At 72.8% G+C, this 52,148-nt stretch carries 64 protein-coding genes (1 of these 64 running past the window's edge); 35 read left to right on the top strand and 29 right to left on the bottom strand.

What is annotated here, in order from left to right; all coding sequences use genetic code 11:
• The 4 genes from ACZ6Y1_RS30905 to ACZ6Y1_RS30890 all read left to right on the top strand — a co-directional run.
• A protein-coding gene (locus ACZ6Y1_RS30905; RefSeq protein WP_469637337.1) for a histone protein crosses the window boundary here: on the top strand, window positions 1–875 show its 3' portion. Its footprint begins 142 nt before the window's first position; only the last 875 of its 1,017 coding nucleotides appear in the window; its start codon lies beyond the left edge, outside the window; its stop codon occupies window positions 873–875.
• A gap of 3 nt (window positions 876–878) precedes the next feature.
• Window positions 879–1,985, top strand: coding sequence for an SRPBCC family protein (locus ACZ6Y1_RS30900; RefSeq protein ID WP_469637334.1), 1,107 nt, complete (start codon window positions 879–881; stop codon window positions 1,983–1,985).
• Between the two features lie 569 nt (window positions 1,986–2,554).
• On the top strand, window positions 2,555–2,977 hold the full coding sequence (locus tag ACZ6Y1_RS30895; RefSeq protein ID WP_469637331.1) for a hypothetical protein: 423 nt from the start codon (window positions 2,555–2,557) through the stop codon (window positions 2,975–2,977).
• Between the two features lie 62 nt (window positions 2,978–3,039).
• Window positions 3,040–3,960 (top strand): GAF and ANTAR domain-containing protein, encoded by a 921-nt coding sequence (locus ACZ6Y1_RS30890; RefSeq protein WP_469637328.1) that lies wholly within the window; start codon window positions 3,040–3,042, stop codon window positions 3,958–3,960.
• A gap of 8 nt (window positions 3,961–3,968) precedes the next feature.
• Here ACZ6Y1_RS30890 and ACZ6Y1_RS30885 read toward each other — a convergent pair whose 3' ends face one another.
• The 7 genes from ACZ6Y1_RS30885 to ACZ6Y1_RS30855 all read right to left on the bottom strand — a co-directional run bounded on the left by ACZ6Y1_RS30885 (window position 3,969) and on the right by ACZ6Y1_RS30855 (window position 8,292).
• Entirely contained in the window at window positions 3,969–4,460 is a 492-nt protein-coding gene (locus ACZ6Y1_RS30885) for a DUF6328 family protein (RefSeq protein WP_469637324.1), read from the bottom strand.
• A gap of 35 nt (window positions 4,461–4,495) precedes the next feature.
• Complete coding sequence (locus tag ACZ6Y1_RS30880) at window positions 4,496–4,909, bottom strand: CBS domain-containing protein (protein ID WP_469637321.1); 414 nt, start codon at window positions 4,907–4,909, stop codon at window positions 4,496–4,498.
• Window positions 4,910–4,942: 33 nt separating this feature from the next.
• Window positions 4,943–6,025: an iron-containing redox enzyme family protein gene (locus ACZ6Y1_RS30875; RefSeq protein WP_469637318.1), complete on the bottom strand. Its 1,083-nt coding sequence runs from the start codon at window positions 6,023–6,025 to the stop codon at window positions 4,943–4,945.
• A complete protein-coding gene (locus tag ACZ6Y1_RS30870; RefSeq protein WP_469637567.1) occupies window positions 6,022–6,171 on the bottom strand; it encodes a CDGSH iron-sulfur domain-containing protein in 150 nt (49 codons plus the stop codon). The genes ACZ6Y1_RS30875 and ACZ6Y1_RS30870 overlap by 4 nt, the downstream gene beginning before the upstream one ends.
• A gap of 91 nt (window positions 6,172–6,262) precedes the next feature.
• A complete protein-coding gene (locus ACZ6Y1_RS30865; RefSeq protein WP_469637315.1) occupies window positions 6,263–6,961 on the bottom strand; it encodes a HemK2/MTQ2 family protein methyltransferase in 699 nt (232 codons plus the stop codon).
• Window positions 6,962–7,072: 111 nt separating this feature from the next.
• Window positions 7,073–8,095 (bottom strand): DNA topoisomerase IB, encoded by a 1,023-nt coding sequence (locus ACZ6Y1_RS30860; protein WP_469637312.1) that lies wholly within the window; start codon window positions 8,093–8,095, stop codon window positions 7,073–7,075.
• 5 nt (window positions 8,096–8,100) lie between these two features.
• The gene (locus ACZ6Y1_RS30855; protein WP_469637309.1) at window positions 8,101–8,292 is read right to left on the bottom strand and encodes a hypothetical protein; all 192 of its coding nucleotides are present in this window, start codon (window positions 8,290–8,292) and stop codon (window positions 8,101–8,103) included.
• 178 nt (window positions 8,293–8,470) lie between these two features.
• Between ACZ6Y1_RS30855 and ACZ6Y1_RS30850 the strand changes: the two genes are divergently transcribed.
• The 3 genes from ACZ6Y1_RS30850 to ACZ6Y1_RS30840 all read left to right on the top strand — a co-directional run bounded on the left by ACZ6Y1_RS30850 (window position 8,471) and on the right by ACZ6Y1_RS30840 (window position 10,919).
• Window positions 8,471–9,151, top strand: a complete 681-nt coding sequence (locus ACZ6Y1_RS30850; RefSeq protein ID WP_469637306.1) for an HAD family hydrolase — start codon at window positions 8,471–8,473, stop codon at window positions 9,149–9,151.
• A 48-nt stretch (window positions 9,152–9,199) separates the two neighbouring features.
• A complete protein-coding gene (locus ACZ6Y1_RS30845) occupies window positions 9,200–10,255 on the top strand; it encodes an NAD-dependent epimerase/dehydratase family protein (RefSeq protein ID WP_469637303.1) in 1,056 nt (351 codons plus the stop codon).
• A gap of 94 nt (window positions 10,256–10,349) precedes the next feature.
• Window positions 10,350–10,919: a hypothetical protein gene (locus ACZ6Y1_RS30840; RefSeq protein WP_469637300.1), complete on the top strand. Its 570-nt coding sequence runs from the start codon at window positions 10,350–10,352 to the stop codon at window positions 10,917–10,919.
• 10 nt (window positions 10,920–10,929) lie between these two features.
• Here the strand turns inward: ACZ6Y1_RS30840 and ACZ6Y1_RS30835 are convergent, their stop codons facing one another.
• The 6 genes from ACZ6Y1_RS30835 to ACZ6Y1_RS30810 all read right to left on the bottom strand — a co-directional run bounded on the left by ACZ6Y1_RS30835 (window position 10,930) and on the right by ACZ6Y1_RS30810 (window position 13,671).
• Window positions 10,930–11,346 carry a gas vesicle protein K gene (locus ACZ6Y1_RS30835; protein ID WP_469637298.1) on the bottom strand — a complete coding sequence of 139 codons (417 nt, stop codon included), beginning with the start codon at window positions 11,344–11,346 and terminating at the stop codon, window positions 10,930–10,932.
• Window positions 11,336–11,563, bottom strand: a complete 228-nt coding sequence (locus ACZ6Y1_RS30830) for a gas vesicle protein (RefSeq protein WP_469637295.1) — start codon at window positions 11,561–11,563, stop codon at window positions 11,336–11,338. The genes ACZ6Y1_RS30835 and ACZ6Y1_RS30830 overlap by 11 nt, the downstream gene beginning before the upstream one ends.
• A complete protein-coding gene (locus ACZ6Y1_RS30825; protein ID WP_469637292.1) occupies window positions 11,560–12,381 on the bottom strand; it encodes a GvpL/GvpF family gas vesicle protein in 822 nt (273 codons plus the stop codon). The genes ACZ6Y1_RS30830 and ACZ6Y1_RS30825 overlap by 4 nt, the downstream gene beginning before the upstream one ends.
• Window positions 12,378–12,833 carry a gas vesicle protein GvpJ gene (gene gvpJ, locus ACZ6Y1_RS30820; protein WP_469637289.1) on the bottom strand — a complete coding sequence of 152 codons (456 nt, stop codon included), beginning with the start codon at window positions 12,831–12,833 and terminating at the stop codon, window positions 12,378–12,380. Before gvpJ ends, ACZ6Y1_RS30825 begins: the two co-directional genes overlap by 4 nt.
• A 150-nt stretch (window positions 12,834–12,983) precedes the next feature.
• Window positions 12,984–13,154 carry a CsbD family protein gene (locus ACZ6Y1_RS30815; protein ID WP_469637287.1) on the bottom strand — a complete coding sequence of 57 codons (171 nt, stop codon included), beginning with the start codon at window positions 13,152–13,154 and terminating at the stop codon, window positions 12,984–12,986.
• A 250-nt stretch (window positions 13,155–13,404) separates the two neighbouring features.
• Window positions 13,405–13,671: a GlsB/YeaQ/YmgE family stress response membrane protein gene (locus ACZ6Y1_RS30810; protein ID WP_469637284.1), complete on the bottom strand. Its 267-nt coding sequence runs from the start codon at window positions 13,669–13,671 to the stop codon at window positions 13,405–13,407.
• Window positions 13,672–13,797: 126 nt separating this feature from the next.
• On the opposite strand from ACZ6Y1_RS30810, the gene ACZ6Y1_RS30805 reads away from it, so the two are divergent.
• From ACZ6Y1_RS30805 to ACZ6Y1_RS30795, 3 genes are all read left to right on the top strand, one after another.
• On the top strand, window positions 13,798–14,223 hold the full coding sequence (locus ACZ6Y1_RS30805) for a hypothetical protein (protein WP_469637280.1): 426 nt from the start codon (window positions 13,798–13,800) through the stop codon (window positions 14,221–14,223).
• Window positions 14,224–14,306: 83 nt separating this feature from the next.
• Entirely contained in the window at window positions 14,307–14,648 is a 342-nt protein-coding gene (locus ACZ6Y1_RS30800; RefSeq protein WP_469637277.1) for an STAS domain-containing protein, read from the top strand.
• A gap of 48 nt (window positions 14,649–14,696) precedes the next feature.
• Complete coding sequence (locus tag ACZ6Y1_RS30795; protein ID WP_469637274.1) at window positions 14,697–15,020, top strand: plasmid stabilization protein; 324 nt, start codon at window positions 14,697–14,699, stop codon at window positions 15,018–15,020.
• Between the two features lie 54 nt (window positions 15,021–15,074).
• Here ACZ6Y1_RS30795 and ACZ6Y1_RS30790 read toward each other — a convergent pair whose 3' ends face one another.
• The 7 genes from ACZ6Y1_RS30790 to ACZ6Y1_RS30760 all read right to left on the bottom strand — a co-directional run bounded on the left by ACZ6Y1_RS30790 (window position 15,075) and on the right by ACZ6Y1_RS30760 (window position 20,860).
• Window positions 15,075–15,452: a hypothetical protein gene (locus ACZ6Y1_RS30790; RefSeq protein WP_469637271.1), complete on the bottom strand. Its 378-nt coding sequence runs from the start codon at window positions 15,450–15,452 to the stop codon at window positions 15,075–15,077.
• A gap of 112 nt (window positions 15,453–15,564) precedes the next feature.
• The gene (locus ACZ6Y1_RS30785; protein ID WP_469637268.1) at window positions 15,565–17,025 is read right to left on the bottom strand and encodes an aminotransferase class I/II-fold pyridoxal phosphate-dependent enzyme; all 1,461 of its coding nucleotides are present in this window, start codon (window positions 17,023–17,025) and stop codon (window positions 15,565–15,567) included.
• Window positions 17,026–17,155: 130 nt separating this feature from the next.
• Window positions 17,156–18,334, bottom strand: coding sequence for a zinc-dependent alcohol dehydrogenase (locus tag ACZ6Y1_RS30780; protein WP_469637265.1), 1,179 nt, complete (start codon window positions 18,332–18,334; stop codon window positions 17,156–17,158).
• Window positions 18,331–19,158 carry an SDR family NAD(P)-dependent oxidoreductase gene (locus ACZ6Y1_RS30775; protein WP_469637262.1) on the bottom strand — a complete coding sequence of 276 codons (828 nt, stop codon included), beginning with the start codon at window positions 19,156–19,158 and terminating at the stop codon, window positions 18,331–18,333. The genes ACZ6Y1_RS30780 and ACZ6Y1_RS30775 overlap by 4 nt, the downstream gene beginning before the upstream one ends.
• Window positions 19,159–19,210: 52 nt before the next feature.
• Window positions 19,211–20,083: an oxygenase MpaB family protein gene (locus ACZ6Y1_RS30770; protein ID WP_469637564.1), complete on the bottom strand. Its 873-nt coding sequence runs from the start codon at window positions 20,081–20,083 to the stop codon at window positions 19,211–19,213.
• A 71-nt stretch (window positions 20,084–20,154) separates the two neighbouring features.
• Window positions 20,155–20,367, bottom strand: coding sequence for a hypothetical protein (locus ACZ6Y1_RS30765; protein WP_469637259.1), 213 nt, complete (start codon window positions 20,365–20,367; stop codon window positions 20,155–20,157).
• Window positions 20,368–20,470: 103 nt separating this feature from the next.
• Entirely contained in the window at window positions 20,471–20,860 is a 390-nt protein-coding gene (locus ACZ6Y1_RS30760; protein ID WP_469637256.1) for a helix-turn-helix transcriptional regulator, read from the bottom strand.
• Between the two features lie 166 nt (window positions 20,861–21,026).
• Between ACZ6Y1_RS30760 and ACZ6Y1_RS30755 the strand changes: the two genes are divergently transcribed.
• The 4 genes from ACZ6Y1_RS30755 to ACZ6Y1_RS30740 all read left to right on the top strand — a co-directional run bounded on the left by ACZ6Y1_RS30755 (window position 21,027) and on the right by ACZ6Y1_RS30740 (window position 23,626).
• Window positions 21,027–21,935 carry a SigB/SigF/SigG family RNA polymerase sigma factor gene (locus ACZ6Y1_RS30755; RefSeq protein ID WP_469637253.1) on the top strand — a complete coding sequence of 303 codons (909 nt, stop codon included), beginning with the start codon at window positions 21,027–21,029 and terminating at the stop codon, window positions 21,933–21,935.
• Window positions 21,936–22,006: 71 nt separating this feature from the next.
• The gene (locus tag ACZ6Y1_RS30750) at window positions 22,007–22,822 is read left to right on the top strand and encodes a DUF1206 domain-containing protein (protein ID WP_469637251.1); all 816 of its coding nucleotides are present in this window, start codon (window positions 22,007–22,009) and stop codon (window positions 22,820–22,822) included.
• A gap of 80 nt (window positions 22,823–22,902) precedes the next feature.
• Window positions 22,903–23,100: a CsbD family protein gene (locus tag ACZ6Y1_RS30745; protein ID WP_469637248.1), complete on the top strand. Its 198-nt coding sequence runs from the start codon at window positions 22,903–22,905 to the stop codon at window positions 23,098–23,100.
• A 157-nt stretch (window positions 23,101–23,257) separates the two neighbouring features.
• A complete protein-coding gene (locus ACZ6Y1_RS30740) occupies window positions 23,258–23,626 on the top strand; it encodes a hypothetical protein (protein ID WP_469637245.1) in 369 nt (122 codons plus the stop codon).
• An 8-nt stretch (window positions 23,627–23,634) separates the two neighbouring features.
• Here the strand turns inward: ACZ6Y1_RS30740 and ACZ6Y1_RS30735 are convergent, their stop codons facing one another.
• From ACZ6Y1_RS30735 to ACZ6Y1_RS30725, 3 genes are all read right to left on the bottom strand, one after another.
• On the bottom strand, window positions 23,635–23,757 hold the full coding sequence (locus tag ACZ6Y1_RS30735; protein WP_469637242.1) for a hypothetical protein: 123 nt from the start codon (window positions 23,755–23,757) through the stop codon (window positions 23,635–23,637).
• Window positions 23,758–23,889: 132 nt separating this feature from the next.
• Window positions 23,890–24,354, bottom strand: a complete 465-nt coding sequence (locus ACZ6Y1_RS30730) for an ATP-binding protein (protein WP_469637238.1) — start codon at window positions 24,352–24,354, stop codon at window positions 23,890–23,892.
• Between the two features lie 9 nt (window positions 24,355–24,363).
• Window positions 24,364–25,386, bottom strand: coding sequence for an anti-sigma factor RsbA family regulatory protein (locus ACZ6Y1_RS30725; RefSeq protein WP_469637235.1), 1,023 nt, complete (start codon window positions 25,384–25,386; stop codon window positions 24,364–24,366).
• 445 nt (window positions 25,387–25,831) lie between these two features.
• Here ACZ6Y1_RS30725 and ACZ6Y1_RS30720 point away from each other — a divergent pair, with 445 nt between their 5' ends.
• The 4 genes from ACZ6Y1_RS30720 (at window position 25,832) to ACZ6Y1_RS30705 (ending at window position 28,268) form a co-directional block, all read left to right on the top strand.
• The gene (locus ACZ6Y1_RS30720) at window positions 25,832–26,179 is read left to right on the top strand and encodes an STAS domain-containing protein (protein WP_469637232.1); all 348 of its coding nucleotides are present in this window, start codon (window positions 25,832–25,834) and stop codon (window positions 26,177–26,179) included.
• Window positions 26,180–26,327: 148 nt separating this feature from the next.
• Window positions 26,328–26,759 (top strand): SsgA family sporulation/cell division regulator, encoded by a 432-nt coding sequence (locus ACZ6Y1_RS30715; RefSeq protein ID WP_469637227.1) that lies wholly within the window; start codon window positions 26,328–26,330, stop codon window positions 26,757–26,759.
• A gap of 127 nt (window positions 26,760–26,886) precedes the next feature.
• Entirely contained in the window at window positions 26,887–27,216 is a 330-nt protein-coding gene (locus ACZ6Y1_RS30710) for a hypothetical protein (RefSeq protein WP_469637224.1), read from the top strand.
• Window positions 27,213–28,268: a YihY/virulence factor BrkB family protein gene (locus ACZ6Y1_RS30705; protein WP_469637221.1), complete on the top strand. Its 1,056-nt coding sequence runs from the start codon at window positions 27,213–27,215 to the stop codon at window positions 28,266–28,268. The genes ACZ6Y1_RS30710 and ACZ6Y1_RS30705 overlap by 4 nt, the downstream gene beginning before the upstream one ends.
• A 55-nt stretch (window positions 28,269–28,323) precedes the next feature.
• Here the strand turns inward: ACZ6Y1_RS30705 and ACZ6Y1_RS30700 are convergent, their stop codons facing one another.
• Window positions 28,324–28,803, bottom strand: coding sequence for a C40 family peptidase (locus ACZ6Y1_RS30700; RefSeq protein WP_469637217.1), 480 nt, complete (start codon window positions 28,801–28,803; stop codon window positions 28,324–28,326).
• A gap of 254 nt (window positions 28,804–29,057) precedes the next feature.
• On the opposite strand from ACZ6Y1_RS30700, the gene ACZ6Y1_RS30695 reads away from it, so the two are divergent.
• The 8 genes from ACZ6Y1_RS30695 (at window position 29,058) to ACZ6Y1_RS30660 (ending at window position 38,651) form a co-directional block, all read left to right on the top strand.
• Window positions 29,058–29,537, top strand: a complete 480-nt coding sequence (locus ACZ6Y1_RS30695; RefSeq protein WP_469637214.1) for a hypothetical protein — start codon at window positions 29,058–29,060, stop codon at window positions 29,535–29,537.
• Between the two features lie 97 nt (window positions 29,538–29,634).
• The gene (locus ACZ6Y1_RS30690) at window positions 29,635–31,872 is read left to right on the top strand and encodes a catalase (protein ID WP_469637211.1); all 2,238 of its coding nucleotides are present in this window, start codon (window positions 29,635–29,637) and stop codon (window positions 31,870–31,872) included.
• A 44-nt stretch (window positions 31,873–31,916) separates the two neighbouring features.
• Complete coding sequence (locus ACZ6Y1_RS30685; RefSeq protein WP_469637208.1) at window positions 31,917–32,882, top strand: LLM class F420-dependent oxidoreductase; 966 nt, start codon at window positions 31,917–31,919, stop codon at window positions 32,880–32,882.
• Window positions 32,883–32,983: 101 nt separating this feature from the next.
• Entirely contained in the window at window positions 32,984–34,093 is a 1,110-nt protein-coding gene (locus ACZ6Y1_RS30680) for a mechanosensitive ion channel family protein (protein ID WP_469637205.1), read from the top strand.
• Window positions 34,094–34,154: 61 nt separating this feature from the next.
• Window positions 34,155–35,873, top strand: coding sequence for a PP2C family protein-serine/threonine phosphatase (locus tag ACZ6Y1_RS30675; RefSeq protein ID WP_469637203.1), 1,719 nt, complete (start codon window positions 34,155–34,157; stop codon window positions 35,871–35,873).
• A 38-nt stretch (window positions 35,874–35,911) separates the two neighbouring features.
• Window positions 35,912–37,006: a carboxylate-amine ligase gene (locus tag ACZ6Y1_RS30670; protein WP_469637561.1), complete on the top strand. Its 1,095-nt coding sequence runs from the start codon at window positions 35,912–35,914 to the stop codon at window positions 37,004–37,006.
• A gap of 106 nt (window positions 37,007–37,112) precedes the next feature.
• Window positions 37,113–37,439: a type II toxin-antitoxin system RelE family toxin gene (locus ACZ6Y1_RS30665; RefSeq protein WP_469637200.1), complete on the top strand. Its 327-nt coding sequence runs from the start codon at window positions 37,113–37,115 to the stop codon at window positions 37,437–37,439.
• 99 nt (window positions 37,440–37,538) lie between these two features.
• Complete coding sequence (locus tag ACZ6Y1_RS30660) at window positions 37,539–38,651, top strand: glutamate--cysteine ligase (protein WP_469637197.1); 1,113 nt, start codon at window positions 37,539–37,541, stop codon at window positions 38,649–38,651.
• Window positions 38,652–38,692: 41 nt separating this feature from the next.
• Here ACZ6Y1_RS30660 and ACZ6Y1_RS30655 read toward each other — a convergent pair whose 3' ends face one another.
• Complete coding sequence (locus tag ACZ6Y1_RS30655; protein ID WP_469637194.1) at window positions 38,693–39,166, bottom strand: cupin domain-containing protein; 474 nt, start codon at window positions 39,164–39,166, stop codon at window positions 38,693–38,695.
• Between the two features lie 176 nt (window positions 39,167–39,342).
• Here ACZ6Y1_RS30655 and ACZ6Y1_RS30650 point away from each other — a divergent pair, with 176 nt between their 5' ends.
• The 7 genes from ACZ6Y1_RS30650 (at window position 39,343) to ACZ6Y1_RS30620 (ending at window position 44,853) form a co-directional block, all read left to right on the top strand.
• Window positions 39,343–39,516 (top strand): hypothetical protein, encoded by a 174-nt coding sequence (locus ACZ6Y1_RS30650; protein ID WP_469637191.1) that lies wholly within the window; start codon window positions 39,343–39,345, stop codon window positions 39,514–39,516.
• Between the two features lie 74 nt (window positions 39,517–39,590).
• The gene (locus ACZ6Y1_RS30645) at window positions 39,591–40,637 is read left to right on the top strand and encodes a glycosyltransferase family protein (RefSeq protein WP_469637188.1); all 1,047 of its coding nucleotides are present in this window, start codon (window positions 39,591–39,593) and stop codon (window positions 40,635–40,637) included.
• Window positions 40,634–41,707, top strand: coding sequence for a glycosyltransferase (locus ACZ6Y1_RS30640; protein WP_469637185.1), 1,074 nt, complete (start codon window positions 40,634–40,636; stop codon window positions 41,705–41,707). Before ACZ6Y1_RS30645 ends, ACZ6Y1_RS30640 begins: the two co-directional genes overlap by 4 nt.
• Window positions 41,704–42,702: a glycosyltransferase gene (locus ACZ6Y1_RS30635; RefSeq protein ID WP_469637182.1), complete on the top strand. Its 999-nt coding sequence runs from the start codon at window positions 41,704–41,706 to the stop codon at window positions 42,700–42,702. The genes ACZ6Y1_RS30640 and ACZ6Y1_RS30635 overlap by 4 nt, the downstream gene beginning before the upstream one ends.
• Entirely contained in the window at window positions 42,690–43,604 is a 915-nt protein-coding gene (locus tag ACZ6Y1_RS30630; RefSeq protein ID WP_469637179.1) for a glycosyltransferase family 2 protein, read from the top strand. Before ACZ6Y1_RS30635 ends, ACZ6Y1_RS30630 begins: the two co-directional genes overlap by 13 nt.
• 4 nt (window positions 43,605–43,608) lie before the next feature.
• The gene (locus ACZ6Y1_RS30625) at window positions 43,609–44,424 is read left to right on the top strand and encodes an SDR family oxidoreductase (RefSeq protein ID WP_469637176.1); all 816 of its coding nucleotides are present in this window, start codon (window positions 43,609–43,611) and stop codon (window positions 44,422–44,424) included.
• Between the two features lie 162 nt (window positions 44,425–44,586).
• Window positions 44,587–44,853 (top strand): protealysin inhibitor emfourin, encoded by a 267-nt coding sequence (locus ACZ6Y1_RS30620; protein ID WP_469637172.1) that lies wholly within the window; start codon window positions 44,587–44,589, stop codon window positions 44,851–44,853.
• A 92-nt stretch (window positions 44,854–44,945) separates the two neighbouring features.
• On the opposite strand, the gene ACZ6Y1_RS30615 is transcribed toward ACZ6Y1_RS30620, so the two are convergent.
• The 4 genes from ACZ6Y1_RS30615 to ACZ6Y1_RS30600 all read right to left on the bottom strand — a co-directional run bounded on the left by ACZ6Y1_RS30615 (window position 44,946) and on the right by ACZ6Y1_RS30600 (window position 47,455).
• Complete coding sequence (locus ACZ6Y1_RS30615) at window positions 44,946–45,443, bottom strand: DUF5709 domain-containing protein (RefSeq protein ID WP_469637169.1); 498 nt, start codon at window positions 45,441–45,443, stop codon at window positions 44,946–44,948.
• Window positions 45,444–45,483: 40 nt separating this feature from the next.
• Entirely contained in the window at window positions 45,484–45,663 is a 180-nt protein-coding gene (locus ACZ6Y1_RS30610; protein ID WP_469637166.1) for a hypothetical protein, read from the bottom strand.
• Window positions 45,664–45,784: 121 nt separating this feature from the next.
• Entirely contained in the window at window positions 45,785–47,026 is a 1,242-nt protein-coding gene (locus ACZ6Y1_RS30605; protein ID WP_469637163.1) for an FUSC family protein, read from the bottom strand.
• 48 nt (window positions 47,027–47,074) lie between these two features.
• Window positions 47,075–47,455 carry a profilin gene (locus ACZ6Y1_RS30600; protein WP_469637160.1) on the bottom strand — a complete coding sequence of 127 codons (381 nt, stop codon included), beginning with the start codon at window positions 47,453–47,455 and terminating at the stop codon, window positions 47,075–47,077.
• A 309-nt stretch (window positions 47,456–47,764) separates the two neighbouring features.
• Here ACZ6Y1_RS30600 and ACZ6Y1_RS30595 point away from each other — a divergent pair, with 309 nt between their 5' ends.
• Complete coding sequence (locus tag ACZ6Y1_RS30595) at window positions 47,765–49,546, top strand: N-acetylglutaminylglutamine amidotransferase (protein WP_469637157.1); 1,782 nt, start codon at window positions 47,765–47,767, stop codon at window positions 49,544–49,546.
• Window positions 49,547–49,595: 49 nt separating this feature from the next.
• Entirely contained in the window at window positions 49,596–51,677 is a 2,082-nt protein-coding gene (locus tag ACZ6Y1_RS30590) for a S9 family peptidase (protein WP_469637152.1), read from the top strand.
• Window positions 51,678–52,148 lie beyond the last annotated feature (471 nt).

Genomic DNA, 52,148 nt, shown 5'->3' with positions numbered 1-52,148 from the left:
CGATGCAGGGCGTGAAGAAGCTCGGCGAGATGCCGCAGGTCGCCGAACTGGGCGAGCAGATCAAGGGCGAGGCCATGGACGCCGGCCGCAAAGCCATAAAGGCCGCCGCCAACCGCCAGCTGTCCCAGCTGGCCGACACCCTGCACGACAGGACCCTCGCCCTCACGCGCCGCCCCGAAGAGGACGACGAGCAGGAGTACGAGGACGAGGAAGAGGGCTACACGGAGGAACCCGAGGAGGAGGAGCCCTACGAGGGCGCCGAGGAGGAAGAGCCGGAAGGCGAGGAGGAGCCCGAGGACGAGGAAGAGGAGCCGGAGGAAGAAGAGGAGGAAGAGGAAGAGGAAGAGGAGGAACCGGAGGAGCCGGAGGATCGCGAGGAGCCGGAGGAGCCGGAGGAGCCGGAGGAGCAGGAAGAGCCACCGAGAGCTCGTCGTCGGCCCGCCCGCCGGACGTCACAGGGCCACGCCGCCAAGGCGGCATCGCGCGGTACGCAGGCGCGCAAGGCCCCCGCCAAGGCCGCCCCCGCCAAGAAGGCGGCCCCCGCCAAGAAGGCGACCCCGGCCAAGAAGGCCCCGGCGAGGAAGGCCCCGGCCGCGAAGAAGGCGGCCCCCGCGAAGAAGGCCGCGACCGGAAGCGCTTCGAAGCGCGCGCCGGCGAAGAAGGCCGCAGAGCCGCGGGCGAAGAAGGCTTCTTCCTCCACGGCGCGCGGGGCCCCCGCCAAGAAGGCGACGGCGAAGAAGGCGGCGGCCAAGCCGCCGGCCAAGAAGACCACGGCGAAGAAGAGCACCGCGAGCCGCCCCGCCTCCAAGTCCCCCGCCAAGAAGACGGCGGCCAAGAAGACGACGGCCCGCCGCAAGCCGGCCTCGCGGAGGTGAACCATGGCTACCACGGAGCGTGGCGCCAAGGGCGCCCAGTCGGGTCTCGACAAACTGATGGAGGAAGTCACCTCGTACCTCTCCGCGCAGGCCGATCAGCTCGCGGACAAGGCCGTGGAGAAGGTCGGCGATCTCACCGACGGCCTCTACGACGTGGCGGAGAACGGCGGCTCGCTCGCCGGCATCGGAGGACGACTCCTCAAAGGGGACTCTCCGGTCAAAGCCGTTCTGGGACAGGCGGTCGGAGGCCTCAAGGACAAGGTCACCGATGTCGGCAGCAACCTGCTCGGCGGCAAGGGGAAGGGCAAGGGCCGTAAGGGCGGCACCAAAGTCATCAACATCGTCGAATCGATCGATGTCGGGGTACCGCTGCGTACCGCCTACGACCACTGGACCCAGTACGAGAACTTCAGCAGCTTCGCCAAAGGTGTGCGCAGCGTCTCGCAGAGCGACGACACGACCTCCGACTGGAAGGTGAAGGTGGGCCCCTCGACGCGGAGCTGGAAGGCGACCGTGGAGGAACAGGTCCCCGACGAGCGGATCGTGTGGTCCTCCTCGGGGCCCAAGGGGACGACGCGCGGCTGCGTGAGCTTCCACGAGCTCGCTCCCTCGCTGACCCGCATCCTCGTGGTCGTCGAGTACTACCCCGCCGGGTTGTTCGAGAAGACGGGAAACATCTGGCGTGCCCAGGGGCGACGACTGCGTCTGGACCTGAAGCATTTCGACCGCTACGTCACCCTCTCCACCGAGGAAGCCGAGGGCTGGCGCGGAGAGATCCAGGACGGCGAAGTCGTCGTCACCCACGAGGAAGCCCTCGAGGAGGAGGAAGCCGCCTCCGAGGAGCCGGAAGGGGAGGAGGGCGAGGGCCCGGAATCCGACGAGGACGAAGGCGAGGCGGAAGAGTACGAGGACGAGGGGGAGGGCGAGGAGTACGCGGAGGAGGGGCAGGACTACCCCGAGGACGAGTACGACGACGAGTACGAGGACGAGCCGGAAGACGAGGACGAGGGCGCGGGGGAGGGCGAGGAAGAGGAATTCGACGAGGACGAGCCGGAGGCTGAGGAGGACGAGGAGGACGAGGAGCCCGGCCGCAGGCGCCGTCGGCGCTGAGGCGCACGGCTCCGGGCCCCGGGCGCGGGGCAGCCGCGGGAGGACGTCTGGCGGGCTCGTGTACGCGGCCGGTCAGGGCATCCTCCCGGCCGCTCAGGCGGCGCGGCAGAGCCCCGGTGGCCCGGTGGTCGCCTGGGTCCCGAGGCGCGGCCACTCGTGCGCGGCGCGCGCGGCAGCGGCCCCCCGGTTGGCCGCGCGGCTGCGGGGGCCGTGCGCGGAGGACGAGGAGCCCGGCCGCAGGCGCCGTCGGCGCTGAGGCGCGACGGCTCCGGGCCCCGGGCGCGGGGCAACCGCGCAGCGGGCCCCGGTGGCCGCGCGGCTGCGGGGGCCGGGCGGGATCCGGCGGCTCTTTTCGTCCGGCCAGGTGGGATCCTGAAGGTGATGGAAAGCTCGACCCCGTCGGTTTGAGGCTTCGCCGACCCGTCCCCCCTTCGTGGGCGGGCCGGGGCATGCGGATGGTGCCTGCGTGGCTTTGAACGCCGGACACACACGGCCGCTGTGGCCGTGCTCCGGAATCGCCTGGCTCCGGCCCAGGCGTCCAGGGCTGCCGCCCCGACATGGGAAGCCCAATGACCCCGTATGCCGTGCACCTCGAGACCTACGGCATTCTGGCCGTGGTCACCCTCTGCGCGTCGCGTCGGCGCTCCGCGATCACCCGCCGCTCTCCCTCGCTCGCCGAGGCCCTGGCCCGGCTTCCCCCGCAGACCGCCTCCCCCGTACTGGACCTCGACCGCGCCGACGGACTGGTCACGGACGGGTTGGCCGCTGGGCGGGAGTGGGCCGGTGCGCACGCCGCGTTCCTCGCCGTGCTGCAGGGCGGCACGGCCCGCGGGTACTCCCCGCGGGCCGGTCGTGCCGCGGCCGGTGCGGTGTACGGGCCGGTCTCCGCGACCCGTGCCATCCGGCGTGAACCGGGCGAGAGGAGAGCCGTGCAGTGGGCGATGGGCATAAGCCGGACACGCGCCGTGGCGCAACCCTGTGCGGGGCTGTGACCTGCGCGGGAGGCCTTCTCGCCGCCGACCTGACCGGCGGTCAGGAAGCGCGGAGGTGGCCCGTGTTCGCCCAGCAGGCGGTGGCGCTCGGCGTGAGGGCGATGTTCTCGCTGCCCCTGGGAACCGGTGGGATGGCGGTCGGCACGCTCGACCTCTACCGGGACACCCCGGGGCCGCTGTCTCCGCGGGACATGTCCTTCGCCTTCCCGGCCGCCGACGCGATCACCACCGCCCTGGTCGCCCTGCCCATCCAGGAGGACACGGGCGGCGAGCGGCCGGCCGGCTGGCTGGACGCGGCGGAGGAACAGAACATCATCGACCCCCAGGTCCTGCTCCGCCGTCTCGTCGACCACAGCGTCCGGCTCACCGGCATGGACGCGGCCGGTGTGATGCTCGCCAATGCGCGCGGCCGGCTGCGTCCCGTCGCGGCCACCTCCGACCTGGTCGAGGTGACCGAGATGTTCCAGGCGCAGATCGAGCAGGGCCCGTGCGTCGACGCCTACGCCACGGGCGAGCCGGTCCACGCCCAGAGCCTCACCGACCACGCGGAGCGCTGGCCGACCTTCACACCGCTGGCCGAGGTAGCGGGCTACCGGGCTGCCCACGCACTGCCCCTGCGGGTCCGCGACCAGCGGGTCGGAGCCCTCAACCTGCTGGCCCACACCCCCACGCCCCTCTCCCCGGCCGAGGCCCACCTCCTGCAAGGCCTCGCGGACACGGCGGCCACCGCCGTCGTCACCTGGAACCCGGATCCGCTGCGTCCCTTCGACATCGTCACGCGTACGCAGTCCGCCCTCTCGGGCAAGGCCCTCCTGGACACCGCGGCAGGCATGATCGCCGCCACCGCCGACATCAGCCCGGCCGAGGCACGCCAGCAGGTCATCGCCTACGCGGCCGCCCACGGCAAGCGCCCGACCGAGGTCGCGGAGAAGCTCGTGCGGCGGGCCATCAGCTCGGAGGCCGTTCCGGGGACCCACGGATAGCCCGGCCTTCACTTCGCCCGGTACGGGCTGCGACGCAGCACGAGGGCGGGGAAGAGCCAGCAACTCGAACACCACAACGCCAGGGCCGCGTCGAGCAGGAGGGCCGCCACGGGCCCGGTCAGCTGCCGCAGCACGATCAGCAGACCGAGCCCGGTCATCGTGGCGAGCAGGAACATGCTCGCCGCCACCAGACGGGCCCCCCACAAGACCGTTTCGGGCTTGACGTTGCGTCCCGTCACGATCCGGTGGAGGGCCACGGGGCCCGTCAGCGCCGCCATCGAAGCCGCTCCGCACAGTACGCACACGACGTAGAGGATGCGGTCCGTGGCCGTCAGCCGGCCGAAGACCGGTGTGAACGCCCCGGCGAGGAGAAAGGTCAGGAACAGCTGGACGGCGGTCAGGAGCACCCTGACCTCGTGCAGAAGCTCCAGCCACAGGCGATCCGCGCGCTCGTCACAGGTCTCCTGGCGCTCTCCGACGTTCGAGGCGCGCACGATCATGGCTCACCGCCAGCGGGCCGGTCAGGCGTCGCCCGTCAGCTGGAGATGGCTTCGATGAGGTCACCGACCTTGGCGTCCGGAAGGGCGCGGGCGACGTCCGCCTGGGCGACGATGCCCACGAGGTCGTGGCCGTCGATGACCGGCAGACGGCGGACCTTGTGCTCCGTCATCGTGTGGAGGATTTCCGCGGCGTCGTCGTCGGCGCCGATGGTGACGGCCTCGCCCTGCGCGAGCTCGCCGGCCTTGCAGGTCGCGGGGTCCTTCCCGACGGCCAGGACCTTGGTGACGATGTCCCGGTCGGTCAGCATGCCCTTCAGCTTGTGGTCGGAGCCGCAGATGGGCAGCGCCCCTACGTCCAGACGCGCCAGCTTCTTCGCCGCGTCCAGCACGGTCGAATCGGCGTCGATGCACTCGGGCTCCGGGGTCATGATGTCGCGTGCGGTGGTCATGGCGGCATTCCTTGTCTCTCGGGATCGTGAGTTCTACCGGCGCGCCTGCCCACCCTGCCGCCGCGTATCCGTGGGGGCGGCGCGCAGCGCCGATTCCCCGGCGGCCCACCTCTGCCGCAGATGACCGGCGAGCCGGTCCTCCAACAGCCCCGTGGCCGCGCACCCGAAGGCGACGTCCGCCTCCAGACCGGGTTCGGCGGCGAGCAGTCCGCCGATCACCTCGTGCCGCACGACCTGCTCGTGCACCGCGTCCGCCTCCACGTGCTCGGCGTAGAAGTGCTCGGCGGCCGGCCCCGCCCCACAGCGGCGCATGGCCCTGGCCAGTCGGCGGGAGCCGGGGGAGGAGGTCACCTCGACACTGGCGAAGTGACCGATCAACGCGCCGCGCAGGGCTCGGTGCAGGCCGAACAGGGACATCAGGTTGACGGTGGCGAGCACGGCCGCCGGGGCCGCGTCCAGGTAGCGTCCGTAGGCCGGGTCCAGTCCGAGGTCGACCATCAGGTCGGCGAACAGCCGGGCATGGATGCGTTCGGGCCGGCCCCCACCGAACTCGTCGTACTCCACGGCCACCATCGCCGCCTTGGCACGGCCTGTGAGCCGCGGCACCACCCACAGGTGCGGGTCGGCCTCCTTGAGGTGGTACAGGGAACGCAGGGCCGCGTACTCGCGCAGCTGCCACAACTCGCCCTCGGTCTCGAGGAAATGGCTCAGGCTGTCGCTCAGGTCGACCGGCTCCTCCAGCAGCGGTCCGAACGCCGAGTCCACGTCGGTCGGGGCTCCCGCCAGCTCCTCGCGCAACGCGCCCAGCATGCGCGATTCCAGGAGCCCCCGCAGACCGATGAGCCGGGCGTCCCATTCCAGGTCGTCCGGTACACCGGCGAAGCCCCGGTAGTGGAGTTCGTACAGGACGTACAGCGCGAGCTGGAGGTCCTCACCCCACGGGTCGGCGGTGGTGACCCCCGCGGCGGCGCCGGAGTCCGGGAGCCTTCCGCGGTCGCGCAACGCGGCGAGCACGGCCTCGGACAGCGGGCCGCGCGCAGCCGGCAGCGCGGGGGCGGGGTCCCCGGCGGCCGGTTCGGCTCCCGAGGTCCGGGCTGCGGTGACGGTGGGGGTCACGGGTGGTTCTCCTCTCGCGCTCCGGTGTCGCATCCGGGATCGGGCTCCGCGCCGGCGCGACGGCGCGGCCGGTGACTGGTGTCGCACCACGGTGGGGTGCGCGTCCGGCGGCACGTGCACAGCGCGACGACGAAACGGTCGGACACGGCGGTCGTGCCGTCGTCGAGGAGCACCTCCACCGGGCCCTCGACCAGCAGGGGACCCGCCGGATCGACGCGGACACGGCGTACCTCGGGCTCAGACGGCGTTGCAGGCACGGACCACCACCAGTTCCTCCCACTGCTCGCCGGGCACTGCCAGCCCCTGCTCCTGCAGCCAGGCCCGCCGCGAGCGGAGGACCGGACCCCAGGGCACGCGGCGACGCGCGGTCACGTTCGCGCAGACCCCCGCCCGTTCCAGGCGGTCGAGCGTACGGTCGCTGCCGCACAGAGCGGAGTGGACGAGCAGCAGCACCCCGCCCGGCCGGAGCAGCACCGGCGCGAGCGCGCAGATGCGGTCGATGACCGCCCGGCCGTCGCGCCCCGCGTCCCACGCCAGGCTGGGCCCGCTGGACGGCAGCTCCCGGTCGGGGGAGGGCACGTACGGGGGATTGGCCAGCACCAGGTCGTAGCCGCTCCCGGAGCCCCGCGCGGCGAAGTCGCCGTGCAGGACCCGCAGCGGTGTGCGGCGCAGCCACGCGTTGACCCGGGCCGCCAGGACCGCGGCGAGGGCCACGTCCACGGCGGTCACCCGGGCGCCCGTCGCGGCGGCACGCAGCGCCACCGCCCCCGTCCCCGTGCCGATCTCCAGAACCTCGCGGCCCGGCCCGAGCCTCTCCTCCGAGAGGGCTTCCTGCAGGAGGCGGGTGTCCTCCTGGGGGCGGTAGACCCCGGGCAGGCGCACGAGCCGCTCCTGCACCCAGGACGAGTGGGAAGACGTGTCACCGAGCAGGTCCATGTTCACCTCCACAGTCCCCGGGGGCTCTGCCCCCTGTCTGAGCTGCGGCTACCCGGGGCCGGTTGTTCCATTCCCGCGCTTGGATCAATCAGCCGGACTGCCCGGGCCGGGTCATGCGCCGTGGTCCCGCAGGAGATCCAGTACGCCCCGTTCCACTGCGCCCTGGGTCGCCGGACGTCCGAACAGGGTGTCCTCGCCCAGCCTGCCGAGCACGGACGCGACGGTTCTTCCGTCCTCGTACAGCTCGATGACGCGAGGGTCGATGTAGGAGGCCCGGCAGACTGCGGGCGTGTTCCCAAGGTAGCCGCTGACCTCGCGCACGGCGCGTCCCACGACGCGGGAGCGTCGCGCGGGGGCCGCGTCGGCGGTTCCCTCCGAGACGGCCAGGGCGACGGCCGCCAGCACCGTGGCGTACCAGGTCCTGAAGTCCTTCGCGGTCAGGTCCTCGTCGGCGCGGTCGCGCAGGTAGGCGTTCAGGTCCTCGGCGTGGACCTCGTGCCAGGCCTTGTGCTCCCAGTACGCGAAGAGCCTCGGACCCCGGTCGTCCCGCCGCAGGAGGGAACGGACCACCGCGTGGGCCTGCTCGTCCACCAGGGTGCGGCACACCGTCCTGCCGGACTTGGCGGGGAAGGACAGCCGGATCTCCCCCTTCGAACAGCGCACGTGTTCCCGCAGCAGCGTGGTGAGTCCGAAGCTCTCGTTCTCGCGGGCGTAGCGCTCCCCGCCGATGCGCAGGAATCCCAGGTCGAGCAGCCGCGTCATACAGGCAAGGACCCTGTCCCGGGTCAGTCCGCGTTGGGAGAGGTCACGCGTCACCTGTTTGCGCAACCGGGGCAGGGAGCGGGCCACCTCCTGGACGTGCGCGTGTTTGGCGAGGTCCCGCTGCTCGCGGAAGAGCGGGTGGTACAGGTACTGGCGGCGGCCGGCGTCGTCGGTCCCGAGGGCCTGGATGTGACCGTTCGCCCACGGGCAGATCCAGACCTCCTGCCACGCCGGCGGTATCACGAGTTCGCGGACCCGTTCCCGGTCCGCTCCGGACAGCGGTGCGCCGTCCGCGTCCAGGTACCGGAATCCGCGGCCGTGGCGCAGCCGCCGCCACCCCGGCGCGCGCGGATCGCTGGTCCGCAGCCGCACGGCGGTCAGGCCGCGTCGGGGTGGGCTTGCGTACGCAGGGTCCAGGCCTGGCCCGAGCAGTCGTAGGGCAGCGGAGGGAACCGGTGCCCCCGCACGTCGGTGCTCTTGCTCCATAGATGTTCCTTGCCGCAGTCACAGGCGTAGATGCCGCTCTGCGGGACGACCTCACCGGGTTTCCACTGTGCTGTCTCGTTCATGCCGGGGGCCTACCCGGACAGGAGTCCCGTACGCGGCGGGGCGGCGTCGGTACGCAGGCCTTCCGCCCTCGGCGCAGGAGCGGACGAAGCCAGGGGCGCCGCGCGTGCCGTCGGTCAGGATGGGTAGTCGCGGCGTAGACCGGGGGCCGCCGGCGTCCCCGCCCGAAGGAGGCCGTCCGTGAACCGTGCCGCGCTGTTCGACATCGACGGAACGCTCGCCGACACCAATCACCTGCACGTCACGTCCTGGTGGGAGGCCTTGCGGCAAGCCGGGCACGACGTGTCGATGCACGCCATCCACCGCGCGATCGGGCTGCCGGGCGAGGACCTCCTCGCCCATCTGCTCGGCGACGGCAGGGACACGAGTGAGGACGCGGAACTCAGCGCCGCGCACGACACTCTCTACGGCACCTACTTCGACCGGCTGCCCCGCCTCGACTCCGCGGACGAGCTGCTGCGCGTTCTCCACGGGCGGGGCTGGCGGGTCGTCCTGGTCACCTCGGCGGGGGAGACGGAGCTCGGCGCGCTCAGGCGGGCCATCGACGCCGACGACGCCATCACCGCCACCGCGAGTGCCGACGACGTGGACGAGGGCAAGCCCGCCCCGGACCCCGTGCACCACGCCCTCGAACTGGCCGATGCCCCCGCTCGCGGGGCCGTCTTCGTGGGCGACACCGTATGGGACATGAAAGCCGCCGCCCGGGCCGGTGTCCCCGCGGTGGGCCTGCTCTGCGGCGGGATACCCCGTCACGACCTGGAGGAAGCCGGCGCCCGTGCGGTGTACGGCGGGCCGGCCGACCTGCTCGACCGACTGGACCGCAGTCCGTTCGCCGACGCGCCGCGGGGCGACGACCGGTGACCGGGCACCCGTGATCTGTGACCGTACCGCTGTGGAAGGGGATGCCCGATGACGGACCGTCCTTCGACCGAGCCCGGCTCGGACAGTTCAAGCACCCGCCCGGGCCGCCACATCGTGGTCGTGGGCGCCACCGGCAACGTGGGTACCAGCGTCGTACGGGCACTGGCCGCCGACCCCTCGGTGGGGTCGGTCCTGGGCCTGGCCCGCAGGCGGCCCGACTGGCGGCCGACGAAGACCCGCTGGCACGCCGTGGACATAGAGCCGGGCGGCGGAGACCTCGCGCACTGCTTCGAGGGGGCCGACGCCGTGATCCACCTCGCCTGGAAGTTCCAGCCCACGCACGATCCGGCCGAGACCTGGCGCACCAACGTCCTCGGAAGCATCCGCGTCTTCGACGCCGTCGTCGCGGCGGGCGTGCCCGCCCTCATCCAGGCCTCCTCGGTCGGCGCCTACTCGCCCGGCCCCAAGGACCGCCCGGTCGACGAGTCCTGGCCCACCCACGGGTGGCCCGGAGCCGCGTACTGCCGGGAGAAGGCCTACGTCGAACGGCTCCTCGACACGTTCGAGACCGCCCACCCGGCCATTCGGGTGGTACGGATGCGCCCCGGATTCCTGTTCAAGCGGGAGGCCGCCTCCGAGCAGCGCCGCATCTTCGCCGGATCGCTGCTTCCCGGCCGGCTCGTCCGGCCCGGCCTGATCCCCGCCGTGCCCGACATGCCGGGCCTGCGCTTCCAGGCCCTCCACACCGACGACGCCGCGGCCGCCTACGCGGCGGCGGCCGCCCGCCCCGTGCACGGGGCCTTCAACCTCGCCGCGGAGCCGCCCCTGGACGCCCGGGTCCTCGCGGGGATCCTCGCGTCGCGGCCCGTGCGGGTGCCGGAGGCCGCGGTACGGGCGGCGCTCGCGACGGCCTGGCGGCTGCACTTCGTACCCGCGTCCCCCGACCTCTTCGACGCGGTGCTGCGGCTGCCGCTCATGGACTCCTCCCGCGCCCGGGAGGTGCTCGGGTGGCAGCCCTGGCACAGCTCGGTCGACGCGGTCCGGGAGTTCCTCGCGGGCCTGCGCGAGAGGGCGGGAATGCCGACGGCCCCCTTGGCGGCGTGAGCCGTCCGGCCGGGGGGTGGGGCGGCGGGGGCGGGGTAGGCGCGCACCGGGGCCACCCCCACGCCCCACACCCGACCCAAGGGAGGAGCGGGCCATGCGCACGTCCTCGCAACGCGACGCCCACCACCTGCTGGAGCTCTACCTCAACGACCACCTGGCCGGCGCCGGCGCCGGCGTCGCACTCCTGAAGCGGGCTGCGAAGAGCCACAGCGGCAAACCCTTCGGCCCCCAGCTGGAACACCTCGCGCGGGAGGTGGCGCAGGACCGCGAATCCCTGAAAGAGATCATGCGGAGCCTGGACGTGTCCGAACGCCGCTCCAGAGCGGCCCTGGGCCGGCTGGGGGAGAAGGCGGGCCGCCTCAAGCTCAACGGCCGTCTCTTCTCCCGGTCGCCGCTCAGCGACGTCATCGAGCTGGAGGCCATGCGGCTGGGCGTCCAGGGCAAGCGGTCCTGCTGGCTGACCCTGCGCACCCTGGCCGAGAGCGAGACCCGTATCGACACGGCGCCGCTCGCCCGGCTCCTGGAGCGCGCGGAGGAACAGGCCGAGCTGCTCGAGGAGCTGCGGACGCGCTGTGCCGTACGAGCCTTCCGGCCGGGCCGGGCCGGCCCCTCGGGCCCGGTCCGGCAGGCGAACGCGCGTTCCCTGCCCCGAGGCGCCTTCTGAGCCGGGGCGGTCAGGGGTCGGGCGGCGGAAGCAGGTGGCCCAGCGGGCCGAGGTCCAGATTCAGGTCATCGAGGGTGCAGCCGTGCCGGTCGCACAGTTCGAGCATGCGGTCGTGCAGGGCCAGGAGGGTGGCCCCGAGCTCCTCCTCCTGTGCGTCGCTGAGGTCTCCGGCATCGACGCGGCGCAGCGCCTGCCGCTCGATGAGCTGCCGCAGGAGTTCGACCACCGTCAGGACGAGCTTGACCAGGTCTTCGCCGACGGTGTCCGGGCCGGTGCGGATCCGGTGCCCGGCGGAGCCGTCCGAGCGTGCCCGGTCGGCGGGAGTGGCGGGCAGCAGTGTCACGGCGTCCGCCATCGCCTCGCCCACGGCCCGCAGGTCCGGAGTACGGCGCTCGGGGCGACCCGGGTCGGGGGATTCACGGTTCATGGCGGGTGCCGCCCTCCGGTGTTCCTCCGGGGACGTCGACGGTACTGACGGAACTGACGAGGGCGCGCAGGGAGATCCGCACGAGGTCGATGTCCGCGATGGACAGGACGATGTCGCCGGCGATGACGACGCCACCGGTCAGCAGCCGGTCCAGCAGGTCGACGAGCGCGACCTGCCGACCGGACAGGGGCGCTTCGTGGCGGTCGGCGGTGCTCATGGCGCGAGCGGGCCCGGGGGAGTCGCGGGGGTGGCGGCGAAGGAGTACGGGGCCCACGGGCCCGTCACCTCGAGGCGGATCCCCTGGAAGGTCTCGCCGACGGCGTACACGGCCGCCCGGAACGCGTCGGCCCGGGCGTCCGGCACCAGGAAGGCGGCGTTGAGGACGTTCTCGCCGTCCGTCCGCGCGGCCAGCGGGCCGCCCTGCGGAGCATGGCGTACGTGGTCGGCCGCGTGGTCCTGGGCGATGCCCGCGATGCGGTCGGCGGCCATTTGCGCCTGCCGGTAGTGGTCCTCACGTGCGTCCTGGTGGGCGCGCCGGGCCCGCAGATACGCCTTGCCGGGGGTGGTCGGGGCAGGGGCGGCGGCCGGGTCCGGTCCGGCGGCGGGGCGCACGTAGATCTTCACGCCGTACTCGGTGTGGGCGCTGAGCCGGGCCAGCTGCGTGGCGAAGTTCTGGCCCTGCTGCTCCAGCGCCCGCAGTGCCCGGGTGCGGTCCTGGTAGAGGGTGGCCATCCGCAGGGGCAGCACGGTCGTGTGAGCGGCGAGGGTCTCGATGACGAAGTGGTGGGCGCGTGCCGTCTCCTCCAGCCAGCGCAGATCCTCGAAATGTTCCCCGAGTACGTCTTCGGCCCAGTCCGCGTAGAGCACGTCGCTGATGACGAACGCGACGGGGGCGGGCTGCTCACCCGCGGGTGCCAGCAGGGTGACGGGGCTGCCGGACACCCCGGTCAGGTCCGTCAGGAGGCCGTCCAGGACGGGGGCGGGCGGCGTCACGGCGTAGACGTAGACGAGCGTCGAAGTGGTCGTGGCGTTCACGGCTCGGCCCTCCGCCTGCCGGTGTTCCGAACGGGCCGCCGGGGCTCCTGCTCCTCGCGCTCCACCTGCTCCTGCCGCTCCGGGTCGAGGTCCAGGGCCGGGGGCTGTGGTTCGGAGGCGGTGACGCTCTCGCGGCGCAGCTGCGCGAGCTCTTCGCGCAGGCGGTGGTTCTCCGCGGTCAGCGACTCCTCGGCGTGCCGGGAGGACAGCGACGGATCGTGCTCCCACCAGTCGATGCCCATCTCGCGGGCCTTGTCGACCGACGCGATCAGGATCCGCAGCTTGATGGTGAGGAGCTCGATGTCGAGCAGGTTGATGCGGATGTCGCCCGCGATCACGATGCCCTTGTCCAGGACCCGCTCCAGGATGTCGGCGAGGCTGGACGTGGAGCTCGCCGGGTAACCCCCCATGGTCGGGCCCGTTCCGAACCTGCGGTCCAGAGGATTCGTCACCTCAGCTCGCCTCCCCTCTTCCCTTCCTGAAGGTGCGGACGAGGCGCTAGAGCGCCTCCCCCGAACCACCCGCATCACACCTCGAATTCAGAACTTTCATGCGCGAAGGCCGCCGGCCCCACGGGTCGGCGGCCTTCGCGTCAGGCGCATTCAGCTCAGCGTGTCCTTCGCCTTCTGCCCGGTCTGCTTGGCATCGGCGACCGTCTGCTCTGCCTTTCCCTTCATCTCGAGGCTCTCGTTGCCGACGGCCTTTCCGGTCGCCTCTTTGACCTTGCCCTTGACGTTCTTGCCGACGTTCTTGGACTTCTTTCCAGTGGCCATGCACCATCACCTCCGTGTCTCGCCCGGCCGCTACCCCCCAGAACCCCACCTATTCCTCATGTCACGAGGACGCGTCCGATGATGGCCGCGCGCACCATACGCCGGAACGTCCGCCGCATGACCCACATCATCGCGCCCACACCCCACATGGACATGCGCATGAAGATGCGGCTGAGGACGGAGCGCGGCCGCAGGCGGCGGAGGGCCCGGCGTCTGAATTTCCGGCGGGCGCGCCGTTTCGGGGGAAATCTCACGAGTGCTTCCTCCCGAACGCCAGCCGGTAGACGGCCAGGATGATCAGAGAACCGACAATGGCCGCGATCCAGGTGGACAGATCGAAGAATCCGTCAATGGAGTCCACCCCGAAGATGACCTTTCCGAGCCATCCGCCGAGAACGCCGCCGGCGATACCGATCAGCGGCGTCACGATGCAGCCGCCGGGGTCTCGGCCCGGCATCAGGAACTTCGCGATGATTCCGGCGAGCAGTCCCATTAGAATCCAGCCGATGATCCCCATGGTGTGCCTCTTTTCCGCACAAGTCTTGTGCAAATCCGTATGCCCGTCTGCGGTGGGCCGAACCTCGATTCCGGCGGGAATGTGGCCGACCGCGCGAGGGAAGACGCAGGCCACGCGGGAGGTGCCATGACCGACGAGACCGGCCCGTCGTGCGAGGGGACCCTGTACGACGAGGCGCACTTCAGGGGGACCGCCGTCACGGTCGGGCCCGACCGGTGGGACGAGGGCGGCGAGGCCGTCGTGTACTCGCTCGCCCGCCTGGGGCTGAAACGGCTCGGCTCCCTGCGCGCCCCGGCGTCGGCCGCCGCACCGGGCGACACGTTCAGGCAGGAACTGAGCTGGGTCACCGCGGTCACGGTGTGGCAGTCCAAGCCGCACGCCTGGCCGCCCCCTGACGGCGAGCGCGGCAGAACCTGGCAGGAATACGGCGCGGACACCGCCGATCTGGGTGCCTGGTCGGACAGGGCCGGATTCGTCCGCGTCTGGAGGCACCGGGCCGGCCGGCCGGACGGAACGCCCGGCCCGGTGCTCCCGGTCACCGCCGTGGAATGACCGTCACCGTGCGCCCCGCGGCACGCGGCACACGCATGCGGCGTCCCCGAGAGGGCAGGAGCCCGGCGTACAGGAGGCATGCCATGGATACCGGCAAGGAGCCGACTGACCGCCTGATCGCCCGACGGAACCCGGAGCGGTACGTGCTCCGAGTGACCGGCGAGATGGACCTCGATCATGTCGAAGAGCTCCGTGAAGCGCTCGCGACCGCCCTTTCAGAGGCCCCCGAGGACGCCGACATCGTCGTCGATCTGCAGAACTCTTCCTTCTGCGACTCGACGGGACTCAACGCCCTGCTGGCAGCCAGGCAGGAGGCCGGCATGCTCGGGCACCGCCTCCGGCTCGCGGCACCCAGCCATCAGATGATCCGGCTGCTGCAACTCACCGGATCGGATGCTCTGTTCGCACTGGAGCCCGCGGTGTAGAGCAGTACGACCACTGCGCCCACGCATCCACCACCGAAGGAGGACGCCATGCCCCGCGGAAGCTCCCCCAAGCGGGAACGGCAGTACGAACACATCAAGGACTCCGCGCAGGACCGCGGCGCATCCGAGAAGCGGGCCAAGGAGATGGCCGCCCGCACCGTGAACAAGGAGCGCGCCCGTTCCGGTGAGTCGAAGACCGCGAGCAAGTCGTCGACCCAGGACACCTCCTCGTCCAAGCGCGGTGGACAGCGCTCGCACAGCGGCTCCGAGGGACCCACGAAGGAACAGCTGTACAACGAGGCGAAGAAGCGGAACATCAAGGGGCGCTCGGACATGGACAAGGCCCAGCTCAAGCGCGCCCTGGGACACTGACCCACTCTCACGGCCGGGCCCCTGCGCCCTGCGCAGGGGCCCCGCCGTGCGCGCTCAGCCCTTGCGCAGTCCGCCGTCGTCCCCGTCCGGGTCGACGCCGGAGTAGGCGGAGGAGTCCTTGCCTCCGCTGGGGCGTCCGGAACGGCCCTTGGAGCCCAGGTCGTGATGGCCCTCGGCGCCGGACTTGGCCGTGTCCTCGCCGCGGCGCGTGCGGCTCCGGACGGGGGTGCCCTTGTCGGCCGGCTGCGCGCCCGCGCCGGCCCGGGTGCGTCCGGCACCGGCGGTCTTAGGAGTCTCGAACGACTTCTTCGCGCTCGGGTTCTCCTGCGTGTGCGTCGAGTCGACATCGGGTGACCAGCCGTGTTGTTCGGTTCCCTTGTGCGGGCTCGGCCCCTTGCCGTGGGGTGCGTGTGAGGTCGGATTCTCGGACATGTGTGCCTCCTCGCGTCTGGCCCCCCGGGCACGAGGCCCCTGCCCACCCGGGCGCCCGTGACACCTGCGGTGGGGAGGCCGTGTCACCCCGGCATGGTCGCCGCAGGTGCGGTCATCGGGCCACGACGCGCAGGGTGCGCGCGGAGCCGTCCGAGGCGTCGGGCAGCAGCACACCGTGTTCGGCGCCGCTGCGCAGGTAGTCGACGACTTCGCGGGTGATGACCTCGCCCGGGGCGATCGCGGGCACGCCGGGCGGGTACGGGCTGATCGTCTCTGCCGCGACACGGCCCACGGCACGGTCCGCGTCCACGTGCTCGGCCTCCGCGAAGAACGCCTTCCGTGGAAGCATCGCCTGCTCCAGTTCCAGCCCGGAGGGTCCCGGCAGGCGTACCTCGGTCCGCTGTTCGATCCCCGGGGCGCCGTCGACGAGGGCCTTGAGCGCGGTGAGCAGCATCTCTTCGGTCTCGTCGTCGTCGGCGAAGGTGATGGAGACGCTGATACGGCAGGTGTCGGAGCCTCCGGCGTCCACGTGGCGGTGGGCGCGCAGCCACTCGGCGCCCTGCATGCCGCTGATGCCCAGACCGCGGACATCGATGACGATCTTCAGGGGGTCGAGGTCGGCGGCGAGGCCCTGGTCGACGACCTCACGGCCCATCACCTCCAGCCCCGGCAGGTCGGCGATCCGGGAGCGGATGCGCTCCGCCCGGTGCACCGCCGCACCCAGGAGCGCGGGGCCGTGCTCGACCATCTGGCGGCGCCAGCCGTCGAGCGTGGCGTACACCAGGCTCGAGGAACTGGTGGTGCCGAGGAGGTCCTCGCGCTGCTTGAGCACCTCGGGGGACACGCGGTCGTACTGGAGGTGGAAGACGGAGCTCTGCTCGATCGCGGCGCCCATCTTGTGCACGCTGGTGACCACCAGGTCGGCCTCGTGGTCCATGCCCCAGGCCGGCAGGGCGGGGTGGAACGGCAGGTGGGCACCCCACGCCTCGTCCACGATCAGGGGCACGCCCGCGTCGTGGCACACCCGGGCGGTGCCGCGGATGTCGGCGCAGGTGCCCCAGTCGGTGGGGGTGATCAGGAGCATGCCCTTGGCGTCGGGGTTCTCGCGCAGCTTCGTCCGTACGTCGTCGGGCTCCGGCGGGTGGGCCAGATGCCGTTCGGCGTCGAACTTCGGGTGCACCCAGACCGGCTCGACGCCGTTGATGATCACGGCGGCGATCACGGACTTGTGCGCGTTGCGGGAGACCAGCAGTTTCTCCCCGGGGCCGGCGACGGAGAGCATCGCGGTCTTCACCGACAGGGAGCTGCCGCAGGTGGAGAAGAACGCCCGCTCCGCGCCGACCGCGTCCGCCATCAGTTCCTGGGCCCGCTCCAGGATGCCGCGCGACTGCCGGCGGTCGTCCAGCCCGTTGAGCATCAGGACGTCGGAACGGAAGACGTCGGAACCGACCACGTCCAGCACGCGCGGGTCCACCCCGCGCCCCTGTTTGTGGCCGGGCGGCCCGTAGGCGACGTCACCCCTGCGACGGAATTCCTGCAGGGCTTCCAGCACCGGCGCGCGGGAGTGGTCCATGGCTTGTCCTTCCTCGCGGCACCCCGCTGCCCCTCACGGTGAGGGGCTTGCGCATCACGACGGAGGGCCGCTCCTTTCGCGTGTGACCCGGGGACGCACCCCGAAACCCGGCCCGGCGCGCTCCTCACGTTCAGGGGGTGAACAGCACCTTGACGGCGCCGTCCTGCTTCTTCTGGAACATCGCGTAGGCGTGCGGTGCGTCGGTCAGGGGAAGCCGGTGGGTGGCGAAGTCCTCGACGCCCAGGGGGTCGCCGTCGCAGACCAGGGGCATCAGGTCGTCGACCCAGCGCCGTACGTTGGCCTGCCCCATGCGCAGTTGGATCTGCTTGTCGAACAGGGTCAGCAGCGGCATCGGGTCGGCCATGCCGCCGTAGACCCCGGACAGGGAGATGGTGCCGCCCCGGCGGACCAGCTCGATGGCCAGGTGCAGGGCGGAGAGGCGGTCCACTCCGTAGCGCTTCATGAGGGCGGCCGCCATGGGGCCGGGGAGCAGCCCGGTCAGTTTCTGGGCCCCCGCCGCCAGCGGTGCACCATGGGCCTCCAGGCCCACCGCGTCGATGACCGCGTCCGGGCCGCGGCCGTCGGTCATGTCCCGGACCTCGGCCACGACGTCGTCCCCGTCGAGTTCGACCGCCCGGACGCCGTGCCGGGCGGCCCGCTCCAGACGTTCCGGTACGAGGTCGACGCCGATCACCGTGCCCACCCCGAGATGGGCGGCGATGCGGGTGCACATGTCACCGATGGGGCCCAGGCCGAGGACGGCGAGGCTGCCGTCCGGCGGCACGTCGGCGTACTGGACGGCCTGCCAGGCCGTCGGCAGCACGTCGGAGAGGTACACGAACCGGTCGTCCGGGGGCCCGTCGGGGACCTTGATGGGCAGCGTGTTGCCGAAGGGCACCCGCAGGTACTCGGCCTGCCCGCCGGGCACCTGGCCGTAGAGCTTGGTGTAGCCGAAGAGCGACGCGCCCATGCCGTGTTCGCGGACCTGCGTGGTCTCGCACTGCGAGTGCAGGCCCCGTTCGCACATGAAGCAGGTGCCGCAGGAGACGTTGAACGGGACGACGACCCGGTCACCCGGCCGGACGGCGGTGACGTCCGGGCCGGTCTCCACGACGACACCCATCGGCTCGTGCCCCAGGATGTCGCCCGCTTCGAGGAACGGACCGAACACCTGGTACAGGTGCAGGTCGGAGCCGCACAGGCCGGTGCTCGTCACTTTGACGATCACATCGGTCGGGTCCTGGATCGTCGGGTCCGCGACGTCGTCGATGCGTACGTCGGCGGTGCCGTGCCAGGTCAGGGCCTTCATCGCGACCACTCCTCGTGGGCAGGTGTCTCCGTGTCCCCGGTGCCGGGCTGCGCCATCCTGCGGTGCCCCTCCGCCTTGACCGCGTCGGGCAGCATCTTGTTCAGAAGTTCCTGGACCTTGGTCTTCAGTGAACCCGCGACGACTTTGTCCTTGCCGGATTCCATCGCGTCCAGGCCCTGGCGGGCCACGTCCGCCGGATCGTCCTTGTCCTGCTGTCCCACCTTGGTGTCGCCCATGTCCGCGCGCCGGAAGAAGTCGGTCTCCGTGGGACCCGGCATCACGGCCGTGACGGTGACGCCGGAGTCCTTGAGTTCGTTCTGCAGGGCCTGTGAGAAGGACTGCAGGAAGGACTTCGACGCGTTGTAGACGGCCTGGAACGAGCCCGGCATCGTCGAGGCGATGGACGAGGTGATCAGCACGTTCCCCTCGTCCCGCTCCGTCATGTGCCGCAGTGCCCGCTTGGCCAGGTGCACGGTCGACCGCACGTTGAGATCGACGATCTCCAGCTCGTCGGCGAGGTCCGTCTCGACGAACGCCCCGCCCTGGCCCACCCCCGCGTTGAGGGCGACGACGGAGACGGGACGCCCCCTGGCCGCGACCGTCTGCCACAGCCGTTCGGCCTCCTCGTACCGGCGCAGATCGGCCTGCACGACCTCCACCTGCGTGCCCTCCTGCCGGATCCGGGACGCCGCTTCATGGAGGCGGGGTCCGTCCTCGGCATTGATGACGAGGTCATAGCCGCGGCCGGCCAACTGCCGCGCCAGTTCGTACCCGATGCCGCTCGACGCACCGGTCACCACCGCGAAAGGATTCATAGTGTCCATGCCGGGCGTGTGCCCGCCTGCACGGCCCGTACGCGGAGGCAGTGCGCCCCGCTCACCCGGTGGCGGCCGGTGGCGGCCGCCGCATCGCCCAGCGGATGACGCCCGTGACCGCCGCGCCCGCGGGGCGCGCGCACCAGCGTTCGGTCCGCGGCAGGAGGGGCAGCCCCAAGGGTTCCCGGGCCCAGGGCGGCAGCAGGGAGACCGCGGCCGCCGCCAGCATCGCGTACGGCAGTCGGGTCGGCCACGGCAGCGGGGGCCGCAGCAGGATGAAGCGGGCCGCGGACCGGGCCTCCTCGGTGCCGCGCAGCTCCGGGCGGTAGGCCTCGATCCGCTCCGCCAGCTCCCGCGCGGTACGCGGAGGCCGGACCACGCCCAGGGACCGGCCGACCCGGGCCGCCGCGGCGACGTACGCGTCGCGGCCGGCGGCGTCCAGGGGGCGGGAGCCGTACTGCTGGTAGGCCCGCAGGAAGCTGACCACCTCGGCGATGTGCACCCACTCGAGCAGGTGCGGGTCGTCGGCGCGGTACGGCTCCCCGTCCCGGGTGCGGCCGCGCACGCGTGCGTGGACCGCCCGTACGCCGTCCACCGCGCGCTGTGCGTCCTCGGCGGTTCCGTAGGTGGTGAAGGCCAGGAAGGTACTCGTGCGCTGGAGCCGGCCCCAGGGATCGCCCCGGTAGCCGGAGTGGGCCTCGACCGCGGCCATGGCGAGGGGGTGCAGGGACTGCAGGAGCAGGGCGCTCAGCCCCCCGACGAACATCGAGGCGTCGCCGTGCACCTGCCGGATCGGCTCCTCGGGGGCGAACCACCGAGGCCCCGGGGTGCCATGGATCCTGTCCCGGTTCTCCGCGCCGGACGGACCGGCCACACGGCTGAAGAGGGCGTCGCCCAAGCGGTCGCGGGCCCGCGGCGGCACCAGCCGGTCCAGAACTCCCGACGGGTTCACGGTCCCAGTGTCACGCCGGCGGTCCCGTCATGGAAAGCCGCAGGCCCAACGGCTCAGGTCCGGTCTCGGGTCTCGTCCACGATCGGCAGGGCGCCCGCGCGCCGCCGCCGCATGACGCTCGCGTACACGCCCAGCCCGAGCAGTCCGGCGGCCATCATGATCAGGCCGACCACATCGAGGTTCACGCCGTCCATCTGCCAGTCGCTGGCGAAGGTGAGGGTGGCCCCCACCACGATCAGGGCAATGCAACCGCCTATGCCACCCATACGAGTTGTCTCCTCACACGAGGTCGGGTTGGTCCCTGGCGCGGCTACCCGCGCCGCCCCGGCCGAAACGGGGCCGAGGCGGGCGCACCCGGTCCAACCCGGTCTAGACCCTCGCGCGGGGCGTCCCGTCGCCGGCCGCCTGGTCCTCGGCGAGTGGCGGCGGGGCGGTCATGGGGGAGGGCGGCGTGGCGGCGAGATAGGCCAGCAGGCCGGAGATCTCGAGGCCCGCCTCGGCCGGATGGCGGAAGCGCGCGCCTGGGGCGATGACGTAGCGGTTGCGCCGGCCGTCCCTGGTCCGGGTGAGGTACCCGTCCGCCTCCAGGTCCGTGACGATCGCCTGCACGGTGCGCTCGGTGAGCGCGCAGCTCTGGGCGATGTCGCGCAGGCGGACACCCGGGTCCCGCGCGATGGCGATCAGGACCCGGGCGTGGTTCGTCAGGAACGTCCAGCGGTTCCTTCGGGGGTTCGTGTGCTCACTCTCCACGCCGCCCATTCTTGAGCGCGGACTCACGAAAAGCCAATCCGGAACTGCGTTTCCGGTATTACTTGACGTATGTCCGTGCGGCGGGCAGGGTTCTGTGGAGCCGAGCGGGGCCCGCCCGCACGGCCGAGCGACCGCGTCCCGCACCGCAAGCCCCGCGCCCAAGGAGCGAAAAACGATGACTTCCACGGCCGCAGCCGAGGCCCGGACCCGTACGACCCCCACCCCCTCCACCGGCGGCGTCGCAGGCGCCCCCGGACTGAGCGGCTTGCCGGACGTGCCCTGCCCCTCCGAACTGCCGACCAGTGAGGCCCGGGAGCTGACGCGCGTGTTCTTCGCGCGGCTGCGCAGTCTGGAAGAGGGGACCCGCGAGTACCAGTACGTCCGCAACACGCTGATCGAGATGAACATCTCCCTGGTGCAGTTCGCTGCCCGCCCGTTCCGCGACCGGCCCGGCGGCCCGGAGAACGAGGACATCGTCCAGGTCGGCATCATCGGTCTGATCAAGGCGATCGACCGCTACGACCCCGACCGCAACACGCAGTTCAGCACGCTGGCCCTGCCGTACATCACGGGCGAGATCAAGCGCCACTTCCGGGACACCACTTGGGCCGTACGCGTCCCGCGCCGGTGCCAGGAGCTGCGCTCGCAGCTGGCCAGGGCCACGGAGGACCTGACCTCCGTACTGGGCCACGCGCCCACCCCCGCTGACCTCGCCGACCACCTGGACCTCACCGAGGACGAGGTCCGCGAAGGCCTCGTCGCGGCCAACGGTTACTCCGCCCAGTCCCTGGACGCACCCCGGGACTCCGGCGGCGCCGGGGAGTCCGACGGGCCGGACGCGCGCGTCCTCGCCGAGACCCTCGGCGGTCCCGACCCCGCGATCGAGATGGTCGAGAACCGGCACGCCCTGGCGCCCCTCCTCGCCGGCCTGGACGAACGCAGCGCCCGCATCCTGGAACTGCGCTTCGTCCAGGAGATGACGCAGGCGGAGATCGGTGCGGAGATAGGGCTGTCCCAGATGCACGTCTCCAGACTGCTGACGCGCACCCTGAAGACCTTGAACACGCAGCTGCACGGCCGCTGACGGCCCGCGGTCGCATGGCCCGGGCCGGATGGGGCAGAGGCGGCGAAGTAGGAGCTTCAGGAGGGTGACTCATGGCGGCGACCGTCGGTGGAGTCCGGGCCCGCGGCACGCGTGAGGCAGTGGCCGTCGCCGCCCGGTGGGGCCTGGCCACGCGCGGGGTTCTGTACGTACTGGTGGGCCTGCTGGCCCTGCAGATCGCGTTCGGGGACACCGGGAAGGTGGCCGACCGTTCGGGTGCGCTCGGCGAGGTCTCAGGCCACCCCTACGGGCAGGTGCTCGTGTGGGCCATCGGCCTCGGCCTCGTGGCGATGGCACTGTGGCGGCTCTCCGAGGCCGTCTTCGGCGCCGCCGGCCGCGAGGGACGCAAGCTCACCAAACGCGGCGCGTCCGCCGCGCGAGCCGTCTTCTACGCGGCGGGGGCCTTCTCGGTACTGGCCTTCGCCGCCGGCCGGGGCGGCGGGCGCTCCAGCGACGAGCAGTCGCGGGACGTGACGGCCAAGGCACTGGAGGCACCGGCCGGCCAATGGCTCGTGGCGGTGGCGGGCATCGCCATCGCCGTCGGCGGCATCGTGATCGCCGTGGGCGCGGTGCGCCTCACCTTCCGCCAGGAGATGGACCTGGGCCGCCTGCCCGAACGCGTACGCCAGGGCGTGGAGGCGCTCGGGGTCATCGGCGGCATCGCCCGCGGCGCGGTGTTCGCGACCGCGGGCGCGGTCCTCGTCCATGCGGCCGTGTCCTACGACCCGGCGAAGGCCAAGGGTGTGGACGACACGCTCCGCTCCTTCGCCCAGACCCCGGCCGGCCCGTGGCTGCTGGTCGTCGTCGCGACCGGCCTCCTGCTGTTCGGCGTGTTCTCGTGGGCCATGGCTGTCTGGCGAAGGGTGTGAACGGCCGACTCCCGGCGCGCGCAATATTCGTATTTCGCCTAGTTTGAACCCGTCAAAGATCCCACACGAAGGAGATCGTCATGGCTGACAAGGGAAAGATGGACCAGGCCAAGGGCAAGGCCAAGGAGGCCGTCGGCAAGGTCACCGGCAACGAACGGATGAAGGCCGAGGGCAAGATGGACGAGGCCAAGGGCAAGGCCAAGGAAGCGATGAGCGAGACCGAGGAACGCGCCCGCGGCGTCCAGGACTCCCTCCGCGGCAAGCGCGACAGGACCTGACCCGCCCCGACGGGTCCGTCCCGCGGACTCGAGGGTGACCAGGACGCGGCCCCGGGTGCCCCGGCACCACGAGGCCGCGTCCTGCATGCCCGGGGCGGGCGGGTCACCGTTTCCGGGTTCCGTAGCGATGTGCACGACACGAGAGGGGCGCCGGCCCATGGACAGCCTGAACGACGAGAACCCCGCGGCCGAAGTGGTGGTGGCGGTCGGCGACTGCGCACCGGAGGACGCGCGCACCGTCCTCGACCTGCTGGAGCACTCCTTTCCCGCGGAGGCCGTGGCGAGCAGTCCCGCGGAAGGCGGTGGGGCGGCGACCGTGTGGAGCGCGACCCTCGACGCGGCGAAGCCGGCGGAGCGGCGCGAGACCCCCGTCCGGCTCAAGGGCACGGTCAGCGTCACCCTCCAGGGAGGCCCCCGCGCAGTGGAACGGGTGCACGCGGCGCTCGCCGGGCAATTCGCCGTCGAGGACACCGGAACGGTCTCGGGTGACCAGGAGAAGGAGATCGGACTGCGCCTGCGCTCCTGATCCCCCCGCTACCGGTGCCGGGCCAGCGCGCGGACGAGGACGACGAGGGCGAAGGCCATGACGACCAGGTGGAGCCAGGCAGGGCCCGGCGCAGGGGTCAGGGCGAGGGTGACGGACGGATTCGATGTCATACCGCCCGCCTGCCCCCGTCCGCCGGGATGAAGCACCCCGTGCGACGCATGTACGCCGATCGGATCCCCCGTCGGGCCACCCTGCCGGCTCAACCGGTCGGCCCGCCCGGCCTCCGGGCGGCCCCGCCCTGGTCACAGGCCCGCAGACCTCCCGGTGACCAGCCGCGACGCGTCGACCTCCGCCCACACGGCCTTGCCGTGCTCATGGAGGCGGGTGCCCCAGCGGTCGGAGATGCGCTCCACGATGTACAGGCCGTGCCCGCCCGGCACACCCGGCTGCGGGGACGGGTTGGGGCGGGGAGGTGTCGTCGTGCCGTCGAAGACCTCGATCCTGAGGACCTCACCGGCGGTGAGTGCGAGCTCGACACAACCACCCGCGTGCAGTGACGCGTTGGTGAGCAGTTCGGACACCAGGAGCAGGACGTCCTCGGTGGTCTCGGTCCCGTCCCAGCCCCAGTCCGTCAGGGCCCGGCGCGTGAAGTCGCGGCCCTTGGCCACATGGCCGCGGACGCCGGAGAGGCCGAGCCGACGGCGCTGCCCCGCGCCGGAAAAGCCCGTGTGCTGTGAATCGCCGGCTGCCGGCCCGGTGGATTGCACTGTGGTCCCTCACGCCCCCGTCATCGACGCCGATCCCTGCTGGCGGTAGCTGCTGCGGCCCGCCTGAGCGAGTCCAGGCAGTCTAGGCGACCGCGGCTCCTCCAGGACTCTCATATGCAGCCGCAGAGTGAGGCCGTCGGGCCGCGCCCGGATCTCCACCATGTCGCAGACCTGATGGATCATCCACAGGCCGCGGCCGCCACGGGGGGAAGACAGCGACGGGCGGTGGCGCCCCGCCAGCGGATCGGAGAGGTGGCCGTCGTCCCGGATCTCGGCCACGACCCCGGAACCGTCGCTGCTCCACAGCCTCAGGGTCCCTCTCCCACCCCCGTGGGAGAGGGAGTTGGCCGCCGCCTCGCTGACCGCGAGGACGAGATCCCCGCGCTCCGCCGGGCCCAGGGCCGTGCCGCGGGCCCAGGTCTCGGCGTACGCGCGTACCTCTCCCAGCAGGCCGGGGGCGTAGTCGAGCCGGGAGACCACCCCGTCGGGTTCGGGCAGCGGGAGATCGCAGTCGGCGCAGACCGCCGACGCGTCGGCGTAGGCCGGGTTCTGCAGGTCCTCGCCGTTCTCGATGAGCGTGGGGTGGGTGCGCCGGGCGTCGGACACCACCGCTGCCGGCAGGCCCACGACGTCGTACGGGCACAGGACGACGGCCCGCCGCCCCGCGAAGGCGGTGTTGAGGAGGGCCTCGTGGCGCGTCGCCTCCAGCACCTCGGCCGGCGAGCGGCCGGGCCAGATCGGCTCGCCGACGATCCGCGCGGGCCGGTCGGCGTACCGGTCGGTGAAATCCTGCAGCGCCGACAGGATGCGGCCGGGGTTGCGCCCCAACCGCGTCATGTCCGTCCAGGTGACCCCGGCGGCGTCGGCGCCGAGGTCCTCGCGCAGGGCGTCCAGGCGTGGACCGGGCACGGCCACCATGACCGGCTCATCGGCGGCGAGACCGGCGCGTACGAACCCGCCGACTCCCGCGAGGTACTGCGCCGGACCGCGGTAGAAGAGGGCGGGGTGCGCGAAGCTTCCGGAGCCGTCCACGGCCGCCGCCTACTCCGGCAGCATTCCGGCACGCAGCCGGGTCGGCGGACGGGACGGCGGACACTCGCCCGGTTCCTGAGGCAGGGGCGCGAGCGCGCGGAAGGGGGCGGTCACCTGTGGCAGTGCCGCTTCCCCTGCCCGCAACCGGGTCCCGCCGGGCACGGCGGGAGCGTTCTGCGCGCCTGCCGCACGCACAGGGCCTACGGGGGTGGCCGAGCGAGACATGGTGGCCGTTCCTCCTGATCGACTGGGGGGTGCCCGGGCGCACCTGCCCGTTCATCCCGGCCCTACACGCCCTTCGCCGAAGCTCGTGTGTCCCGCCCGGTCCGACGGCGGATACCGCCGGCTCGGCGCGTGTGCCGCGGGCCGGGCGCCCCCTCGGGCCGAGGAGCAGGCATACTCCCTTGCGGAGGCCGTACACGTGACGATCCGGGGAGGCGCGGACATGACCGGAGCGGAAGACGCCCATCGCGAAAGCGTGGTCGGGGACAGTTACTTGGCGGGTGCCGGATGGGTGGTCGCCGCGCACGGCGAGCTCGACCAGGACACGCTGGGCCCGCTGGAGGAGGCGCTCGCCGCCGCCGCGGACCAGCACCGGCTGGTGGTGCTGGACGCGGGCTCCGTCACCTTCGGCGACTCGTCCTTCCTGAACCTGCTGCTGCGGCTGCACCACCTCACCACTCTGCGCATCGCCGCCCCCGGCGATCAGCTGCGCCGTCTCTTCGCCCTGACGGGCGCCGACACCGTGCTCGCCCTGCACCCGAGCGTCGAGGACGCCGTCCGCGCGTCCTGAGGGAGCGTCCCGGCCGGCGCCGGGACGTTTGGAACGCGCGCGGTGGAACAGACGGGAGCAGGGGGCCCCTGCCCTGCCGGGGTCCCGCCGGGCCCAGGACCTTCCTGCGCCCGGCTACCGGTCCGCCCTCCCGCAGAATCGAGTCATCATGGCCCACCGGTCCTCCGTCGCCGGGCACGACCTGACCCGGACCATCTCGATCCACCACCTCCGGACACGGCTGCGCTTCCCCCTCAGGGCCACGCTCCGGTGGCGCCGCGACGCCCCCCTGGAGGTCGAGGTCACCTTCCACACGGCGGCGGGCCGGCCCGACGTGACCTGGGTGCTGGGAAGGGACCTCCTCGCCCGTGGTCTGCGCACCCTGACGGGAGAAGGGGACGTACGGATCCAGCCCGTGGCCGGGCCGGGCCGCGCGGGCCAGGTGCTGCTGCGGCTGGGCCCCAGGCAGCCCGCCCTCTTCGCGCTGGACAGGGCCGAGCTGCGGTCCTGGCTGGAGGAGACCTGGGCGGTGGTTCCGGCCTGCAGGGAGGCGGAGTGCCTGGACTGGGAGTTCTGGCACGGCCTGCTCGCGGACTGCTAGTGGTGAGTCGCGGACTGCTGGTGGTGACTTGCGGAACAAGCCGCGGACGGCCCGGGCCCCGTCGGGGGCGTGCCGCGGCAGGACGGGGGCAAGCGGCGGGGAGAGGTCCCCAAGGGAAGGCACGCCCATGTTCATCTCCTCGCTGCTGCTCCTGCCCGCTCTGCTGTGCGCCGTCCTCGCCCTCGGCCGGTACGAGGAGTTCATGCTCGGCCCCCGCCAGGACCGCTCCCTCCCGGCAGCCGGCCCCGCCCGGCCCCCGGACGCGGGTGCCGCGGCGGCGCGGCCGGGCCGCCACCGGGCACGCCGCCGGCCGCGTCGCCGGCACGCGGTCGGCGGCCGGGCCGAGGCGATCACGGCCCGGCGGCCGGGCCGCCCCGGGCGAGCTCCGCATCCGGTACCGCTCAGGTCGCAGGGAACGGGCATGACTGCCGCCGGGACGGAAAGCCGCAGGACATGAAACGCATCCTGAAGCCCGGCAGCGGACCGGAAGAAGAACACTCGGACACCGGCGGCGACGCGGCCGTCGACCCGGACCGCCAGGTCCGCGAACGCGACCGTGCGGACGGTCCCGACCGCCCCACCGAACTGCCGAAGCGAGCGTGGCGAGCCGTGCTGCGCGGCACGGTGAAGGAGTTCGGGAACGACGAGTTGGCGGACCGCGCGGCGGCCCTCACCTACTACGGGGTGCTGGCGCTCTTCCCCGCCCTCCTGGTCCTCGTGTCCCTGCTGGGCGTGGCCGGGGAGTCGACCACCCAGCGGGTGCTGGACAACCTGCGCCGGCTGGCGCCGGGCTCCGTGCGGGACGTGCTCAGCGACGCCGTCACACAGCTCCAGGGCCACAGTGGTGCCGGATCCCTGCTCGCGGTCATCGGCCTGCTCGTGGCCCTGTGGTCGGCGTCCGGCTATGTCGCGGCGTTCATCCGTGCCTCGAACGCCGTCTACGACGTGCCCGAAGGGCGGTCCGTCTGGAAGATCCTTCCGCTCCGCCTCGCGCTGACGGTCGCGCTCATGCTGCTGGCCTGTGCGAGCGCGCTGATCGTGGTGTTCACCGGAGGCCTCGCCCGCCGGGCGGGCGAGGCACTCGGCATCGGTGACACCGCGCTCCTGGTGTGGTCGATCGCGAAGTGGCCGGTCCTGGTCCTCCTCGTCACGATCATGATCGCGCTCCTGTACTGGGCCGCGCCCAACGCCAAGGGCCGCGGCTTCACCTGGGTCACCCCCGGCAGCTTCCTGGCCCTGGTGATCTGGATGGCCGCGTCCACCGGATTCGCCTTCTACGTCGCGAATTTCGCCTCCTACAACAAGACGTACGGAACGGTCGCGGGCGTGATCGTCTTCCTGGTGTGGTTGTGGCTGACCAACCTCGCCGTCCTCCTCGGGCTCGAGTTCGACGCGGAGATGACCCGCCAGCGCGCCGTCGCGGGCGGACTGCCCGAAGGTGAGGAGCCGTATGTGGAGCCCCGCGACACGCGGGAATGGAGCGACGAGGAACGCCGTCGACTGGAGTGATACCGGGCGCCGCGGATCCGGGCGACGCGTCTTCCGGGCGGGCGATCCCGGCTGCTCAGTTCGCGCGGGAGTAATGGACCGTGTCGGTCCAGATGCGTTCGAGCCGCACGCGTGTGCCGGGCTTGGGGGCGTGCCAGATCTTGTCGTGCCCCGCGTAGATGCCGACGTGGCCCATGGTGCTCCCCCTGGGGAAGAAGACGAGGTCGCCCGGGGTGCGTTGGGTGCGCGAGATGTGGAGTGTGTCTTCGTACTGCGCGTCCGCGGTACGGGGAAGGGGTCGGCCGGCCTTCCGGAAGGCGTAGAGGGTGAGACCTGAACAGTCGAATTCCCTGGGCCCGGTGGCGCCGTAGACGTAAGGGGCGCCCTTTTTCGAGGCTGCGATGGCGACGGCCTTTATGCCGTAGGAGGAAGCCGCCTGGGCCGGGCTGGAGGGTGCGCACAGGGCTGTCACTGAAAGCGCGAGGATCAAAGCGGGACAGCGATACCTCACGCGGCTCTTTTTTATTTTCGACAATCGCGATACCTCCGCATTCATATTCAGGAACAACGCCTTGGTGCTGGCTGTTCTCGGTGACTGCGTAACGGCTCCCGACGACCGCCTAATTTGCCCTAACGGCCCGCGCTGACAAACGACAGACACGGCGGGAAATGTCTCATTTAGGCAAAGCGATCCGAGATGATATGCCTAACGTTCCCCCGGGCGCATGAGTGTCCGACCGCGGGGCATACGCGCGATCAATCGGGCGCCCCACGGCGCCCGTTCGCCCGCCGAGACGGAGACCACCGCCCATGACCACCGCGCGCCCGACCCTGACCGCCGACGCCGTACCTGCCGCCGTCCCGGACGGCGGGGGTGCCGGCCCCCTTCTCGAGCCGGCCGGGGCGGTGGACTCCGTCGCGCGGCCCGCGGGCGTGCCCGCGCTGCTCTCCCACCGTGCGGTGGACGGGGAGACCCTGCTCGTCCGTCTGCCGGCCCGGCTCGCGATCCGCAGCCGCGCCGCGGCCACCCTCGCGCTCGACGAACTCCTGACCGCCTACCGCCCCGGGCACCTGGTGCTGGAGGTCCCCGACGTACTCACCCCGGTCGTCCTGAGTACGGTCCTGCGCGCCTCGCGGTCCTGTCAGGCGGCAGGCGCCGTGCTCTCTGTCGTGGCGCCGGCCTCGTCCAGCCGCGTTCTTCTGCGGGACCCGCTCCGGGCGGCCGGCCGCGTGTACGGCTCGACGGGGGAGGCCCTCGCGGCCGCCCGGAGGACCCTTCGGGCGATCTGAACCCCCGCCACGCGATCGCGGATCCGGAGGGTTCATTCCGGTCCGGCGGGTAGGCGACTACCACGTGAGCAGGTGATGACGATCTTCGGGAGAGACCATGACGACTGAGCGTTCCCACACGACCCCGGACGCGGGCGACGGCCCCCTGCCCGGCGCACCCGGGCCGGTGTCCCCGCCCGTGGACGAACCGGAGCGGCCCACCGAGCCACTGCCGCCGAAGCCCGACCAGGAGGGGCCGGAGACGGTCAGCCCCACCGGACAGGCGACCGGCGCGGACCAGGCCCGGGTGGCGCAGAGCGGGCCGTACCTGACCACCGCCCAGGGCGCCAGACTGTACGACAGCGACCACTCCCTCAAGGCCGGACCGCGCGGGCCCGTGCTGCTCCAGGACCACCATCTCCGCGAGAAGATCACCCACTTCGACCACGAGCGCATCCCCGAACGGGTCGTGCACGCCCGTGGCGCCGCCGCGCACGGCGTGTTCCGGGGCTACGGAGCCGCGGGTGAGGTGACCCGGGCGGGCTTCCTGGCCAAGGACGTGGAGACGCCGGTGTTCGTGCGGTTCTCCACCGTGCTCGGCTCGCGCGGCTCCGCCGACACCGTGCGGGACACCCGAGGGTTCGCGACGAAGTTCTACACCGACGAGGGCACCTTCGACCTGGTCGGCAACAACATCCCCGTCTTCTTCATCCAGGACGCGATCAAGTTCCCCGACATCATCCACGCGGGCAAACCGCACCCCGACCGCGAGATCCCCCAGGCCCAGAGCGCCCACGACACCTTCTGGGACTTCGTGTCCCTGCACACCGAGGCCACCCACCACACCCTGTGGAACATGTCGGACCGCGGCATCCCCCGCTCGTACCGGATGATGGAGGGCTTCGGGGTCCACACCTTCCGCCTGGTCAACGCCGCCGGCGACACGGCACTGGCGAAGTTCCACTGGAAGCCGAAGCTGGGCGTGCACTCCCTGGTCTGGGAGGAAGCACAGCTCATCGGCGGGACGGATCCGGACTTCCACCGCAGGGACCTCTTCGACGCCATCGAAGCGGGCGCGTTCCCCCAATGGGAGCTGGGCATCCAGGTGTTCCCCGACACCCCGGAGCAGACGTTCGAGGGCATCGACCTCCTCGACCCCACGAAGATCGTCCCGGAGGAGCGCGCGCCGGTCCAGCCCATCGGGCTGATGACCCTCGACGCCAACCCCAAGAACTACTTCGCCGAGACCGAGCAGGTCGCATTCCACCCTGGCCACCTCGTGCCCGGCATCGACGTCACCGACGACCCGTTGCTCGCCGGCCGGCTCCTCTCCTACCTCGACACGCAGATCAGCCGCCTGGGCGGACCGAACTTCGGTCAGATCCCGGTCAACCGGCCGCACGCCCCGGTCAACGACATGCTCCGCGACGGGATGCACCAGACCGCGGTCCACACCGGCGTCGCACCGTACCGGCCCAACAGCCTCGACGGCGGCTGCCCCTTCCTCGCCGGAGCCGACACCGGGGCCTTCGTCGAAGCCCCCGTCGAGATCGCCGAAGCGCGCAAGGCGCGTGAAGCGCCCCTTTCGTTCTCCGACCACTTCACCCAACCCCGGCTGTTCTGGCTCAGCATGAGCCCGACGGAGCGCGAACACATCGTCGCCGCCTACACCTTCGAGCTCGGCAAATGCTTCGAGCAAGCGGTCAAGGAACGCACTTTGAGGGTGCTGGCGAACATCGACCCGGAGCTGTGCGAGCAGGTGGCGGAGGGCCTGGGCCTGCCCGCGCCGGAGGCCACCGTGCCGCTCGTCGCGGCCGAGCCGAGCCCGGCCCTGTCCCAACTGGGCGAGACCTGGCCGACGGACGGCCGCGTGATCGGCATCGTCGCCGACGAGGACGCCGACCTGGACGGTGTGCGGGCGGCCCGCCAGGACATCCTGGACGCGGGCATGGTGCCCCTCGTCATAGGGCCCAAGGGCGGCACCCTCGACGGCGCCGGTGATCCCATCGCGGTCCAGCGGACCTTCGCCACCGCCCGCTCCGTCGAATTCGACGCCGTCCTCTGCGCCGGTGATCCGGCCCCGGGCGCCGACGCCTACGGGGCGCGCGACGCCAAGGCCGGATCACCCGCACCCGACGGCTCCGATCCTCGCGTTCTGCTGCTGCTCACGGAGGCGTACCGCCACGGCAAGGCCATCGGCGCGTGGAACGACGCCCGCGGGGTCCTCGAAGCCGCCGGCATCGGCCCCCGGGACCCCGGGGTCACCGTCACCGACGGCAGTGCCCCGGCCGTGCGGCGGCTGGGCGAGGCGCTGGCCCGTCACCGCGCCTGGGGCAGGTTCCCGCCGGCACTCTGACCCCGCGGGGGTTTCGGCGGACGGGATCGTGGCAGGCGCACCATATGGTGCGAATCGGATACACGATGATGACCGAGCAGGCCGGACCCCGTGAGCTGGTGTCCCACGTGGTCGGTGCGGAGAACGCCGGATTCGACTTCTCCGTCATCTCCGACCACTTCTTCCCGTGGCTGGACTCCCAGGGGCACGCGCCCTACGCGTGGAGCGTCCTGGGCGCCGCCGCGCAGGCCACGTCCCGGATCCCGCTCATGACGTACGTGACCTGCCCGACCTTCCGCTACCACCCCGCCGTCGTCGCGCAGAAGGCGGCGACGATGCAGCTCCTGTCCCGGGGCCGCTTCCGGCTGGGGCTGGGCTCGGGGGAGAACCTCAACGAGCACATCGTCGGAGCCGGCTGGCCGGCGGCCCACGTACGCCTGGAGATGCTCGAGGAAGCCGTCGAGATCATCCGGCGTCTGCTCGCCGGAGAGGACGTCAGCCACCACGGTGCCCACTTCGACGTCGAGAACGCCCGCCTCTGGGACCTCCCCGACCAGCCGCCCCCGATCGGCATCGCCGTCTCCGGCTCCCGGTCCTGCGAACTCGCCGGCCGCCTCGGCGACCTGGTGATCGCCACGGAGCCGAAGCGGGAACTCCTGGACGCGTTCGACGAGCACGGCGGCGCGGGCAAGCCGCGCATCGGCCAGGTGCCCGTCTGCTACGACACCGACCGCGACGCCGCCGTCGCCCGTGCCCACGACCAGTTCCGGTGGGCCCTGGGCGGCTGGCGGGTCAACGGCGAACTCCCCGGCCCCGCCGGCTTCGACCAGGCCACCCAGTACGTACGGCCCGAGGACGTGGCCGAGGCCATCGTCTGCGGCGACGACACGGAGGCGTTCGTCGACGCCGTACGGCCGTACGCGGAGGCGGGGTTCACCGACGTGGCCCTCGTCCAGATCGGAGGCGAACACCAACAGCCGTTCCTGGAATGGGCCGAGGCGAAACTGCTGCCCGCGCTGCGCGACCTGTGAGTGCTGTGATCCCTGCTGTGATCCCACGCACCCCTCGTGTCAGTTCCCGGGCTCGGGGCAGGGGCATGGAAGTCCCTGTCCCATACCTCTGCTGAGGAGCCATGAACAGCGTTCTTCGCCTGCTGTCCGTCGTGGGAGGTTCGCTCCTGCTCACCTTCGCCGCCGACTGGGCCGCCGACCGGCTGCTGTGCAGGGCCGACGCACGTCACCCGGAAACGCCCCTGTGGAGTCTGCTGCGCCGCTGCCGTCCGGCCCTGCGGATCGTGCTGCTCGCCGCGTCGCTCAGGGGTGCCTACGGGCAGACCGCCTGGCGGCCGCTGCAGGACAACGCGGCCACGGTCGGCAGGATCCTCTCGCTCGTCCTGATCGGCGCCGGCGCGTGGCTCATCGTCGGGGTGGCCTCCGCGATCGTCGAGTCCGGCTACGCCCGCTACGCGACCGGGACGCGCGACCCGGCCCGGGTCCGCCGGGTCCGTACGCAGGTGACCCTGATCATGCGGGTCGTGACCGCCGTGGTCGGGGTGGTCGCGGTCGCCGCGATGCTGCTCACCTTCCCCAGCTTCCGCGCGCTCGGCACCTCCGTGCTGGCCTCCGCCGGCATCATCGGAATCGTGGCGGGCGTCGCGGCCCAGTCCACCCTCGGCAACCTGTTCGCCGGCTTCCAGATCGCGTTCGGCGACATGGTGCGCCTCGGGGACACGGTCGTCGTCGCGGGGGAGTGGGGCGTCGTGGAGGACATCACCCTCACCTTCCTCGCCGTCCGCACCTGGGACGAACGCCGCATCACCATGCCCGTGTCGTACTTCACGACCCGCCCCTTCGAGAACTGGTCCCGGGGCGGCGTCCAGATGACCGGCACCGTCTTCCTCCACTGCGACCACACCGCCCCCGTCGGCCTCATGCGCGACAAGGTCCGGGAGATCCTGCACGCCTGCCCGGAGTGGGACGGCCGCGGCTGGGACCTCGCCGTCACCGACACCACTCCCTCCACGATCGTCGTGCGGGCCATCGTCACGGCCAAGGACGCCGACGACCTGTGGACCGTGCGCTGCGCGGTACGGGAACAGCTCGTCGCCTGGCTCGCGGACAAGCACCCCGAGGCGCTGCCGCGCGTCACGGTGGGCCCGCGGAGCGAACCGGACGCCGCGCCGGCACCGCAGTCCGGGCCGGAGGGCCTGGCCTCGGCCCGGGGGCGTATGGATCTCCGCTGAGGGGGCAGACGCAGCCTCGCAGCACCGGTCACCCCCCACGCACTCCGAGCCGGTGAGGACGATGACGCCACTGATTCCCCAGGATTGCGACTCGCTCAAACAGCTCGTGCGGCGCGAGGTCACGGCCCTGCGCACGGCCGCCCGCCGGGGCGCCGGAGTGCGCCTCGACGACGGCCCCGAGCCCGGACCTCCGGGCGAGGAGCCGGGGCCGGTCTGCGCGTGCGGCGGCCCGGAGGGTCCCGGGCACGCGTGCGGCGACGGGGCGGACGGCGAGCTGGACCCCTGGGCCTGCGTGTGCGCGACGCTCCCCGCGATCCCCGTCTCGGCCGCGCTCCTCGAACCCGTCCGCGACGAGGACGGCACGACCGTGGACTTTACGGTCAAGGCCGGCAACCACGTGCGCTCCGCCCCGTGGCTCGAGGCGCCCGAACGGCAGATCGGGCGCCGGATCCTGGAAGTCCAGCCCGGAGCGGCGGCAGGCGGCCTGATCGGCGCGCTCGCCGGCGTCCTGGGCACCGGCCGCGCCCTTCGGGCGCACGCGGTCGACTACACCGAGCAGCGCAGCGACGGCCTCCACCGCACGCAGCTGCTGTACGACGCGGCGTCCTGCGGGGACAAGGTCCTGGTCACCTGGAGGCCCGCCCGCAACCGGACGGAGCTTCTCTCGCTCGACGCCCAGTACATCGCCTCCATGGGCTGGGGCACGTGGGACCTGCTGTCCGGGAGCACCATATGGTCCGAGGGGCTGCACGCGATCTTCCGTACGGAGGCCGGGCGGCCCCTGTCGATGCTGGAGCTGTGCGACGCGGTGCTCCTCGACGACGTGCCCCTCTTCGCCAAGATGCTGACCCGGCTCCTCGACGGCGAGGAGCCGGGCGGGGAGGAGATCCGCTTCGAGGTGCTCGGCGAGGTCCGCACCCTCCACCTGGTGGGTCACCCCGTCATCGCCAGGGACGGACTGCCCTGGGCCCTGCACCTCATCGCCCGGGACCTGACCGCCCAGGTGCGCAGCCGGCAGCGGCTCGCGGCCACCCGGCGCCAGAGCGAACGGCTGCGCGAGGAAGCGGCGGCCGAGCGCCAGGTGGCCACCGCGCTGCGCGAGGCGCTGCTGCCCGTGCACTCGGCGGAGCTGGCACGGCTCGGCCTGTCCTTCGCGGCGGCCTATCTGCCCGCGGAATCCGCCGTCGGCGGCGACTGGTACAAATGCCGGCTGCTCCCGGACGGCCGGATCCTGCTCGCCATCGGCGACGCCTGCGGCCACGGCCTCGGCGCGGTGGCCCGGATGGCGCAGCAGCGGCACGCGCTCGCCGGGCTCGCGCACGCCCCCGGCACCCATGCCGGGCAGCTGGCCACCTGGCTCAACGAGCTGCTGTGCGCCGACCCGGCGGCCGAGACGGCGACCGGGGTCATCGGCCACCTGGACGCGGAGCGTCACTACCGGTGGGCGTCCGCGGGGCACCCCGCACCGCTGCTGCTGCGCGACGGCCGCGCCTCGGCACTCGCCACGGACCACCGGGGGCCGCTGTTCGGACTGCTGCCCGGTCACGAGTACGCGACCGACACCGTCGCCCTGCGGCCGGGCGACCTGCTGCTGCTCTACACAGACGGTATGGTCGAGCGGCGCGGGGAGGACATCACCGACGGTGTGGACGCCCTCCGCTCGGTGCTGCTGTCGTGCAGCGGGCTCGACGCGCAGGCGGCTCTCGACCGCATCATGGCCGCCTACACCCCCGAGGACCACGAGGACGACACCTGCCTGGTGGCCCTCCGGCTCGCCTGAGAGGGAGTGATCATGACGTGACGGGGAAGCCGCAGGATGTGATCACGGTCGGTGTCGAGGAAGAGTACCTGCTGGTGGACCCGGCCAACGGGCTCCCCGCCCCGTTCGTCGAGCGCGTACGCCGCACAGCGGGCCTGAGCCCGCTCGCAGGACGGGACGAGATCCAGGACGAGCTGCTGCAAGCTCAGATCGAGGTGGCCACCCCGGTGTGCACCGACCTGGAGGAGGTGGGCGGGCACCTGCTGCGCCTGCGCCACGCGGTCGGCTCGGCGGCGGAGGAGAACGGCTGCCGGATCGCGGCCACGGGCGCCGCCCCCGTGCGCGGGACCCGGCCGGTCCCCGTGACCCCGACGCCGCGCTACCTGAGGCTGGAGGGGAACGCCCGCCGGCTGGTCGACGAGCAGCTGATCAGCGGGATGCACGTCCACGTGTCCGTTCCCGACCCCGGAACGGGGGTCGCGGTGCTCGACCGCATCCGCGTATGGCTGCCGACCCTGCTGGCCATGTCCGCCAACTCGCCGTTGTGGGAGGGACAGGACACCGGCTTCGCGAGCTGGCGCACGATCGTCTTCGGCCGGTGGCCGGTCAGCGGACCGCCTCCGTACTTCGACGACTCCGCCGACTACGAACAGCGTCTGGACGCCCTCGTGGACTCGGGCGTGATCGCCGACCGGGGGCAGGTGTACTGGCAGGCACGGCTCTCCGATCGCTACCCCACCGTCGAGGTGCGGTGCCTGGACGTGCAGCTGGGAGCCGAGGACGCCGTCATGCTCGCGGGCATCGTCCGCGCGCTGGTCGCCACGGCGATCGCCGACGAGAAGGCGGGCCTCCCCAGGCCCCGTCCGGCCCCGGAGCTGCTCCAGGCCGGAAACTGGCACGCGGCCCGGTACGGCCTGAACGGCCACCTGGTCGACACGCAGGGCCGGCCGCGCAGCAGCGGGGACGTCCTGTGCTCCCTCCTGCAGTACATCACCCCGGCCCTGGAGGCGGCCGGTGACCTCCGGCAGGTGAGCTCCCTCGTGCACCGGCTGCTCCAGGAGGGCACCCCCGCGGACCGCCAGCGCCGGGCCCTGGCGGAAGGCGGACTGCCGGGACTCCTCGGACTGATCACGGGCGCGCCCACGTCCGACTGAGGCCCGTCCCGGCCCGGCCCTCGTGGCCGCGTCCGGACCCGGGGCGGGCATGGAGGCCGGGAAGGCGGGTAGGTGCCGGGGTCCCCGTGGGAACGGAGGACCCGGCATGCACGGATTCCCGGGCGAGGACGCCGTGGGACCCCGTCGGCGGGCCCCGGCATCGAACGCCCGGCCCCGGAGCCGGATCGTCTGGGAGACGGCCGCCGTGGAAGCGGCCGCGCGGTTCCTGGGGGACGACCCGGACGGCCTGCGCCTGCTCCTCGACTCGGCCGACCTGCTGGCGGCGCGGCCCCGGCCCGCCGGGACCGCCGAGTACGGCTCGCCCGACGTGCGGCGGATGCACGCCGGCCGGTACCGGATGCTCTACCGCGTCACCGACGTCGTCGCCGACGCGGCCACCATCGTGGTGCTCCATGTCGGCCGGGTGGGCTGACGCCCACCACGCCCGCGCCGCACGGCCCGCACGGCGGCATGCCCCGGCGCGGCCGGGGCAGACGCGGGGCATCTGACGGTCGGATCGAGGGGTGGCGGCATGCGAAGCGTAGGCGTGGAAGAAGAGCTGCTGCTCGTGGACCCGCACAGCGGTGCCCCGCTCGCCGTCTCGGGGGCCGTCCTCGCGGCCGCGGACCGCCTGGCCTGGAACCGTCCCGGCGCCGACGGCCCGGAGCACGCGTTCGAGAAGGAACTGCAGGAGGAGCAACTGGAGTTCGCCACCAAACCGGTCACGGACATGGGTGAGCTCCAGGAGGAGATCGTCCGCATACGCCGGGAGGCGGCCCGGCACGCGGCGAGCGCCGGCGCCGTCGTCGCGGCGGTGGCGACGTCACCGCTGCCCGTGCAGCCCTCGCTGAGCGCCGGCCGGCGCTACCGCTGGCTGGGCGAACAGTTCGGACTGACCGCACAGGAGCAACTGACCTGCGGGTGCCACGTCCACGTATCGGTGGACTCGGACGAAGAGGGCGTCGCCGTCCTGGACCGCATCAGGCCCTGGCTGGCCGTCCTGACGGCGATGAGCGCCAACTCGCCCTTCTGGCAGGGCGAGGACAGCGGATACGCCGGCTACCGCGGCCGGGTGTGGAACCGGTGGCCCTCCGCCGGTCCGGTCGAGCTCTTCGGCTCCGCGGACCGCTACCACGAGCAGGTCGCCGCGATGATCGGCACCGGTGTGCTGCGCGACGAAGGGATGATCTACTTCGACGCGCGCCTGTCGGCCACCTACCCCACCGTGGAGGTCCGGGTGGCGGACGTCTGCCTGGACGCCGCCACGCCCGTCCTGCTCGCCGCCCTCGTCCGCGGCCTGGTCGAGACGGCGTCGCGCGCCTGGCAGGAGGGGCGTCCCCCGGCCAGGGTCGGGACCAGCCTGCTGCGGCTGGCCTCCTGGCAGGCCGCACGCTCAGGTCTGGACGGACCCCTGCTGCACCCGGAAACCATGCGGGAGACGTGCGCCGAGCACGCCGTCGACGCCCTGTACCAGCACGTACGTGAGGCGCTGACGGACCACGGTGACGACGAGTACGTCCGCGAGGCCCTCGCACAACTGCAGGAACGGGGCAACGGCGCCCGCACGCAACGCCGGCTGCACGCCGCCGGACGCACGCTCGCGTCCGTCGTCACCGACTGCGCGGAGATGACGGTCGGGGCCTGAACGCCGAGCGGACCGGCTCCGGGGACGTCGCCGGCCCGCCCTCAGGGCAGGCCCAGGCGCAGCGCCGGATCCGCCGGGCAGTCCACGGCGTCGGGGCCGGGGGACGCGAAGACGTGCACCGTGACCGTCGGCCCGGCCTCACGCACCGCGTGCATCCGGTGGTAGAAGGTCTCGTCGAAGCAGAATCCGCGTCCCGCGCCGACCTCGTCGGTGTGCGGAGCGCTGCCCAGCCGGGCCCTGGCGTGGGTCAGCGCACCCCGGGCGACGAAGACCGCGCCCCGGATCCGCTCGTGGTCGAGGTACGCCGCCCCCGGCGGCAGACTGTGCCAGCCGAGGGCCCACACCCCGAGGCCGTCGGCGCGGAACAGCCGGACCCAGCTCCGTTCGCCGTCCCGCTCCGCGAGCCGCCCTCGCCACCGCAGGTAGTCACGGCCCGCGTCGAAGGCGATCTCTAGCAGCTCCTCCGGCTCTATGAGTCGGCTGCCCGGCAGGGGGGCTGTCGCTCGTGCGTTCATCCGTACACACCGCCTCGCCACACGTCGCAGCATCGGGGGCGAGCGCCTGCCCGCTCCCCGACGTCCCATGCGGTACGCGTGGTGCACGGGGCATGTGGCGGGTCCCGATGGGTACGCGCCGGTCAGTACGCCGTCCACGAGGCGTCCCGACCAACCCAGCAAGGAGGTGTTCGGCCATGGAGTTCCAGGCGGACACCCAGCCGACCGGTACCCGGATCGCGACCGACGAACGCGTCCGTACGTGCAGGCCCGCCCTGGTGCGACAGACCCGTTGCGGTGACGGCCCCGGCGAGGTCCACTCGCAAGCCGAGACCGGCTCGGAGTGGAACATCGTCCGCGGCGAAGACTAGGCCACGCCATGTCTCAGGCCCGCCCCCCGCTCGGAGCCGCGCCACGCGGCCGGCTGCGGCCGAGGGAGATCAAGGTGGCATCGGTCCCGGCCGGGCACGTGTACGTACGGCACATCCACGCGCCCGACGGCTCGGACGGCGTGACGCTGCTGGGTGACCCGCGCCCCAACGGGGCTCCCAGCACCTCCCAGCAGTGGTGGCCCCCCGTCATGCTGGACCCCGACTGGGTCCGCGCCAACCACCGGACGTTCGACGTGTTCCACTTGCACTTCGGCTTCGACGCCGAGAGCCCGGCCAGGCTGGGCGCCCTCGTCGCCGAACTGCGGCGCCACGGAAAGCCCCTGGTGCAGACGGTCCACGACCTGCGCAACCCGCACCACCCCGACCGCCGCGCCCACGACGCGGCCCTCGACGTCCTGATCCCCGCCGCCGACTGCCTCATCACCCTCACACCGGGAGCGGCCGCCGAGATCGCGGCCCGCTGGCAGCGCACCGCCCACGTACTGCCCCACCCGCACATCGTCGAGGAGCCCGCGCTTTCCCGTCCCCGCGGCCCCCGGAGCGAGTTCGTCGTCGGAGTGCACGCGAAGAGCCTGCGCCCGAACATGGCGCCCCTGCCGGTCGTCCGGGCACTGGCCGCCATCACCGCGAACCTGCCCGACGCCCGGCTGCGCGTGGACATCCACAACGACACCCACGACCCCGCCGCCCGCGCCCACGCCCCCGAGGTCGTGGCGGGACTGGCCGAGCTCGCCGGGGACCACCTGCTGGACCTGCGGGTGCACGACTACTTCGACGACGCCGACCTGTGGAGCTACCTGCAGTCCCTTGACCTGTCGGTGCTGCCCTACACCTTCGGCACCCACTCCGGCTGGCTGGAGGCCTGCCACGACCTGGGCACCGCCGTGGCGGCCCCGGACTGCGGCTACTACGCCGAGCAACGCCCCTGCCACATCTACCGGCACGGCGCCGGCGGTCTGGACGTGTCGTCCCTCGAAGCGGCCGTACGGCAGGCCCACGCGCAGAGGCCCGCCCCGAGGGCCGACCCCCGTGACCGCGCACGCGAGCGGGAGGCCGTGGCCGGTGCCCACCGGGCCCTCTACGAGCGCTGCCTGTCATGAGCCGCCGGCTGAGCATCGCCTTGATCGCGTCGGCCCGCCATCCCATCCGGGAGCCGTTCGCCGGCGGCCTGGAGGCGCACACGTGGGCCCTCGCCGCGGCGCTGCGCGACCGGGGACACCACATCTCGCTCTTCGCCGCACCGGGTTCGGACCCGGCGCTGGACGTACGCGAACTCGCCGTGCACACCCCGCGCCTGAGCGCGGCCGCCCGGGCGGACCTGAGCATGCCCGATCCGGCCGCACTGGACGAACACCACGCCTACCTGAGGCTGATGCTCGACCTCGCGCACGGCGCCGGCGGGCCCACGTACGACCTCGTGCACAACAACAGCCTGCACTACCTGCCGGTCGCCATGGCGCCGGCCGTGGCCGCACCGGTCGTCACCACCCTCCACACCCCGCCCACCCCGTGGCTGGAGTCCGCGATCCAGACCGACCTGACGGGGTCCGGAGTCTTCACCGCCGTCAGCGATCACACGGCGCGCGCCTGGCAGCCCCTGGTGCGCTCGGCCCGCGTGGTGCACAACGGCATAGACCTGCGGCGCTGGCCCTGCGGCCCCGGTGGCGGCGGTCTCGTCTGGTACGGCCGGATCGTCCCGGAGAAGGGCGCGGCCCTCGCCATCGCGGCGGCCCGGGCGACGGGCCTGCCGCTGACGCTGGCCGGCCCGGTCGCGGACCGCAGCTACTTCCACCGACGCGTCGCCCCCCACCTCGGCGGGCGCATCCGGTACGCGGGCCACCTGGCCCGCGCGGAACTGGCGGCCCTGGTCGGCTCCGCCTCCGCCACCCTCGTCACCCCCTGCTGGGACGAACCGTACGGACTGGTCGTCGCGGAATCCCTGGCCTGCGGCACCCCGGTGTGCGGATTCGACCGCGGGGCCCTCGCCGAGATCCTCACCCCTGACTGCGGGCGTCTCGTCCCGTACCCCGATGTGACCGCACTGGCCGAAGCGATCGGACCGGTCCGCGCGCTCAGCCGCCGCGCCTGCCGGGGGCGAGCCGCTGAGTTCTGCTCCATCGGGCACATGACGGACGGCTACGAGTCCTTCTACGAGGAGCTGTTGGAGTGATCGGCTACTACGTGCACCACCAGGGCCTCGGCCACCTCCACCGTGCCCAGTGCATCGCCGAGCAGGCGCACTGCACCATCACCGGCCTCTCCAGCCTGGACCCACCGGCCGGCTGGCCCGGACCCTGGGTGCACCTCCCCCCGGACACCGGCGGCACGGCCGTCGTCGACCCCGGGGCCCAGGGGCGACTGCACTGGGCGCCGCTCGGTCACGACGGGTACACGGGGCGCATGGCCGCCATCGCCGCCTGGCTCGCCCGGGCCCGTCCCGCGCTGGTGGTGAGCGACGTCTCCGTCGAAGTCGTCTGCCTGGCACGGCTCATGGGATTTCCCGTGGTGGTGGCGGCCATGCGCGGCGACCGCCTCGATCCCGCGCACCGGCTCGGCCACGACCTGGCGGTGCGGCTGCTCGCCCCCTGGCCGGCCTCGGCCCCCGAGCCGGGCTGGCCCGCGCACTGGTACGACAAGACCGTCTACGCGGGCGCGTTCTCGCGGAACGACGGCCGGGACGCCACCGCTCCGCCCCCCGACGGGACGCGCCGCGTCCTGCTCATGCTCGGAGCCGGCGGCAGCGGCATCACCGCGGCGCAGGTCCGGGCGGCCGGAGCCGCGACCCCGGACTGGCAGTGGGACCTGCTCGGCACACCGCTCGGAGCGTGGGCCGCGGACCCGTGGCCGCGGATCTGCGCCGCCGACGTCGTGGTCACCCACGGCGGCCAGAACGCCGTCGCCGAGTGCGCGGCCGCGCGACGCCCCGCCGTCGTCCTGCCGCAGGAACGGCCGTACGGCGAACAGCGGGCCACGGCAAGGGCCCTGCGCGGGGCCGGGCTGGCCGTCGTACGGGAACACTGGCCCGAGCCGGGCCAGTGGCCCGGCCTCCTCGAGGAGGCGGCCGCCCACGACGGCGCCGCCTGGGCGCGCTGGGCCCCGGGTGACGGTGCCCGGCGGGCCGCCCGGGCCCTCGACGCACTGGCGGGTGCACCGTGGGACGGCTGAGGGCCGAGGAGGGCGGCGCGCGGCAGCACGCCGCGGACCCGGTGGCCGTCATCACCCTCGTGGCGGGGCGGCACCGGCACCTCGCGCTCCAGCAGACCGCCCTCGGCCGCGGCACCCGGGCACCGGACGACTACGTGGTCGTCACGATGGACGATCCGGCCGCCGGCCGTCTCGCCGAGCTGGGCAGGCCGCGGGCGCACGTGCTGCCGGTACCCGTCCCGTGCCCGGGGCGGCTGCCGCTGGCCGCCGCCCGCAACGCCGGCGCCCGTCGTGCCATGGAGCGGGGAGCCCGTGTACTGGTCTTCCTCGACGTGGACTGCGTACCCGGCCCGCAGACCGTCGCGCGCTACGCCGGGGCGGCGACCGACGGCGTGCTGCTGTGCGGGACGGTCGCCTACCTGCCGCCCCCGCCGCGAACCGGCTACCGGCTGTCGGAACTGCCCGCGCTGGCCGCTCCGCATCCCGCCCGGCCGGCTCCGGCCCCGGGCCGCGTCCTCACGGGCGGCGACCCGAACCTGTTCTGGTCGCTCTCGTTCGCCGTCACCGCCACCACCTGGCGGGCCATCGGCGGATTCTGCGAGGAATACGGCGGGTACGGGGGCGAGGACACCGACTTCGGCCGGCTCGCGGACCACGCGGGCGTCGGCCTGTGCTGGCTCGGCGGGGCCCCCGTCTACCACCAGTACCACCCCGTCCAGGACCCGCCCGTGCAGCACCTGGAGGACATCCTCCGCAACGGCGCCCTGTTCCGGCGGCGCTGGGGCGACTGGCCCATGCAGGGCTGGCTGCACGCCTTCGCCCGGCTGGGCCTGGCCCACCGGGACCCGGAGACCGGCGACTGGCTCGCACGCGCGGACACCACCGGCCCGGTGCAGACGACCACACGATCGACGGAAGGGTAGTGCGATGACGGGATTCGAACCGGGGGCGTGGACTCCTGTCGCGGCGGTGGTGACCGGCGCGGACTCGGGCATCGGGCGTGCCACCGCCGTGCGGCTCGCGCAGGCCGGACTCAGCGTGGGCATCACCTGGCACAGCGACGAGGAGGGCGCGCGGGAGACGGCGGCCGAGGTCCGCGGCCACGGCCGGTACGCGGCCCTCGCACACCTCGACCTGACCGAACTGCCGGCCGCCGCAGCCGTGATCGACGACCTCGCCGACGAACTCGGCCGGATCGACGTCCTGGTCAACAACGCGGGCACGGGCACGTCGACCCCGTTCCTGGACATCGAGCCGGGCACCGTCCGCGACGTGCTCGACGTCGACCTCGTCGGGCCGTTCCTGTGCTCGCAGCGCGCGGCCCGTCGCATGATCTCCCAAGGAGGCGGTGGCCGCATCGTCAACGTCACCTCGGTGCACGAGCACCAGCCGCGGGTCGGTGCGGCGCCGTACTGCGCGGCCAAAGCCGGCCTCGGACTGCTCACCCAGGTCATGGCGCTGGAACTGTCGGAGTACGGCATCACGGTCAACGCCGTGGCCCCGGGGGAGATCGCGACGCCGATGACCGGCCAGGAGGACACGGACGTGGCGGGGGAGTCCCGCGCCGGGATACCGCTGGGCCGGCCGGGGGACGCCCGCGAGGTGGCCGCGGTGATCGGCTTCCTCGCGGGCCCGGAGGCCTCCTACGTCACCGGGGCCTCCTGGGCCGTCGACGGCGGGATGCTCCGGATGGGCCCGATGGCCGGTTCCCACCTGACCGGGGCCGACTGGAGGCGGCCGTGAGGACGTGAAGGTCTGCACGCACGCTTTCGGCCATTGTGCGCCGATGGCGCGCCGCGCCGTGCGAACGCGGGTTCCGGGGGCAGACGAGGTGTGTCCACATCCGTGCGCCGCCCCCGGCCCGTGCGGCCTGTCCGGCGGCGTGATGTTCGAGGAGGTTCCATCATGCTGATCACCGTGACACGCACCGGCGGATTCGCGGGCGGGGAGCTGACCGCTGCCCTGGACACGTACTGCCGCACCGACGGCGCCGAACTGGAGCGGCTCGCCGAGGACGCGCTCAGCAGCGAGGGCCCGGCCGGACGCGGCCCCGTGCCCGACGGCTTCAGCTACTTCGTCCAGATCGACGGCAAGCTGATGGAGTTACACGACCCCTACCTCTCCGAGGAACAGCGGAAGCTGATCGACGCCGTCCTGGCCGAAGCGGTCTGAGCCCGTCCACCCGTCCCTCCCCCCCCCGGGCTCCGGGGGCGCCGTACCGGTCCTGTCCGGGCCGGTACGGCGCCGGCGAGGCAGCGGCAGGCTCACTCCTCCTCCGCTTCCTCCTCGACGACGTGCATGGCAGCCTCCTCCGCGGAAGCCGCCCCGCCGTCGATCCCGGCGTCCTGGGCCAGTACGGAGATGTGCCGCACCGGCGGTCCCTCGTCGACCGGAGCCATCCGGCCCGCCCGCTCCCGGCCCGCCGTGGTCACGTCGCCGCCGGGATCGAGGGTCATGTCGTCGCCCGGGTCCCCGGCAGGGCTGCCCCAGGGAATGACGTGCGCGTCGTCGGCCATGGCCTCGCCCTCCGGTTCCTCCTGGGCGAGGCGTTCGTCGAGGGTCTCACCGGCCTCCTGTTCCCGGCCGGTGGTGCCGTACCGCGTCGCGGCGACGGGGCGGTCGGGCGGTGAGTACCCCGTGTCCAGCGTCGCGTCGAGATCGGGTTCACCGAGGGCGTTCTCCATGTCCGGCTGCGACTCGCCGGGCTCCGCCTCCTGCTGGGGCTGGTGGACGTCGTCCCCTCGGGCGCCGTTTACGGTCATGACCCTCGCCTCCTTCTTCCGCCTGCCGTGGCTCAGTGGCTCACACGTCCGGCCCGGGTTCCTCGTCGGCCTCGCCCCGTTCCCGTCCGGCGGGGCGGCCCGCTTGGAAGAGGCCGACCATCCGGTCCATGAGGTCGTCGAAGTCCTGCCACGGAGTCTCCGGTGCCTGACCGGTGTGGCGGACGGTCCTGTGCGGGTGGCTGCCGCGCGTCGACGTCATGATGACCTCCTCATGTGCCCCCGATCGTCACCCCCCGGGACGCGTGCACCTTCCCCGGATCGTCACGTTCATGCCGCTGAGCCGCGCCGTCGCCCCGCCGGGCGGGTCCTGTCGGCGGGCCCTATCGGCGGCTCACGCGGCGCACCGCGCGGTGGATCCGGGTGCCGTGCTCATGGCGCAGCCTGGAATGCCGGTCCAGCTCCTCCATGAGCCGCTGGGACCGCTTGTCCACGTCGAGCTCGTCCAGCACCCGGTCCACGTCCGCGAGCAGGGCCCCGTACAACTGCCATTGAGCGGGTGAGCTGCGCAGCTGTTCCAGGAGCAGGCCGGCCATGAGATCGCGGCTCTCGCGCGCCATGCCCAGTTCCTGTGTGAGCCGTTCTTCCTGCTCCTCGGCGTTGGTGCTGACCTGCGCGGTGATCAGCCGGGAGAAGCTGTGCACCGCGAGCGCCATGTGCCCGAACAGGTCCCGCACGGCGCCCGCCACTTCGGGAGCGAACAACGGTTCGTCCGCACGTGCCTTCGCCAGGTCGGTGAGCGCCCGCGCCGAGACGCGGAGCACGACCGCGCAGATCTCCAGCGTGTCCAGCCCCGTGCGCAGCACCAGCCGGAACATCAGCCCTTCCCGGACCCGGGGGTTCATGCGCAGGCTGTCCTCCGCCTGGCGCAGCGCGGAGTCGACCCCGGCGATGTCGTTGTCGAGCCGGCGCGCCTCGTGCAGCCGGGACGCCGCGTCGGCGACGGTGGTGCGCCCGGAGAGCTCGTTCGCCATGCCGGTCATCAGGGCCGCCATCCGGGCGGCGAGGTCGTCGATGGCCCGGCTGGCGGGCTCCACCCAGACGGGCGGGGCGAACAGGAGGTTGAACGCCAGGCCGACCACCGCGCCGATCAGCGTCTCCAGCACCCGGTCCCAGGCGGTGTCCGCCACCCGCGTGACGCCGAGGACCAGCATCGCGCTGATCGCCACTTCCGGGACGAACTCGTCCACCCGGACCAGATGGCCGACCACCAGCGAGGCCAGGATGACCAGGCCGAGGCTCCACCAGGTCAGGCCCACGAGCGCGCTGAAGCCGATGGCGATCAGTACCCCCGCCACGACCGAGTTCACGCGGCGTACCCCGGTGGTGAGCGTGGAGTACAGGGTCACCTGGACCACGAGCAGGGCGGTGAGCGGGGCCGTCAGGGGCGCCGGTTCGCTGCTCAGCCGGAGCGCCACGACGTACGACACCACGGCGGCCCCGGTGGAACGCACGCTCTGCACGACCACGGGGTCGTGCCGCCTGCTCAGCAGCCTGCGCAGGAGAGAGTCGCGGGGAGGTGTGTCGTGGCGAGCTGTGTCGTGGGGAGACGCGTCGTGGGGCATACCCTTCCCCCTTCCCCCGGGGCCGCCGCGATCACACCGCCGGGCCCCTCAGTGGATGCGGGCGGCCAGCAGGTTCGCGAGGTTCTCCAGTGCCAGCGCGGCGTCCCCGGCGTGCTGTCCCTGCCCGTACAGGCCCACCACGATGAACGGCGGCTTCCGCACGGCGACGACCCCGGCGTCGGCGTTCCTGGCGTGCAGGAGTTCCGGACCCGCTTCCGCCGCGGTGTAGTGCACGCCGCCGACCACCAGCCCGTCGGCGACGGCGTCGGCGGGCGACGCGAACAGCCCGGCCAGCCGCCTGCCCTCCTGCACGGTCGTCAGGAAACGGCCGCTCGAAGCGCGGACGGAGCCGTCCATCCGCAGGACCTCGACCTCCTCCAGGAACGGGGATGTCGCTGTCCGGCGCAGATACGCGGCCAATGGATCCATGGCTCACCCTCCCGTCCTCACGGACCGGCCGGCCGGCCGGTCACGACCGCAGGGCCGTGCCCGCCTACCCACTCCGCCACAGCCCAATCTCCCGCACCGGCACGCGTCCGCGCGCCTCCGCCGCAGACCCCGGGCTTAAGGGGCGGCGGGGCCGGGCAGGCGCCCCACAAGCCGACCGCCCGGCCGGCCGGGCCGCACGGCACCGGCCGGAGGGACAAGGAGACGAAGAACCATGAAGTACGAGGAGGAGCCCTCCGGGGAGAGGGCGTCGGAGGGACGACCGCTTCGCGGCAGCGCCGGGGGTGCCTCATGTGCGGCCTGAGCGGTGAGCTGCGCCTGGACGGCGGCCGTCCCGACCTCGCCGCCGTCGAGCGCATGACGGACGCGCTGGAGCGGAGGGGACCCGACGGCCGGGGCGTCTGGTCGCAAGGAGCGGTCGCCCTGGGACACCGGCGGCTGAAGATCATCGACCTGTCGGAGCGCGGCGGCCAGCCCATGACCGACCCGCGGCTGGGCCTGACCGCGGTCTTCAACGGCTGCGTCTACAACTACCGTGAACTGCGCGGCCAACTCGAAGCGATGGGGCACCGCTTCTTCTCGGACTCCGACACCGAGGTGCTCGTCAAGGCCTACGCCCAGTGGGGACGCCGGTGCGTGGAGTTCCTCGTCGGCATGTTCGCCTTCGCGGTGGCGGAGCACCGCACGGGCCGTGTCGTGCTCGGCCGTGACCGGCTGGGCATCAAGCCCCTCTACGTGACCGAGGACGCCGAGCGCGTCCGGTTCGCCTCCTCCCTCCCGGCCCTGCTGGCCGGTGGAGGGGTGGACACGTCCGTGGACCCCCAGGCCCTGCACCACTACCTGAGCTGGCACGGCACGGTGCCGGCGCCCCGCACCGTGCTGACCGGGGTCAGGAAGCTGCCGCCCGCCACCGTCCGCGTGATCGAGAGCGACGGCTCCCGCGAGGACCACTGCTACTGGCAGCCCTCGTACACCCGCCGGCCCGAACTCGGTGAGGATCCGGCACTGTGGCGGGAAGCCGTGCACGACGCCCTGCGGACGGCGGTACGACGGCGCACGGTGGCCGACGTGCCCGTCGGCGTGCTCCTGTCGGGAGGGCTGGACTCCAGCCTGATCGTGGCCCTGATGGCCGAGCAGGGGCAGGAAGGCCTCGCCACGTTCGCCATGGGCTTCGAAGCGGAGAACGGCGAGTCCGGCGACGAGTTCCCGTACTCGGACCTGGTGTCCCGGCACTTCTCCACCGAGCACCACCGGTACACGGTGTCCTCCGACCGGCTTCCGGAGGCACTGGAGGCCGCGATCGGCGCCATGAGCGAGCCGATGGTCAGCCATGACGCCGTCGCGTTCCACCTGTTGTCCGAGCAGGTCGCGAGCGAGGTCAAGGTCGTCCTCTGCGGACAGGGCGCGGACGAGGTGTTCGCCGGCTACCACTGGTATCCGCCGATCGCATCGGCGTCCCGGGAGAACGCCGCCGAGGCGTACGCGGACGTGTACACCGACCGGAACCATGACCGCCTCACCGCCATGCTCAGCCCCCACGCGGCCCCGGCCCACGACGTCTCCATGCAGTTCGTCCGGTCCCACATGGGCACCCCGGGCGCCGAGACGGCCCTGGACGCGGCCCTGCGGATGGACATCCACGCGCTCATGCCCGACGACCCGGTCAAACGCGTCGACAACATGACGATGGCCTGGGGACTGGAGGCGAGGGTGCCGTTCCTGGACCACGAACTGGTCGAACTCGCCGCCGCCTGTCCCTCCGAACTCAAGCTCGCGCAAGGCGGCAAGGCCGTGCTGAAGGACATCGGACGCAAGATCCTGCCCCCGGGCGTCGTGGACCGGCCCAAGGGCTACTTCCCGGTCCCGGCGGTGCGGAACATGGCCCCGCCGGTACTGGAGCGCGTACGCGAGGCACTGGCCGCCCCCGAAGCGCGTCGGCGCGGGATCTTCGACCAGGAGTACGTGGCCGGGCTGCTGGCAGCACCCGGCCGGCACCGCGCCAGACGAGGGGCCAGCACGCTGTGGCAGGTGGCCTCGCTGGAGATCTGGCTGCAGGCGCACGGCATCCACTGATCCGAGCGATCCTGAGAGAGCAGGAGCCCCTGGAAAGGCGGACACGCCCTTGGAACGCACAGTGCCCCCGGCCGCCCCCGCTCCGGCTCCCGCGCCCGTGCGGGTGACGGACGACCACCACGCGGATCCGCCGACCCTCCTCCCCGCCCACGGCTGCTGGTACCCCTCGGCCGACCCCGGCGGCGAGCACGTGGCCTTCATCTGCGACCGCGCGGGCGTACCGCAGCTCTGGCGCGGGCCCGCCCGGGGAACCGACGCCCACGTCCTCGACGCCGGACCCGACCCGGTGACGGAGGTGTCGTGGTCCCCCGACGGGCGCTGGATCGCCTACACCGTGGCGCCCGGCGGAAGCGAGCACACCCAGGTACTGGCGGTGCGCCCGGACGGTACCGGCCGCCGCGTGCTGGCGGGCGCGGAGGCGGGTGGCTCCGCCCACCTCGGCTGCTGGACCCGCGACGGCACGGCCCTGGCCGTCACGGTCAGCGGGCCGTCCGAGGAGGGCCGCGGCCACGGCGGGACCGGCCACCTTCCCGAGGACGCCGCCGACGCCGCCGCGGGCGGAGAAGGCGCCCCCGCACCGGAATGGACCGAGCGCGGCGGCCCCGCGACCCTCCTCGGCCCCAGGGGCGGGCCCGAGTCCGCCCTCGGCGGTGCCCCCGCCGAGGGCGGACTCGCCGCCTACCTGGTCGACCCGGACGGAACGCACACCCCCGTCCTGCTCTACAGCGAGACGGGCGCCGCCTCCCTGCGCGTGTGCGACATGAGCGCGGACGGCCGCTTCGCGCTGGTCCGCCGCGGACCGAGGGGCCATCGCGAGGCACTCGTACGGGACACCTCGTCGCGCCGCACCACGTTCGCCGTGCGCGTCGCCGACGGAGACCCCTGGATCGGCCGGTTCTCCGCCGACGGGCGGACACTGTGGCTGCGCAGTGACACCGAGCGTGAATTCGCGGCCCTGCTCAGGGTCCCGCTCGACACCGAGGGGGCGCCCCTGGCACCGTCCTGGGCAGCCGCGCGCGAAGGGTCCGGCCTCGACCTGCTGGCCCTCCCCGACCACGGCCGCTGGGCCCTCCTCGCCTGGAACGTCCACGGCGCGACCGAACTCGAAAGCGTAGGCCTGCCCGCCGCGGCCGCGGAAGCCGGCGTCGGACCGCACCACCGCCCGGTCCTGCCGCACGAGGTGGTCACCCGGCTGGCGGCGGTCGGACGCGGCGGCACGTTCGCCGCGCTGTCCGGTTCGCGACGCAGGCCCGGCATCTGGGAGCTGGACGGCGGCTTCGCCCCCGTGCGCACCGGCTGGTCGGCGCCCGACCGGCAGGCCGCCCCGCCCGGGCGGCCTCCCGTACGCCCCGAGCCCCTGCGCTGCCGCGCCCGGGACGGACTGGTACTCGGCGGCTGGTACTACAGGGCGCCGGAACGCGATCCAGGCCGGCCTGCCCCCTGCGTGATCCACCTGCACGGCGGCCCGGAGGAACAGGAACGGCCGGTGTTCAACCCCGTCTACCACGAGCTCCTGGGCCGCGGCCTGGACGTCTTCGCCCCCGACGTCCGCGGCTCGTCCGGCTGGGGCCGCAGCTTCGTGGACGCCGATCTCGGCACCGGCCGGTTCGCGGCGATCGACGACATCGCGGACTGCGCCGCACACGCTGTGGAGCTGGGCTACGCCGATCCGCTGCGGCTCGGTGTCATGGGCCGCTCGTACGGCGGCTACCTCACCATGGCGTCGCTGGTCGGGCATCCGGAGCTCTTCCGCGCCGGGGTCGCCGTCTGCGGGATGTCCGACTTCGCGACGTTCTTCGCGGGTACGGAACCGTGGATCGCGCAGTCCGCCGCCGCGAAGTACGGCCACCCCGAACACGACCGCGAGCTGCTGCGCGCCCTGTCCCCGATGAGCCGCGTCGACCGGCTGCGGGCCCCGGTGCTGGCGATCCACGGTGAGCACGACACCAATGTGCCGCCGACGGAATCGGAACAGTTCGTCCGCGCGGCCCGCGAGCGAGGGGTTCCGGCGGAACTGCTGACCCTGCGCAACGAAGGCCACGACTTCCTGCGGGCGGACAACCGGCGCACCTACCGGCGCGCCGCCGCGGACTGGCTGGAGCGCCATCTCATGGCGAGCCCGGCCCCCTGAGCGGAGGACCGCAGGGGGTACGGACGGACGCGGACGGTGACATCCGGGCCGTCCGGCGGTGAGGCGCCCCACAGGACCCACGTCACATACGAGCCGGGGTAGTGGTTCCCGGAAGGTGCCGCAGGGCCGCCCCCTCGGGATGTGTCCGTGGGGTCGTTGCGCTTGTCCTGCGAGGGCGGCTAGTAGGTGGGCTCGTTGCCAGGGGTCGGGGGCGTCGGTAGAACTGGATGAGTCGCCGGGCGGCACGGGTGCTTCACCCGCCGCCCACGATCCCCTCTCCTTGGCGTGAGTGGCTCACGCATGCCTCTGGTGTGCCCGCGACTGCTCCTGTTCCCGTCGGAAGGTCTTTTCCGTGTCCAACGCCGTCATCCGCCGCATCGCCGCTTCGAAGAAGACCCTCGCGGGTTCCGTCCTCGCCCTGGGTGTCGCCGGCTCGATGCTGGCCACGGTTCCCGCGCAGGCCGCCCCGAT

This window comes from Streptomyces sp. NPDC053432, from assembly GCF_055585365.1.
Note: the sequence above shows the minus strand (reverse complement) of the source record. Positions and strands in the feature narration are given on the sequence as shown.

Coding starts and splice junctions, on each gene's coding strand:
- ACZ6Y1_RS30800 (WP_469637277.1), top strand. CDS start 14,307: ATGGATACCGGCAAGGAGCCGACTGACCGCCTGATCGCCCGACGGAAC.
- ACZ6Y1_RS30650 (WP_469637191.1), top strand. CDS start 39,343: ATGGAGTTCCAGGCGGACACCCAGCCGACCGGTACCCGGATCGCGACC.
- ACZ6Y1_RS30665 (WP_469637200.1), top strand. CDS start 37,113: ATGCACGGATTCCCGGGCGAGGACGCCGTGGGACCCCGTCGGCGGGCC.
- ACZ6Y1_RS30795 (WP_469637274.1), top strand. CDS start 14,697: ATGCCCCGCGGAAGCTCCCCCAAGCGGGAACGGCAGTACGAACACATC.
- ACZ6Y1_RS30715 (WP_469637227.1), top strand. CDS start 26,328: ATGGCCCACCGGTCCTCCGTCGCCGGGCACGACCTGACCCGGACCATC.
- ACZ6Y1_RS30835 (WP_469637298.1), bottom strand. CDS start 11,346: ATGAACCGTGAATCCCCCGACCCGGGTCGCCCCGAGCGCCGTACTCCG.
- ACZ6Y1_RS30865 (WP_469637315.1), bottom strand. CDS start 6,961: ATGGACCTGCTCGGTGACACGTCTTCCCACTCGTCCTGGGTGCAGGAG.
- ACZ6Y1_RS30790 (WP_469637271.1), bottom strand. CDS start 15,452: ATGTCCGAGAATCCGACCTCACACGCACCCCACGGCAAGGGGCCGAGC.
- ACZ6Y1_RS30610 (WP_469637166.1), bottom strand. CDS start 45,663: ATGACGTCGACGCGCGGCAGCCACCCGCACAGGACCGTCCGCCACACC.
- ACZ6Y1_RS30700 (WP_469637217.1), bottom strand. CDS start 28,803: ATGAATGCGGAGGTATCGCGATTGTCGAAAATAAAAAAGAGCCGCGTG.
- ACZ6Y1_RS30625 (WP_469637176.1), top strand. CDS start 43,609: ATGACGGGATTCGAACCGGGGGCGTGGACTCCTGTCGCGGCGGTGGTG.
- ACZ6Y1_RS30785 (WP_469637268.1), bottom strand. CDS start 17,025: ATGGACCACTCCCGCGCGCCGGTGCTGGAAGCCCTGCAGGAATTCCGT.
- ACZ6Y1_RS30690 (WP_469637211.1), top strand. CDS start 29,635: ATGACGACTGAGCGTTCCCACACGACCCCGGACGCGGGCGACGGCCCC.
- ACZ6Y1_RS30660 (WP_469637197.1), top strand. CDS start 37,539: ATGCGAAGCGTAGGCGTGGAAGAAGAGCTGCTGCTCGTGGACCCGCAC.
- ACZ6Y1_RS30815 (WP_469637287.1), bottom strand. CDS start 13,154: ATGGCCACTGGAAAGAAGTCCAAGAACGTCGGCAAGAACGTCAAGGGC.
- ACZ6Y1_RS30710 (WP_469637224.1), top strand. CDS start 26,887: ATGTTCATCTCCTCGCTGCTGCTCCTGCCCGCTCTGCTGTGCGCCGTC.
- ACZ6Y1_RS30685 (WP_469637208.1), top strand. CDS start 31,917: ATGGTGCGAATCGGATACACGATGATGACCGAGCAGGCCGGACCCCGT.
- ACZ6Y1_RS30675 (WP_469637203.1), top strand. CDS start 34,155: ATGACGCCACTGATTCCCCAGGATTGCGACTCGCTCAAACAGCTCGTG.
- ACZ6Y1_RS30840 (WP_469637300.1), top strand. CDS start 10,350: ATGCGCACGTCCTCGCAACGCGACGCCCACCACCTGCTGGAGCTCTAC.
- ACZ6Y1_RS30620 (WP_469637172.1), top strand. CDS start 44,587: ATGCTGATCACCGTGACACGCACCGGCGGATTCGCGGGCGGGGAGCTG.
- ACZ6Y1_RS30695 (WP_469637214.1), top strand. CDS start 29,058: ATGACCACCGCGCGCCCGACCCTGACCGCCGACGCCGTACCTGCCGCC.
- ACZ6Y1_RS30640 (WP_469637185.1), top strand. CDS start 40,634: ATGAGCCGCCGGCTGAGCATCGCCTTGATCGCGTCGGCCCGCCATCCC.
- ACZ6Y1_RS30810 (WP_469637284.1), bottom strand. CDS start 13,671: ATGGGGATCATCGGCTGGATTCTAATGGGACTGCTCGCCGGAATCATC.
- ACZ6Y1_RS30830 (WP_469637295.1), bottom strand. CDS start 11,563: ATGAGCACCGCCGACCGCCACGAAGCGCCCCTGTCCGGTCGGCAGGTC.
- ACZ6Y1_RS30600 (WP_469637160.1), bottom strand. CDS start 47,455: ATGGATCCATTGGCCGCGTATCTGCGCCGGACAGCGACATCCCCGTTC.
- ACZ6Y1_RS30605 (WP_469637163.1), bottom strand. CDS start 47,026: ATGCCCCACGACGCGTCTCCCCACGACACAGCTCGCCACGACACACCT.
- ACZ6Y1_RS30845 (WP_469637303.1), top strand. CDS start 9,200: ATGACGGACCGTCCTTCGACCGAGCCCGGCTCGGACAGTTCAAGCACC.
- ACZ6Y1_RS30595 (WP_469637157.1), top strand. CDS start 47,765: ATGTGCGGCCTGAGCGGTGAGCTGCGCCTGGACGGCGGCCGTCCCGAC.
- ACZ6Y1_RS30765 (WP_469637259.1), bottom strand. CDS start 20,367: ATGGGTGGCATAGGCGGTTGCATTGCCCTGATCGTGGTGGGGGCCACC.
- ACZ6Y1_RS30880 (WP_469637321.1), bottom strand. CDS start 4,909: ATGACCACCGCACGCGACATCATGACCCCGGAGCCCGAGTGCATCGAC.
- ACZ6Y1_RS30755 (WP_469637253.1), top strand. CDS start 21,027: ATGACTTCCACGGCCGCAGCCGAGGCCCGGACCCGTACGACCCCCACC.
- ACZ6Y1_RS30750 (WP_469637251.1), top strand. CDS start 22,007: ATGGCGGCGACCGTCGGTGGAGTCCGGGCCCGCGGCACGCGTGAGGCA.
- ACZ6Y1_RS30740 (WP_469637245.1), top strand. CDS start 23,258: ATGGACAGCCTGAACGACGAGAACCCCGCGGCCGAAGTGGTGGTGGCG.
- ACZ6Y1_RS30705 (WP_469637221.1), top strand. CDS start 27,213: ATGAAACGCATCCTGAAGCCCGGCAGCGGACCGGAAGAAGAACACTCG.
- ACZ6Y1_RS30735 (WP_469637242.1), bottom strand. CDS start 23,757: ATGACATCGAATCCGTCCGTCACCCTCGCCCTGACCCCTGCGCCGGGC.
- ACZ6Y1_RS30720 (WP_469637232.1), top strand. CDS start 25,832: ATGACCGGAGCGGAAGACGCCCATCGCGAAAGCGTGGTCGGGGACAGT.
- ACZ6Y1_RS30745 (WP_469637248.1), top strand. CDS start 22,903: ATGGCTGACAAGGGAAAGATGGACCAGGCCAAGGGCAAGGCCAAGGAG.
- ACZ6Y1_RS30885 (WP_469637324.1), bottom strand. CDS start 4,460: ATGATCGTGCGCGCCTCGAACGTCGGAGAGCGCCAGGAGACCTGTGAC.
- ACZ6Y1_RS30855 (WP_469637309.1), bottom strand. CDS start 8,292: ATGAACGAGACAGCACAGTGGAAACCCGGTGAGGTCGTCCCGCAGAGC.
- ACZ6Y1_RS30805 (WP_469637280.1), top strand. CDS start 13,798: ATGACCGACGAGACCGGCCCGTCGTGCGAGGGGACCCTGTACGACGAG.
- ACZ6Y1_RS30895 (WP_469637331.1), top strand. CDS start 2,555: ATGACCCCGTATGCCGTGCACCTCGAGACCTACGGCATTCTGGCCGTG.
- ACZ6Y1_RS30760 (WP_469637256.1), bottom strand. CDS start 20,860: ATGGGCGGCGTGGAGAGTGAGCACACGAACCCCCGAAGGAACCGCTGG.
- ACZ6Y1_RS30615 (WP_469637169.1), bottom strand. CDS start 45,443: ATGACCGTAAACGGCGCCCGAGGGGACGACGTCCACCAGCCCCAGCAG.
- ACZ6Y1_RS30780 (WP_469637265.1), bottom strand. CDS start 18,334: ATGAAGGCCCTGACCTGGCACGGCACCGCCGACGTACGCATCGACGAC.
- ACZ6Y1_RS30775 (WP_469637262.1), bottom strand. CDS start 19,158: ATGGACACTATGAATCCTTTCGCGGTGGTGACCGGTGCGTCGAGCGGC.
- ACZ6Y1_RS30680 (WP_469637205.1), top strand. CDS start 32,984: ATGAACAGCGTTCTTCGCCTGCTGTCCGTCGTGGGAGGTTCGCTCCTG.
- ACZ6Y1_RS30655 (WP_469637194.1), bottom strand. CDS start 39,166: ATGAACGCACGAGCGACAGCCCCCCTGCCGGGCAGCCGACTCATAGAG.
- ACZ6Y1_RS30900 (WP_469637334.1), top strand. CDS start 879: ATGGCTACCACGGAGCGTGGCGCCAAGGGCGCCCAGTCGGGTCTCGAC.